This window comes from Neobacillus sp. BP17 (assembly GCF_059579525.1).
The window spans coordinates 4970508-5028178 of the sequence record NZ_CM184198.1 but is presented as its reverse complement, the minus strand read 5'-3'; the positions used below and the strand labels follow the sequence as shown (position 1 = coordinate 5028178).

Genomic DNA, 57671 nt, shown 5'->3' with positions numbered 1-57671 from the left:
TAAACTGGCTGATGATACAGATGTAGTGGTTGAAGGAACGGTTACCACTGGTGCAGGCGTCTTCTTTGATGCGTTCAACTTACAAGATGAGACTGGCGGTATCATGGCTTACCTTGAGGTTCCAGATGGTTCTTTAAAACCAGGTGACAAAGTACGTGTTTATGGCCACATTAAGAGATTTGATAATAATATTGAGTTAGAGTTTACTAGCTTTGCAAAAGATGTTATTAAACTTGGATCAGGTGACCCTGTCCAACCGAAACTAGTACCAACTGGAGAAGCAACTTCTGCTGCCAACCAAGGATTCCTAGTGAAAGTTAAGGGTCAAGTCGTATCTAAGTTTGATGAAAATTCTTATGTCATCAATGATGGTTCTGGTGATGTGTTAGTGTTCACTGATGGATACATTGTGAACCAAAGCAATGTTCAGGTACCAGTTCTTAAAACGGGTGACACCCTAGAAGCAGTTGGTTTATCTGGTGCTTTTGCACAGGGTACACGTATCCGTGTAAGAGATACAAGAGAACTAATAGGAACGGCAGATACAACAGCGCCAGAAAAGCCGTTTGTAAATGCTGTGACTGATGCTGATGAAGTAATCAGTGGAACAGCAGAAACGGGCTCTAAAGTTGTCGCAAAAGTAGAAGGTCAAGAAATATGTACAGCAACAGTTAATGCTGAAGGTCAATTTACAATGACCATAGCTAAACAAGCAGCAGGCGTGAAAATTTTTGTAACAGCTACGGACGAATCAGGGAATGTAAGTTTAGCGGCAGAAATAACAGTCAAAGACGAAAAAGTTAATAATGTGAGTGTATCAACTGACAAGCCAGGTACACAGGTCTTTAAAGATCCAATTCAGTTTACTGCTACTTCGGAAGGAAGTAGGAGCCCTGAATATCGTTTCTATATCTTAGATAAAAAGGGAGCAGTAATCGTATTACAAGATTATGGGGTCAGTAGTACATTGAAATGGACAGCAAAAAATCCAGGTACCTACACTATTTTCGTTGAAGCAAAGGATAAATATAATTCCGGAATTTCTTCATATTATGAAGCGCGAACGGAATTAACCTTTGATGTAGAAGCAGATAAAGGAAAAGCAAAAAATTAAAAAGTGGAATGAATAGGAACATCCTCTTTCCACCTCAGACTGTCGACAAATCCTAAAAATTGGGGTTTGCCGATAGTCTTTTTTTTTGTGGGTATCCACATTGGATATCCATTTCCATTATCTATTTCCTTTTTATAGTAGAATCCTATATTCATAAATTGAAAATTTTGTTAAAATTTAAGAAAGATAAAATGTAAGAAGGATGGGGAAAGGGTTGAAGGCAGGACGTTTTTTACTAGGAATAATTAGTGCTTTTTTAGTATTTTCCATGATTATCCCGAGCCAACAGGCAAATGCTGCAGAATTAACAGCGCATCAGGATTTTACTAAAAAGGCATCTGTTGAACTAAACAAGTACATAAAAAAATCTGGCGGCGTAGTTATGCTTCAGTACCAGGATTTGGTAACAGGTGAAAGCTATCAAATAAAAGGGAAGACCTCTAGCCGTGCGGCAAGCACGATTAAATTGCCGCTAGCCCTCTATATTATGGAGCAAGCAGCTAAAGGCAAGATCAATTTGAATCAGAAGCTGAAATACCAGAGTTATCATTATTATGGCGGCAGCGGCGTCATTCAAAAGGATAAAGTTGGGACGTACTATACCATTCGTGATTTGGTTAAAAAAGCGATGATTTATAGTGATAATATTGCCTTTATCATGTTAAAGGAACGAGTCGGACAACAAAATTTTATTAAATATATGAAAAGCGTTGGCGGCAAGTATGCCTATCCGAATGGGAGAAATTTAACCTCTGCAAAAGATTTAACAATCTATGCGAAAAGGCTCTATCAATTCTCGAATAGAAGCCCGTTAGGCAAAGAACTAGTCGGCTATTTGAAAAAGACCGTTTATAATACGACCATTCCACGCGGAATTAAGGGGACCCCCGTGGCCCACAAGGTTGGGATGATTCCAATGGACCGAATCTATAACGATGCAGCGATTGTGTATGACAAAAACCCTTACGTCTTAGCAATCATGACAAAAGGTATTTCCTATGAGAAGTCACAAAAGGTCATTGCCGGGGTTGCGGCTATAGTTAACAAATATCACAAAGCGAAGGCGTCAGCACCATATTTTAAGAGTAAAGCAGATGTAACCATCTATCAAAATAACAGCAAAACAGCTGCGATTGGAACATTGAAAAAGTACCAAACTCTAAAAATTATCTCAACCAAGGGTACTTGGTTTGGAGTCAAATTCGGAAAAGGCACCGGATATATTGAAAAGAAATCAGTGGTTGCCCTAAAGAAAACGACAGTAAGCGGCTGGGCTGCAAACCTTCCCCAAATCGGCATCATTAAAATGAAGGAGAAAACACCCGTAGTCGACAAAACTATTGCAGGTAAGGTCATTGCCTATATTAATAAAGACCAAGATTACTATTTTTTCAAAATTGATAAAGATTACTATGTTGTTGATTTAGGTGGAAGAGTCGGATATGTCGCTAGTAAATATATTGCTGATCTTAGTATAAGCATGTAAATTTTCCGTCTTAGCTAGGGAGAATTCACCCCTAGCTTTTTTAAATCATTCTATGGAGGGGTTGACGAGAGATGAAGAGAATAAAATGGATGGTACCATTGCTGAGTTTACTGCTATTTGCAGCAAACATAGGTAAGGCAGAGGCAGCCACTGGTGTGATTGATAAAACGCCGCCGAAAATGCCTACGGTAAATAATCTGACTAATAAGTCCTTTACGATCTCAGGTAAGGCAGAGGCAAATGCCATCGTTTATGTAAATAGAAACTCAAAGTATTATTTAAAGAAGGCTGCAGACAAAAACGGAAATTATTCTTTTCTGATTCCGCAGCAAAAAAAACAAACGGTCATCGAGGTTTATGCTGTCGATCAAGCCAAAAATAAAAGTTTAGCAAGAAAAGTGATTGTTAAGTCACAGCCCAAGCTAAAAAAGCAGAAATTGAATGTGTCCGTCATTCGCCAAATGCCTGAGCTGCCGCGTGGGTGTGAAGTGACGAGTTTAGCGATGATGTTGAATTATTCAGGTACAAAGGCAAATAAAATGACACTGGCCAAACAAGTGAAAAAGGACCCAGCTGTCATGCAACGGAAAAACGGCAAAATCTATTTCGGCCATCCTAATTATGGGTTTGTCGGCAATATGTATACCTTCAATAAACCAGGGTTAGGCGTTTTTAATAAACCGATTGAAGCCTTAGCAGAACGATATAAACCGAATCGGATTAAAAATTTAACTGGAAAGCCGTTCGAAACGATTTTAAGTTACGTAAGTGCCGGCCATCCGGTCTGGATTATTAATACGAGCTGGTTCAGCCGTGTTCCTAATTCTTATTGGCAGACATGGTACACTTCAAATGGAACGGTTCGGATTACCTATAAAGAACATTCAGTTGTGATCACTGGCTACGATTCTAAATATGTTTATTTCAATGATCCGTTGGATGGAACGAAGAATAAAAAGCGCCCGATCAAAACATTTGTTGAGGGATGGAAACAATTTGGAAGCCAAGCGATTAGTTATTATTAAGACGTTCCCATCCTCGTTTTTCTGAAAAAAGGAATATGAACCAGATCGATTAGGAAGTTAATTCCGATCGAAACCATGATGGTTAGGATAAATACCCAAATCACGATTAGTGTCGAATAGTAAGGAGCAAAGCTGATTTCTTGAAAAAAGTAATAGATAAAAAAGGTATGTGTCAGCCAAATAATCGTTGAGTGTTTTCCTAATAGAAGAAATAACCTCTCCAGTATGGTGATATTTTGAACTAGTTTCACAAACGAGAAAATCACCAAAGGGGCAAGAATAAAATCTGAGTAGTTATAGATTCCCTCTATTTCAGGTCCTCTTGTTTCAATAATAAATTTGAAAGAGTACTGTCTGAAATAAAAATAGAGAACAAGAAGCAGCAAAAACACGATCTTATTATTTAGGTGTATTTTAGAGAAAAATGCATCCATTTTTTCAAATAAAGAATATTTGGAAAAGTAGATCCCAGTAATGAACATGATTTGCCACTGAAATAACGTCCCTACATGATTGATTCCAATTTGAACTAGTTCTAGGTTAGAAAAAAATTCGTCAATGTGTAAAAAGAAAGCAGAAAGAAACAAAAAAATAAACGAGAGGTAACTTATCAAAGTAGGCCATTTTTCAATCAATTTTATAATTAGTGGGAAAAGCAATACCAATTCAATATAAACAGAGATGAACCACCACTCGCCATTATAGGTATGAATCAGGGCAAATAAATTATAAATAAACAGTTTAGGGTTCCACGCATATCTTACCGTGTCATCAAAATATTTGAGTCCAATCGGAATAAAAATAAAAAAGACAAGCCAGTAAATAGTAAAAAAGTTAAATGCCCTTATCAGCCCCTGGCGGAAGGTAAACTTGTGTTTTGATTCGAAGCTTTTATAAAGACCCAATCCGCTGAGGAACAGGAAAATAGCTACACATAGTTTACCAAACTGACCAATAAGCTGGTCTAAAGGTAAGTTATCAACCATCATAATCGGCTTGTAATGGACAGCCTCAATACGGTTGGGAAAAGCAAATAAATGGTGATAAACCATTAAGACGATGGCAAGTCCCTTGGAAATCGCGGTCATATTTCTAGAAAAAATAAATGGTTTATCTTCCATATATCATTCACCTCAGGAAAAAATCTCGTTTTATCCATAGGTTGTTTGGAATCATGCGGGATTATTCATCACGTAGGATTTTTCTTTTGCACGAGAATTGAGGAAAAGCGTCAATTGCATATCTTAGAATAGAAGATTTAGAGTTTTTTAATTTTGGCTGTGTTAAACATGTCTGTTGTTTTCCGTTCCAGGCACTTCGCTTTCCGCGGGCGTGCCGGGGAGCCTCCTCGGCGCTTTTAGCGCCTGCGGGGTCTCCCCTGACCCGTACTCCCGCAGGAGTCTTCGTGCCTTCCACTCCAAACAACAGAGTGCCAAAATCAACATTAATCTTTAACACAGCCTTATTTTTAAAGGGGGAAAAAGATATGTTAAAAAAAACAACCACTGTCATTTTTGCGATGCTGCTTCTGCTAAGTACCTGCTTTTTTTCAACAAATAAAACGTATGCGAGCGAGAAAACAGCTAGTAAGGTTGTTTATTTGACCTTTGATGATGGCCCGAATCAATACACGCCTAAAATACTTGATATTTTGAAAAAGAAACAAGCACATGCAACCTTTTTTATGATCGAAGGAAATATCAAACGAAATCCTAAAACGGTTAAGAGAATGATTAAAGAAGGCAATTATCCAGCATTACATAGTGTTTCCCACAGTGTAAAAAAATTATATCGCGGAAGTTCAAAGAACGTTGCAGTCGAAATGGAGAAGACACGGCAAACTTTGTTAAGAGTTTCAAAGTTTAATAGTATGTTGACCCGCGCGCCGTATGGAAGCAAACCCTATATGAAGAAACCCTTAAGGGATGCATTAGCAAAAAAGGGCTTTAAAATGTGGGATTGGGACATTGATACACTTGATTGGAAATATAATCGGACCAATCCGAAGACGATTACATCAAGAGTGAAATCCGGACTTAAAGGTAAAAAGGGACCAATCGTGATTCTATTCCATGATTCAAAAGGAACAGCACAGCAGCTTCCGATTATTATTGATTACCTGCGCAAAAAAGGTTATACACTAGAGGTCTATAACCCGCAAAAACATATTGTGAAGAATTTTTGGAATGATAAGAGATTTTAATCAGACCATTTAAAATGTTTAAAATGTGTTTGACCACGATACCATTAAGATTTACTTACAATAATAAAACACAAAAAGGGCTGCAAGAGAGGCAGCTCTTTTTGTTGTGGTTAAGGTATAGGCATATTTAGATCTGAAAATTCAAGGGATTCCTCCGATACTTTGTATAAATAATAACAGCTAGAAAAAAGCTAATAAAATACTACTTTCTCATCTGTTCAATCCTTCCCCTTATGGTGTATTCTTGTCTATCTATTATGTCCCCAGTCATTTTATTTGATTTTCATTAACACAAATCGTCTAATAAACCGATAAAATTGTATAAATTAACAAAATCTATACATAACAATGATTAATTGTTAAAATCTAATAGGAATATTGTCGAAATTTCAGGGAGTGTGACAGAAAAAGTATGAATATTAAACAAAAAGCGACGGTATCAATCATCATCCCATATTATAACTCCATGGAATTCATCGGAGATTGTTTAAATTCCGTATTATCACAAACCTATACGAATCTGGAGATTATCATCATAAATGATGGTTCGGATGCAGAAAATACTCGATACATTGAAACGTTGCAACACGACAAAAGAATGGTCTATATAAAAAATGAATCAAAAAAGGGAGTAGCCTACTCACGGAATAAAGGCTTGAGTTCCGCAACTGGAGAGTTTGTGCTTTTTCTAGATAGTGAGGACATCCTAGCAGAAAAAGCGATTGAAATTCTTCTATCATCTATTGAAGATGCACCCGCGATTGCAGGGAAAACTAAACGATTATTAAGACCCAATGATTTAGAGGTTCCACAGCCTACGGAAGTCATCGTGACCCCTAATCCAAGTCAAAAAATATTCCATAGCGGAAGTATTTTAAATGTATTGATTCGGAGCAGTTTCATCAAGGAACATAAGGTTCGCTTTTATGAGGAAACGGAAGGCGCCACAGATATATCAGGGATCATCCCGTTTCTATTATACGTTAAGAGTTTACCCAGCTTAAATATCCATACATATTTTCAACGGGTTCGTAATGACCCCATTTCCAATCCAAGTCTGGTCCAACGTTCTATCCAAGAGAGAACTCGAGATTTTATCAAAGTCTATATGGAAATGAATCAACAGTATGGAACGTCTCAATCAGTTAAGGAATATTTGGACGGGCTGCTTCTCAGATTTTATCGACGACAGGTTATAAATATTTTTAACGATCAAAAACACTTGGATGAGTTCTTTGACTTATTGTCTTCAGCAATGAGTATTCTCAACCCAGCTAGTATTGCTTCGCAGCCTAGTCATATTAAAAGGGAAGTCAATCAGTTACGGGCTGGAAATAAAGACAAATTCATTAAAGGATATAAATTCCATGTTGAAGCAAGGGACTTTAAAAATGCGATAAAAGGGTTCACTAGGCTTAAAAGATACATCTATAATAAATTATTCTTAAGATTCCCGATGAAAGATAATTACATTATTTTTGAAAGTTTCTTAGGAAAGAACTATTCGGATAGTCCCCGTAATATTTACGAATATATTATTGAAAACAATCTTGAGTATCAGTGTATCTGGGTTTTCAATGATAAAAATCGTAAAATTCCTGGAAATGCGAAAATCGTAAAACGATTCAGTCTTGCCTACTATTATTATTTTGCGGTATCGAAATACTGGATCAATAATATGCGGCAACCGCTCCATCTTGTCAAGCGAGAGGGAAATGTATTTTTGGAAACGTGGCATGGGACTCCGCTAAAAAAATTGGTTTTTGATATGAAGGACGTCTATTCGGCCAATCCAAGATATAAGCGGGATTTCTATATGCAGTCACGGGCGTGGGATTATTTATTATCACCAAACCGCTATTCTTCTGAAATTTTTCGAAGTGCCTTTAAGTTTGATAACGAAATGCTGGAGTTTGGCTACCCCCGCAATGACATTCTTTATTCACCGCAAAAAGAAGAAATTGTGGCTCGTGTCAAGAAAACCATAGGGATTCCTGACCATAAAAAGGTGGTATTATATGCACCAACCTGGCGGGATGATGACTTCTATGAGCCAGGAAAATATAAATTTCAACTGCAGTTGGATTTACATAAAATGAAGGAAACTCTTGGAGGTGACTATGTAGTCGCACTAAGGATGCACTATTTTATTGCGGATGATATTAATGTGGAAGGTTTGGATGGCTTTGCGTTCAATCTTTCAAAGTATGATGATATTGCTGAATTATACCTGATTTCGGATATTCTTATCACTGATTATTCTTCAGTATTTTTTGATTACGCCAATCTTAAGCGCCCTATTTTATTCTTTACGTATGACCTGGATAAGTATCGGGACCAATTAAGAGGGTTCTATCTGGATTTTGAAAATGAAGGCCCAGGACCATTACTGCGGACAAGTGATGCCGTCATAGATGCGATTGCAAACATTGATGTGATAAGTGAGCAGTACTCAGATAGATACGCTGCATTCTATGAACGGTTCTGCAGCTGGCATGATGGAAAATCCACGGAGAAGGTCGTTAAAAAAGTATTGCTGGGTGAGGACCCAAGCTTTCAAAAACAATCAGAGAATCACGGAGGATAAAAATCGTGCTATTTAGTTCAACCGTATTTTTATTTTTATTTTTGCCTCTTACACTAACTTTATATTTTTTAGCCCCCCGAAAGTTAAGGAACACCGTTTTACTTTTGGCTAGTTTGTTTTTTTACGCATGGGGCGAACCAAAGTTTGTTTTATTTTTGTTTCTTTCTATTGTTCTCAATTATGTTTTTGCACTATTAGTTGATCAAAATAGGGAAAAACATGTCTTGATTAAGTGGATAATGGGGGTAACTATTTTTGCGAATTTGTCCATTTTGATTGTTTTCAAATACGCAAATTTTATTGTCGATAACATTAATGAACTGTTTGGAACCACGATTGAATTGGGAAATATTCCGTTTCCGTTAGGGATCTCCTTTTTTACCTTTCAAGGACTAAGCTATGTAATTGATGTGTACAGAAAAGATGCGAAAGCACAAAAAAACCTAATCAATATGGCGATGTATAAAGCGTTGTTTCCGCAGCTGATTGCTGGACCGATTGTCCGCTATGTCACAGTGGCACACCAAATCGATGAACGGAAAGAATCGATATCGAAATTTGCGTATGGGACGAAACGATTTATCATTGGCCTTGCCAAGAAAATGATTCTAGCCAATAATTGCGGCTGGGTCGCTGACCAAGTTTTTTCCATGCCTGCAGGTGAAATGTCCGTGGGCATGGCATGGATTGGAATCATAGCTTATTCATTACAAATCTACTTTGACTTTTCGGGATACTCCGATATGGCCATCGGTTTAGGAAGAATGTTTGGCTTTGATTTTCTTGAGAACTTTAATTATCCGTATATTTCGCGTTCTGCAACGGAATTCTGGAGAAGATGGCATATCTCCTTAAGTACCTGGTTCAAGGATTATTTATATATTCCTTTAGGCGGAAACCGTGGTGGAACATATAAAACCTACCGAAATTTGTTCATTGTCTGGCTTGCAACTGGGATTTGGCATGGTGCCGCCTGGACGTTCATCGCGTGGGGAGTTTATTACGGAGTGTTAATCATGTTAGAAAAAGCATTTTTACTGAAATGGATCAAAAGTATTCCGAGGGTATTCCAGCATCTTTACGCCCTTATTGCTGTGCTGATTGGCTGGGTATTCTTTCGAGCAGAGACATTCACGTATGGGTTTAATTATTTGAAAGTGATGTTTTTTGCGAATGGCAACCCGATTTGGGACCAGCAGGCAAGCTTTTACCTTTCCCAATATGGAATCGTTCTATTGATTGCTATCATTGCTGCTACACCTGTATTCCAAGTTCTCAAAGACAAAGTTATTAAACCGGGGACAACGGGCATCGCAAGCGGCAGAGATTTTGTGGTTACAGCAAGTTATGCTGTTATTTTCTTTTTAACGCTTGTTAGCGTGGTATCGTCCACCTTCAATCCATTTATTTATTTCCGGTTTTAATGAGTATGGAGGGAATTATGAAAAAAGCTAATGTACAAGGCATTGCCGTTATAGCTATTTTTCTATTAACGATCTTCGGTTTCTTTATCTTTACATTTGTGACCCCATCGAAGTCCATGTCGTTACTAGAAAATCGAAAGCTGGCGCAAAGGCCCGATTTAAATAAGGATAATTTACTTACTGGGGAGTATTCCAAGCGGTTTGAGCAATATTACAATGATCAATTTCCGATGCGTGATTCATTTATTGAAACGAACGCCCTTATTAATAAGAATTTCCTCAGACAAAATATAATTGAGGATGTCTATGTGGCGGATGATGGATATTTGTTGTCACAAGTTGCCGAGGTCACCCCTGCTGATGCGAAACAAACAGCGGGCAGAATTAATGAACTTGCGGCACATCTTGCGAAAAAGAACATTAGTGTGTATACCGCATTAATGCCGAATAAATCAACCATGATGGAGGATAAATTTCCTGCCTATTTTCCAAGCTTTGGTCAAAAAAATATGAACATTCTTTATAAAGAGCTTGGAAAAGCGTCTCATCCGATTGACTCCCGTACCGTCCTGGCTAAGCATATGAATGAAGACTATATGTATTTCTATACAGACCATCATTGGCAAGCAAAGGCAGCTTTTTATGCCTATCAAAATGTCATGTCTGCAATTAATGCGAATGAGCAAAGTAAAGATAGGGTTTACCAATATAACGATTACACATGGAAGCTTATTGGAAAACCGTTTTATGGTTCCGATGCGAGGAAAACAACAAGCGCCAATGCTAAGAAGACTGATACAATTTTAGTAGCACAGCTGAAAGAAAAACATCAGCCGTTTACGATGAAATGGGGAAATCGCTCAAGAAGTGGTTTATATAATATGGATTTTTTAACAATGGAAGATCCCTATACTAATCGTTACCAAGCCTATTTAGGCGGGGATTATGCCCATATTACCATTACAAATCCAAATAAAACAAATGGAAAAAAGCTATTAGTGATAAAGGATTCTTATGCGAATGCATTTATTCAATTTCTTGTTCCACATTATAAAGAGACGCATGTAATAGATCCTCGTCAGTACAACAAAATGCCCATCGAAAAATATGTGGAGAAAAACAATATTGACCAAGTTATCCTACTTAATAATATCAACTCAATATTTGTAACCCCTGCATTAACAAATTTTAATCATCCAGGGCAGGGTGAAAATCAGTAAACATGATGCTTGCCCTTTTTCTAATCTATTCTTTCGGAGGTAGTAAATTTGGAGCCAGAAAATCGGTCCTATAATGATTTTTATTTTTCAATCATTATGGCGGTGTATAATGTTGAAGACTATTTAAAAGAAGCTGTCGAGAGCATCATTAATCAAACGTTAAATTTCGACAAGCATATTCAATTGATTTTGATTAACGATGGAAGCATAGATGAAAGCGGGAAACTATGTAAAAAGTTTCAAAAAAAGTATCCGAATAATATCGTCTTTATTGATCAAGAAAACCAAGGGGTAAGTAGTGCCCGTAATGCCGGGTTAGAGGCAGCAAAGGGGAAATATGTTAACTTCCTCGATCCAGATGATAAATTATCATTAAATGCTTTAGAAAAAGTCTATAACTTTTTTGAAAAGCAAGGAAAAGATATCGATGTTGTTTCCATTCCAATCTATTGGTTTGACCAGGCTAAAGGTGAGCATCTACTAAATTACAAATACGCATCCAATAGAATCATCAATATACTAAAGGACCATCGCTTTATTCAAATGTCTGCATCTAGTTCGTTTGTTCGAAGGACGGCAATTGGCGAGCAAAGATTTAAAGAAACCCTTAAATATGGGGAAGATGCAGAATGGTTAAATCGGATTATCTTGAAGAAGTGTGAATATGGTGTTGTAAAAAAAGCTAAATATCATTACCGTAAACGAAGTACTAATACTTCGGCGACCCAGCAAGCCTTACAGGATAAGGATTATTATTTGCACAGTCTAAAGAACTTTTCATTTACGTTCATTAATATGTCACTGGAGATTTTGGGATTTGTTCCGAAATACTTCCAATATATGATAATGTATGATTTGCAGTGGCGTCTTAATAATAATGATTTAAATGTACTTATGACAGCAGAGGAAACAGAAAATTTCCTGAAAAAACTTAAAGAGTTATTAAGTTTTATCGATGAGGATATTATTCTGGAACAGAAGCATTTAAATATGTATCGGAAGAATTATTTGTTACGAATTAAGTACGACCAGAATTATGCTGATTTTTACCAACCATTCCATTCACCTAATAATGCTGTCTTATTACATGGCAATCGGGTCATGGATGCTTTGGACCAGCATCAATTGGCAGTAGAGTTAATCAATATTGAGAATAAGCAGCTTTTCATTGAAGGTCATTTTACTTCCCTTTTTGAAAATAGTGATACGAAAATTGTTGCTGACGTTAATGATGAAATGATTGAAACACAAATCGTCGAACGTTTTTATAAAGATACGAATGTCTTTGGGAAAAACATAAAAAAGGCGCTAGGGATTAAATTCAACTTTCCTTTAGATAAAATAGGAAAACAGAGTAAATCTCTAAAAGTTACTTTTTATGTAATCGTCAAAGAGAGTAAAGTAAAGTTAGATATGCTATTTAGCGGGCAAAGCCACTTAAAAGATAATAGTTATTCTTATTTTAATAAGAACGGCTACATGGTTATTTACCAGAAAAAGAAGAAGCAATTTTTGATTAGAAAAAGTGAATTTAAATTAATTCGTGGGAAAGAAATTGCCGTACTTAAGACTTTATATAAATTGAATAAACCAGGCTCCAGAAAGGCGTTATTGATCAGATTAGATCATTTTTTCCAAAAGCACTTCTTTCAAAAGAAGCGTATTTGGTTATTTATGGACCGGGTTAATAAAGCCGATGACAATGCGGAAGTTCTGTTTGAATATGCGACAAAGCAGCAGGATGGCATTCAGAAATACTTTGTTATAAATCAAGATAGTGAAGATTTTAAACGACTTCAAAAAATTGGCAATGTTATTCCATATGGATCGCGCCAGCACAAACGGTATTTATTACTTGCCGACAAGTTGATTTCCTCTCATGCCGATGAGTTTATTGTCAATCCATTTGGGAAAATGAAAAAGTATCTTAAGGATTTATTTACGTATGATTTTATTTTCCTGCAGCACGGCATCACGAAGGACGATATTTCGAGTTGGTTAAATAAATATAAGAAGAATATTCGTCTGTTTATCACGGCGGCCAATCAGGAATACGATTCGATTGTAAATGGCCATTATGATTACACCGAAAAAGAGGTCCTTTTATCAGGGTTTCCGCGCTTTGATAAGCTGCAAAATGATGATAAGAAGCGGATTCTTATCATGCCGACATGGCGCAGCGATTTGGTAGCAAAACTAAATCCAATCACTGGAACGCGCGAATATAATCCTGTTTTTAAGGAATCAGAATACTTTAAGGCCTTCAATGATTTGCTGAACAATGAAAAGTTATTAAAAGCAGCAAAAGAAAAAGGTTATAAGCTTGTCTTTTTCCCACATCCTAATATCAGGCAGCAGTTGAAGGATTATCAGATTGATGATTCGATTGAAGTGGCGGACATGAATAGCAGTTATCGTGATAATTTTAATCAATCCAGTTTACTGGTCACGGATTTTTCCTCGGTCGCCTTTGATTTTGCTTATCTAAAGAAGCCGGTAATATATTATCAATTTGGAATGAACCATTTGGCAGAAGGTTATTTTGATTATCAAACGATGGGGTTTGGTGATGTCTTGACTGAAAGTGAGCAAGTGGCAGACAGAATTATTCAATATATGAATCAAAATTGTCAAATGGAAGCCGCGTTTCAGGAACGAGTGAATCAATTTTATTCCTTTACGGATCAAGATAACTGTAAACGGGTTTATGAAGCGATTCGCCAAATAAATCAACCTAAATATCCAAAAAAATAATCTAGGGCAAGATTCAAAAGAGCTATTTTCCATTTGGGGAATAGCTCTATATTTTTGTGGTCCCGATATAAAAGTCCCACAAATTGTCGATTTTGGTATAAGTATTTTGTCGTAATTTGTAAAAATAGATTAAAATTCTATGACTATATTGTTACAATAGAAAATAGTTCGTCTACTGAAATATGTTCTTGAAATATTGCTAGATTTATAGAGAACACGTTGATTCTCATTTCAAGGTCAAACTTTGTAGAGGACTTGAGGGTCGTAATTGACTTTTTTACAAATTAATAATCACTTTTTAGGGAGGCATTATGGAGAAGGTTAGAAAAATAGTTGGACATGCCACTATCGCAGGCTTATTGTTCACAACAACAATGAGTCCTTTACCTGCGTTTGCAGAGGGGAGTGCGACTGAGGCAGCAATAACTGCTGTCGATACGGAACAAGATTCAACGGCTTCGGATGATAAGGTTCAAGCTGCCGAGGAAAATACGGCGGATGTTGAACAGAAGACAGAAGCTGAAAAATCATCTACGGCGGATGTTGAACAGAAGACAGAAGCTGAAAAATCATCTACGGCGGATGTTGAACAGAAAACAGAAGCTGAGGAATCACCTACGGCCGTTGAGAACGAAGCAGTTACTGAAGAAACACCACCTACAGTTGAGAAAGAACAGTTAGACTCAAACGCTGCGGTCGAAAAAAACAATATGACTAAGGCTGCTAAAATGGCGACTGTTGAGGTCGAGCTTGTCGGGATAACCATTCAGCCTGAGACTGTTGTGTATGGAGAAGCATCTACAGATTCTGCCCCTATTAAGACGTTTACGGAAGGTACTTCTGTAAAAGTGTATGATTTTTCAGCTGATTGGTATGTTACCACAGCCAATGTTGTAGGCACCAATCAGTTAGGTTATATCCAAAAAAGTGAGATAGATTTAATCACCTCAACACCGGTTAAGTCTGAAGGGATTGCGTTGAAGGATCCGACTAATTTATACACCTCACCAATGAGAAGTTCAAAAGTTGTAAGAATTTATAGCGAAGGCTCTCTATTAAAATATTATACCTATACATCCGGTTGGTATAAATCAAGCGTGAATGTTAATGGTGTGCTGCAATCCGTCTACATTAACAAGGATGATGTCGAGCAGATTATCGCTAATCCAGTTAAACAAGAAGGTTTTGCTGCAAAGAACCCAACTAATTTTTATGCCTCACCATCAAGAAATGCTCAAGTATTACGAACCTTTGCAGAAAATTCCTATCTTTCTTTTTATACCTATACATCTGATTGGTATAAATCGGCCGTATCTGTGAATGGACAGATCCGTACGATTTATATTCATAAAGACGATGTTGAAAAACCAACAACCAATCCTGTGAAACAATCCGGGATCGCGGTATCAAACCCAACAAACATGTACTCTGCTCCAGTAAAGGGGTCAAAGGTTTTAAAAACCTATCGTCCCGGTGCAAAGTTATTGTATTACACGTTTTCATCACAATGGTATAAGTCAACTGTGACTTATAATGGGGTCCCAACTGTTGTCTATATTGCAAAGGATGAAGTGGACCAGCTGGTTAATCAAGCGGAAAAAGAGGAAGGAATTGCGCTTTTAAATCCTACCAAATTGTACGCTTCTCCAACTAGGGATGCGAAAGTATTGAAAAGCTATAAACCAGGATCCATTTTAAAATATTATTCGTATACAACTCATTGGAAAAAGTCGTATGTAACAGTAAATGGGACTGTTCAGACGATTTATATTCATAAGGATGATCTCGAGCAATCTAACTTCTCGAATACTACTTTACAAGGTCTGTCATTAAGATCATCTACTCATGTTTATTCATTGCCTTCAAGAGATTCGAAGATTCTAAGAGATTATCCGAAAAATATGATACTAAAATTTTATAACTATAGTGAACACTGGTATAAATCCTATGCTACAGTAAATGGAAAAGTTGTGATCTGCTATATTAACAAGTCAGATATTGGTGAACAGCGAATAACGGTCTATGATTTGACTTTAGATCAAGCGGTAAATATGCAAAAGAATGCTTCGCCAGTAACCGATAAAGACGCAGAGTGGTTATCCGCTACAAGCGAACAAGTTGAATATTATCTGGACCCTCTAAACTTCCAATCTAATTCGGATACGTATTTGCAATTCTTAATCTTGTCGCATCCGGCAGGGACAAACGCAACTGAGTTGAATAACCGGATTCTTTATGGAAAAGGTGTTCTTGCAGGTAAGGGGAATTCCTATATAAATGCAGCCCAAACTTACCATGTCAATGAGATCTACCTCATCAGTCATTCACTTTTAGAAACTGGTAATGGTTCAAGTAAGCTTGCCACTGGGATAAAAGTAAATGGCGTAACGGTCTATAATGTTTATGGCGTCGGTGCCTTTGACATCAACCCAGATTATTATGGTGCTCAGTTTGCTTATGAACAAGGGTGGACAACTGTCGAGAAAGCAATCATTGGCGGTGCCAAGTTTGCTGCTGAAAAGTATATTCATGCAGGACAAGACACGCTCTATAAAATGCGCTGGAATCCAGATGCGATGAATACCTATGGTTATGCTTCCCATCAATATGCAACAGATATTGGCTGGGCTGTAAAACAAACGACGAGAATGTCACAGATGTTAAGTACGCTAACACAATTTACGCTGCTCTATGATATTCCTGTTTATCAATAATGAAAAAGAAAAAGGGTGGATCCATTTTATTTTTGGATTCACCCTTTTTACTATTAATTCAAGTCTACTACTTTCAGGTTTACTTTGTTTAACAGAAATTTTCTGCCAGATTCAGTTTCTAGGCCGAATTGGAATTTACTCCGATAGAAGGGCAAAGTGGTTTCAAAACCAGCATGCTCGTAGTTTCGGACAACGGTTCCCCAGATGATCCGCAGTTTTCCTGGAATTTCGGCTTTTGGCAAATACGTGATCTTGTCTTTCGTCTGGATAAACAGCCGATCATTTTCCTTCATAAAATAGACTTTATTCATGAAGTGACCTTTTATTGTCCACTTTAATGCACGGTGATGACATTCAGTTATTACAACTTTCTGTTTTTCAATCTTCTTGGGACTTATATTTTCTTTGTACGGCCAGCCATTTTCACTTAGGTTTAACAAATAGGTTTTATAATAAAAAGGCATGTCCTGTTCCTTGATGTATTTCTGATCAAACAGTTGAATTAACTTCACAAATTCCTCGAAAAACTCATCTTGTTCTTCTTTGGTTAACACTTCAAAGATTATCGGGTTGTTCTTTGGAAAAAGATACAACCGAATATGGTACGTGATTAAAAACTGCACATAAGGGAGGATCTCGTTATAACGGCTCTTTGATTCGTTAATCAACGTTAAATAACAACGTCTAATCATTTCCGTGTATCGTGATTTTTGATACCAAGCATTACTAACAAGTGAATCCTCATCGACACGTCGGCGGTAATGATATTTTGCTTCCGAGACTACCCCATATTGCTTGTGCTCTAATAAAAAGGTATTGATAAAGAGGGCGTCCTCCCAAAATTTGATGTCGGTTTGAAATCGCAAATCCGGATTAGTTAGGAAATGTTTCGCTTTAAAAAAGCATCCGCCAATATGAAAATGAATCCCCGTATACTCCTCGAGAATATGGATAACACGGTCTCCTTGCTCAAAACGATAGTTCAATCTGTGCGGAGTATCGATTCGTTCAAAATGGTAGAGGGGAATCACAGCTAGTTGTATTTCAGAATTCCGCGAAAAAAAAGAACCCACTTTTTCAAGTGTATCCTCAGACAGAAGATCATCGGCATCTAGGAAACCAATATAATCTGAATGTGGTGATACATGATCAAAACCGGTATTCCTTGCACTGCCAGGACCGGCATTTTCACGGTAAATATATTTAATATTATTAGGATATTGTTTGACGTAGTTTTGACATATATCTTTTGATTGATCGGTACTGCCGTCATCAACAAGAATTATTTCGACATTTTGTTTAAAGTCAACTGTTTGATGGATAAGGCTTTCAATCGCTTCTTGTACATATTTCTCTGCATTATAGACAGGAATGATCATCGAAAAAAGCATGCGGTAACTGCCCCTTAACTGTATTTGTGATAGGTATTGTATTCATTATAGTAGAGTGTCTGGATGAGTACAATATTCCTTGTAATCAGAATTCAACAATCTCGCAACAACTGCTAGTTATTATTACACTACGAACAATATTGGAAGTTCTTTATCAAGCAAATGGATGACCAGGAAATTCTGATAACCATTTGCTTTTTTGTTGTTTAGAAAAAGTAGATTGTCAGCTCCGTACATATAAAGCACCAAAAATGGTAAGAATAACTAATAAAAAATTATAAGAAAGTGAACTGGTAAGGGAGCTGTAGATGTTCATGAATAAAAAGGTTTTAAAAAGAAGAATTAAATTTATTTTCGGACCCCTCTATAATTATGTTAGAAAGGCCAATCATCGCAGAAATTTTCAGTATAGAAGATTTTATGAAAAATCAAAGGTGAGGGACCATACTATACTTTATGAAAGCAGGGACGGAAAAAGTGTAACCGATAGCCCATATGCTATTTTTAAATACCTCTTACATCACCCCGAATTTCAGCATTTTAAACATATTTGGTCAATCCATCATGAGAAAGAGTTAGAAAGCGTGATCGCCAACTATAAAGACTTGAAAAATGTGATATTTGTGAAACGGAATTCAAAGGAATATCTTAAGTGGTTAGCCACGAGCAAGTACTTGATTAATAATTCTACCTTTCAGCCTTTTTTTATTCCCAAAAAAGAGCAAGTCTATATTAATACCTGGCATGGGACTCCGTTAAAAAGAATGGGATTTGATATCCCTGGAAATCCAGCCCACTCGCAGAATGTAGTGAGGAATTTTCTTGGTGCGGATTTTCTCTTAAGTCCCAATGACCATACAACCAAAATGTTTCTTAATAGTTATAAACTAAACGGACTATATAATGGAGAAATTATTCAAGAAGGCTATCCAAGAATAGATCTAACCTATCATACTGATGCAGATAGATTTCATTCTTTACTAACTCGATTAGGGCTAGAAATCGATAAAAATAAACAGACGATTCTGTATGCACCTACATGGAAAGGGACAAATGTATCAAAAGCAAAAAATGATATGTTCCAAATCATTAGTGAAATGACCTATTTGAGGCAAAAGGTAGGAAACGAGTATAACCTTTTAATCAAAGTTCATCCCTTTTTGTATAATCAAGCGAAGAAATTTACTGAAATTAAAGAGATCTTAGTTCCGGACTTTGTAGATACTAACGAGCTGTTAAGTACTGTGGATCTTTTAATCACCGATTACTCGAGTATCTTTTTTGATTACCTTGTAACAGGTAAACCAATCTTATTCTATATTTGGGATTATGACGATTACCAGGAAGAAAGAGGTATGTATTTATCCGAGGATGAACTACCAGGACCTACGCTCTTTACCATCGAAGAAGTGGCTGACGCCGTTCAAGATATTAATAAAATAAGTGATAGCTATCGCCCTGTCTATCAGGCAGCAAAAAACAAATTCACATCACATGATGATGGAAAGGTGACGGCAAGAATCGTCCAATACGTCTTTAACCAGGAAAAGACTCCAATCAATATCATTAATCAATTGGACCGGGAAAAAAAGAAAATCCTTATTTATCCTGGCGGGTTGCAAAACAATGGCATTACCTCATCCTTTATCAATCTAGTCGACAATATTGACTATAGTAAGTTTGATGTTAGTATTTTCATGAAATCACCAAAATCGAAAGAAACCTTAAATAATATCGCAAAGGTAAATAAGAATGCTAGGTTCTTGTTTCGAAATGGATTAGAAGTACATAGTCTTTTTGAAGTGTATCGGGATAAATTTGTTCATAATCGAGGAGCACATAGTAAAGTGACCAAAAAACTTTACCCAGAAAACGCCTATAAGCGGGAATACAACAGAATATCAGGTCGGGCACAATTTGATTATGCCATTGATTTTAGTGGTTACAGTCTGTATTGGGCCAAATATTTGCTTGCTTCCGATGCAAAGAAAAAAATCTGTTATATGCATAATGACATCCGTTCGGATAGTGAAAAGGTCATAAATGGGCGCCGGCCCCATCGAATAAATTTACGGGGCCTCTTTTCCGTCTATGATCGGTTTGACAAACTGGTAAGTGTATCACCAGCAACAATGGAGCTAAACAGAAGTAATTTGGCGGAATTTGCTGAGGAATTTAAATTTGATTTTGTTATGAACTCGATTAATCCAGAGAAAATTCTGAGACTAGGGAATGAAGAATGGACAGAAAGTATAACGAAATCGATAATCAATGAGGTTATCGCTGAAGACCAAATCATCAGTAATACGGTCTTTAAAGCAAGTGCAAGGATCACGAATCCGAAAAACGAGGTAATCTGGAACAGACCACCTGTCGTAAGCGGAGCAGCTGAAGTGGCACCAGCTCTGAAATACCTAAACGAGGAAGTCGCAATTTTACGAGAGGTGCAAACAAAGTCTACTAATTATTATAAATTTAGTATCGATGACCGGATCGTTGGCTGGCTTGACCAAGGCTGTTTTGAATTGCTTCCAGATCGTGTCTTATTACATACGCCCGTGCAGAAATTAGCAATTATTTCTCATGGAAATAGACATGACATTTGGAGTATGCCCTATAATCTAGAAGGAACAGAGAAAGTCGCTTCTGGCAAGGATTATAAAGGTCGATTGGTCGATGTAGATGAAGAAGCAAGAACACAGCAAGGAATCTATAGCCGGCTTTCTATCAAGGGAACCATGATTGGCTGGATTGATTCGTCGGCATTGACGATTGTTCGGGAATATGATGGAAGGAAACAACTTCATTCCAAGATCCATCCTCCGTTGTATAAAATGCTCCATTCGAAAAAATACAAACTAGTGGTTCCAACTATAATAGAAGAAAAACTTGAAACGATTGAAGAAACAGTGATCCCTCCTCAGCCGGTTGGAGAAAATTATAATTTCATTACGATGGGACGATTATCCCCTGAAAAAGGCCAGGATAACTTGATTAAGGCCTTCAGTCAATTTCAGCAGAAATTCCCAAATTCAAAGTTATATATTCTAGGTGAAGGTCCGTTAAGGAATGACTTGGAGAATTTGATTGCGGAATTGGAGCTATCAGATTCTGTATACTTGATGGGCCAATTAGAGAACCCATTTATATTAATGAAGAAATGCGATTGTTTTGTTCTTTCCTCCCATTATGAGGGCCAGCCAATGGTGTTACTAGAGGCGATGACCCATGGGATGAAAATCATAGCGACAGATATTGTTGCGAATCGAAATGTATTGGAAAATGGGCGGTATGGGTTATTAGTTGAAAATAGCATTGAAGGGCTGGAAAAAGGTCTCACTCAATTGGCGGGAAATGAGCTGGATATTAAGCTTGATGAATTTATTCCAGAAGAATACAATAAAAAGGCAATGGCATCGTTTTATCAAATATTAGATTGATGCAGAAATTTAGAATGGATCATAATTTGAATACGAAATAAGGAGACATAAAAATGAGTAAAGTCAAAAAGGCGATTATTCCAGCAGCGGGATTGGGCACAAGGTTTTTACCTGCTACGAAAGCAATGCCGAAGGAAATGCTGCCAATCGTTGATAAACCAACGATTCAATATATTGTGGAAGAAGCAATCGAATCAGGAATTGAAGATATTATCATCGTAACCGGTAAAGGGAAAAGAGCCATCGAAGATCACTTTGACAGCGCATTTGAACTGGAAGAAAATTTAGCTCGTAAAGAGAAGTTCGAGCTCCTCGAAGAAGTTCGTAAGCCCGGGAATGTTGATATACATTACATAAGACAAAAAGAGCCAAGAGGGTTAGGGCATGCGATTTGGTGTGCGAGAAAGTTCATTGGCAATGAGCCATTTGCGGTGTTATTAGGGGATGATATTGTCCAAGCAAAGGTGCCTTCGTTAAAACAGTTAATGAACATATATGATAAAGTAGGTTCTTCTGTTATTGGGGTGCAGCCCGTTCCAATGGCAGAAACAAACCGCTACGGGATTATTGATCCGAGCCGGCAAGATGGACGCATGTATGAGGTAAGAAACTTTGTTGAAAAGCCGCCCGTCGAGTTAGCGCCATCAAATCTTGCCATTTTGGGAAGATATATTTTAACACCTGAGATTTTTGATCTCCTTGAAAATCAAGAAACAGGATCAGGTGGTGAAATTCAACTGACAGATGCGATTCAACGCTTGAATAGTATCCAGGATGTTTTTGCCTATGACTTTGAAGGAATCCGCTATGATGTTGGTGAGAAATTTGGTTTTATTAAGACAACGATTGAAATGGCTTTAAGCAGAGAGGAACTAAGGGAACAATTGCTTGAGTACCTAGTGAAACTGGTGAATCAAGAAGTGAAAATGAATAAATAGTTTTTTGAGTAAACACGAGGCTGCTTTTTTTTATGCAGCCCTTTCAGTGTTTCTTCTTCAACGGTTAGGAGCGCGGTTTTATTGGTATCATCCGTGAAAAAGTTAGTAATAGCAGGATACAAATGGTTATTTCAGTTGGTTTCACTTTTCCCGCCACAGAAAAAATTAATTATGTTTGAAAGCTTTCTTGGCAAGCAATACAGTTGTAATCCTCGGGCGATTTACGAATACCTGCAAAGAAATCATCCTGAATATGAACTTATTTGGAGTGTCGATCCCCGGTTTGAAAAAGGCTTTGGTGAGAAAGGAATTCCGTATGCCCGTCGCTTTTCGGTAAAATGGCTGTTTTTGATGGCGAGGGCAAGGTTTTGGGTAACTAATAGCCGGATGCCCTTGTGGATTCCGAAGCCAAAGCAGACCATTTACTTGCAAACATGGCATGGGACCCCCTTGAAAAAGCTGGCCCATGATATGAAAGAAGTGCTCATGGCAGGGACAACGACGGAGCAGTATAAGCAAGAATTTTATCTTGAATCACGGAACTGGGATTATTTAATTTCTCCCAATCGGTATTCAACAGAAATATTTAAGCGTGCCTTTAAATTCGATAAAGAAATGATTGAATCGGGTTATCCACGAAATGATATTTTTTATAAAGATGATCGTGACGATCGTGCCAAGGAATTTAAGCAGAAGCATCAACTTCCTGAGGATAAAAAAGTGATCCTTTATGCCCCGACGTGGCGCGACAATCAATTTCATCAAGAAGGTAAATATAAGCTTGATTTGCAGTTGGATTTGGAAAAACTTAAACAAGAACTCGGGGATGAATATATTATCATTCTCCGGATGCATTATCTAGTCGCTGAAAACTTTGACTTGGAGGCGTATAAAGGCTTTGCTTGGGACTTTTCCAAGCATGAGGACATCCGAGAACTATATTTAATCAGTGATTTACTGATTACGGATTATTCGTCTGTATTTTTTGATTATGCGAATTTGAAACGGCCGATGATATTCTTTACCTACGATCTTGAGGAATATAAGGACGATATAAGAGGTTTTTACTTTAATTTTGAAGAAAAAGCACCAGGACCGCTCGTCGAAACAACAGAAGAAGTGATTGCTGCTATTAAAGACCAAGTCAATCCTACGGTTTCAAATGAACGGATGAATGATTTTTATCAACAGTTTTGTTACCTAGAAGATGGGCATGCGGCAGAAAGAGTGGTCAATGAAGTCATTTTAAAGAATTGAAAATAAACGGATCGAAAACACCCAAGGTTGAAATTTGGGTGTTTTTGTCATTTTATCCCACAAGGACAGTGATAGTTTACAAATTCTCCGAAGAATCTCCCTAATTCTCATGAGTAAATCGACCTATTTTTTCGAATTGCAACAAGTATTTATTGGAAACTATTTAAAATTAAGAGGATATCAGCGATAATAGGAATTGATAACGTTATATTTTCTCAGATTTAATGGGAGGATGCAACTTTCGTCATAATTTGAGTTTTTTTATATTTATAGAAAAATTAGAAATGCAGCATCCAAAATCCGACAGGGAGGTGTGTCAATGAGAAATATCGGGAAAGTTCTTCTCTTATCTACTAGTTTATTAGTAGGAGAGGTTGTCACTCCAATTATTCCATCAAAGGTGCAACTTGCCTATGCCGCCAGCACTATAAAATTAGCAAATATCAGTTACCAAACGACTGACAATGTTAATTTGCGAACGGGTCCTTCGACAAAATATAAAGCAATCCTTCAGGTCCCTAAATCAAAAACGATCACTGCCACTGAACAAAAAGGCACCTGGGTAAAGGTTTCGTACCAATATACCCTAAAAGGGAAGAAAGTCGTCCAAATAGGTTGGGTTAGCGCCTCCTATATCAAGAAAATTTCTACAGCACCAAAAACGGTTAAATTTGCAAAAACAACGTATCAGACTACCGATAATGTTAACATCCGCTCAGGAGCCAGCACGAAATATAAAACATTACTTTCAATTCCAAAGGGCAAGACCATCACAAGCGCGGAGAAAGTAACGGATTGGTATAAGGTGACCTACACCTATTCTTCTAAAGGGAAAAATGTAACAACTACTGGATGGGTAAAAGGGATTTTTTTAAAGGAATACTATAAATATAGTGTGGTTGCCGGAGGGTATTATTTTCCCAAAAAGACAGTGAAGCTATATTCTACTCCTGATACAAAGAAAAGCCCTCTTTACAGCCTTGCAAGCGGAAACGGACTTTATTCTGCCTATCAAGCAGTTAATAGTATTGGGCAGATATGGTATAGGGTGTCTTACAACGGCAAAACACTGTATGTTTATAGCGGAGAGGTAAGCAAAGCTCTGGTGACTTCCTTTGCGTCAGCAGACTATCAGGCAAAACTAGATACATATGTATACGCATCCTATGGGAAGGTCTATACAAAACTAGTAAAGATACCAAAGCAAACAATCATTTCTTCTAAGCAAAGAATCGGAGATTGGTATAAAGTCTCCTATAACGGGAAATCTGGCTATGTCTATGGCGGCGATATTACAAAATATGCTAAGCCTGCCGAGACACCCGACAAGGGAGGAACTGACAACGGTGGGGTAAACATTCCTCCAACCGATACCATTGCCGAGCAAGCCATAACCAAGACAACTTATGCGGTTACGGATCAATTAAATGTTAGACAAGCTGCGGCAACAACTGCTGCCATTTTAACCTCGATTCCTAGAGGAACAATCATTATTCCAACCAGCAAGACGTCTAATGGCTGGTATAAGGTCAGCTATGCCGGGAAAAGCGGCTACGTATTTGGCACGTACCTTCAACAGGTGATAACGGGTGATCCAATGGGCACGAGGGATACCTATCAGTTTATTGATTTAAGAACTCAATCTCCTGTTAAGGCAAGTCAAATTAATAATTATATTGCTGGCTATGTAAAAAATACGGGGAAGCCGAGTATTTTGACGAATAAAGGACAGGTATTTATTGATGCCGGGCGAAAGTATGGGGTCAATCCACTTTACTTGGCAGCCCATGCCATTCATGAGAGTGCCTATGGAACCTCTAGTATTTCGATTACCAAGAACAACTTATTTGGCTTTGGTGCCTATGATGCAGCGCCATTTGTAGCTGCCTATCGTTTTGCTAGTGTAGAGTTGTGTATTGACTTTATTGCCCGTGAAATGAAATCTACGTACTTAAATCCAGCTAATTGGAAGTTTCAAGGGGCATATCTGGGTTTTGGTACCACATCATTAACGAATGCAAGAATTGATGCTAGTAGTGAGGGCATGAACTTCTTTTATGCTACTGATCCGTATTGGGGTAAAGCAATCAGCCAGCATATGGAAAAGATTCTTTCCTATGATAAAGCCTATTATGCAAAGGCAGATCCCGATGCCAATATCCCTCAAAGGCCGTTAATTCCTGCTGGCGGAGATAAGTTTCCCGCTGATATCGTCGCCATTGCTACCATCCCTGCAAATAAACAAATTGTTCTAAATAGTAAAAAGGGCGTACATGATGCAGTGAAAACGATGAAAAGAGGAACCTCCTTTACTGTCCTGGAAAAAACAAATGACTTTTGGCTGCGGGTGAAAGTGGACAATAAAGAATACTGGACCAATGATGTAGACTTTAGCAACTATAAAAATTACATATCTGTTCAAAATCTAGGGAGAGTGACAGTTTCGGAGTTAAATATCCGAACCGGGCCATCCACATCCAATTCCTCGCTAGGAAAGCTGCCGTTAAATGATTATGTTTCTCTTATCATGAAAGCAGATGGCACAGTAACGATGGATGGGACGAAAACATGGTATCAAGTGAAAACAGCCAATGGAAGCAAAGGCTGGGTTAGTAAAATGTATATTACTCAGGAACTGAAATAGTGTTAGAGGCTGACTTGTTCACCAAGTCAGCTTTTTCAATAAAATTAAGTAATTAATGGTATTTTGTTGGAAATTATTCAGTTCTTATTTGAATTTTAAGTTTGATAGTCTTATAATGATTTGGTGAAGTCAACTACATTAAAAATGAAAAATAATTTTTGATATTGAATAAATATTGCCGCATTTTCCGAATACTAATAGCAGGAGGAGTTACTCTTATGAAAAAGGTGTTAACATATGGAACATTTGATTTATTACATTTTGGTCATATAAATTTACTTAGCCGTGCCAAAGACTTAGGAGATTATTTAGTTGTTGGTCTATCCACAGATGAATTCAATAAAGGCAAGAATAAACAAGCTTACCACAGCTTTGAAAACAGAAAGTTAATTTTAGAATCCATTCGTTTTGTGGATGAAGTGATTCCTGAAAATACTTGGGACCAAAAAATTCAAGACGTGATCAAACATGAAATTGATGTTTTTGTGATGGGTGATGATTGGAAGGGCAAATTTGACTTTCTTAAAGAATATTGTGAAGTGGTTTACCTGCCAAGAACAATCGGGATTTCTACTTCACAAATAAAAGAAGATTTAAATGCTGTCACAAATGGTTAGGGAACTAGCCATTTGTTTTTATTTATTTGTCTTTAAGTGCCTGTTTTCCATATTTAGTCTGTGGCCGCTAAGAAACAAAACCACGTTTGTGGTTAGTTTTGGTGATAACACCCAGTATGTGTATGAAGAAATTCGCAGGCAGCACATTTTAACTGATGTGGTGTTTCTCTGCGAACAAAAGGTGTTCCCTAAATTTAAGGATGTTCAAGAGGCCACAACTATTCTCTTTGAAGCGAAACATATCATGAATTGGCTGAAAGCGGTATTTCATATAGCCACTTCCCGCCATATTTTTATTGATAACTACTTTGGCTTTCTAGCTGCCGTAACCTTTAAAAAAGAAGTCAAGTGTATTCAGTTATGGCATGCCTCGGGGGCGATGAAAAAGTTCGGTCTGGAAGATGAATCGATTAAAACGAGAACCGATAGTGCGAGAGAGCGTTTTTTACAGGTATACAGGAAATTTGATCGAGTAATAGCCGGCTCGGATGTGATGACAGAGATTTTTATGAAGTCTTTTAACCTCAAAAAGGAGAATATCCTGCCGACAGGCGTCCCAAGAACTGATTTCTTCTATAATGAAGAGGCAAAACGAAAGGCAATCGACACCTTACTACATCAACATCCTAGCTTGAGAGCTAAAAAAATTATTCTCTATGCTCCTACTTATCGAGACCATGAGTTAGAACACTTTAACCTTGTCTTAGAGGTTGAAAAAATGGCACATGAGTTAGGACAAGACTATCGGTTAATTCTCAGGTTACATCCGGCAATTGTTCACAAGGATGAGTATGTCCTGCGATACTCAGATTTCGTTGTTGACCTTTCCTCAAGTCAGTATGATATTAATGAACTACTGGTTGCCGCTGATTATTTGATTACTGATTATTCGTCGATTCCCTACGATTTTTCAATCTTACATAAACCGATCATCTTTTTCGCCTACGATTTAGATGAGTATAAAGAACATCGTGGTCTAATGGAAGGATTTGAAGACAACTTACCAGGACCGCTTGTCAAAGATACCCAATCAATTATTGACCTTATTCAAAACAACCGCTTCGACCTTAGCCTTGTCGAATATTATGCAGAAAAATGGAACCAATATTCTAAAGGCTGTTCAAGCCAAAACCTTGTGCAGTACATATTTGCTGAAGAGAGTTTTAAGGCAAGGAGTACTGGGTATTAATTTAATAAATATGACAAGCTTCGATATTTTCATGTCGAAGCTTTGTTTTTATTATGTCCCTTTGGAGAAATTAATGTATAATGAACAAGGTTATTATTAGCTATAGGAAGGACAATTTTCATGAAATCGATGATTACTATTGTAAAGGAACAAATCAGTTCCTTTTACTTGATCCTGAGGTTATCTGCCTTTGAACTAAAAAGTGCGAATACGAATAATTATCTCGGCAGGTTATGGGAAATACTGAATCCAATGATTCAATTGACTATTTATTGGTTTGTATTTGGGGCCGGAATTCGGAAAGGCCGAGAGGTTCCAATGGATAATGGTATAGATGTTCCGTTTTTTATTTGGATGGTTACAGGAATGATAGTCTGGTTTTTCGTCAATCCCGCGATTTCAGCTTCATCACGATCGATATATTCCAGAATCCAATTAATCGCAAAAATGAGTTTTCCGATGAGTGCGATTCCTTCTTTTGTCATCATGGCGAATTTTTATACCCATCTCATATTAGTGGCCGTGGTCACCGTTTTTTTACAATTTACTGATTTTAAACTAAGCATTTATTTTGTACAGCTGCCTTACTTTATGATTGCTACGTTATTATTTTTACTTGCACTTGCTTTGGTGACTTCCACGCTGTCTACTATTGTTAGGGATGTTCAGCAGGTCGTTCAGTCCGTCTTAAAAATGCTGTTATATTTAACACCACTCTTATGGCAAACTGAACATTTAATGATAAACGGAATCGACTTTATTTTTATATTAAAATTAAACCCACTGTACTACATTGTTGAAGGGTACAGAGCGGCCTTGCTTGGAACAACTTGGTATCCAGCAGAATACCCGCAATTAACGTTGTATTTTTGGATTACTGTTGTCGTTTTATTTTTCATCGGTTCTGTCCTTCATTTGAAATTTAGAAACCGTTTTGTTGATTACTTGTAAATTGGAGTTGATTTTTCGTGAGTGAAACGGTGATAGTAAAGAATGTCTTTAAAAAATATAAAATGCATCGATCACCAAAAGAAAAGCTTCTAGATGTTGTTCTACCGGGTGGGTATGGCGAGGATTTTTATGCACTTCAAGATATATCCTTTACGGCCCAGCAAGGGGATGTCATCGGACTTGTCGGTGTCAATGGTTCCGGAAAATCTACGCTGTCTAACATTATCGCAGGCGTGATACCGCCTACTTCTGGTGAGGTTACCACGATTGGGACAACCTCGATTATCGCCATCTCGTCTGGTCTGAATAATCAATTGACAGGCCGAGAGAATATTGAGTTAAAATGCTTAATGCTCGGTTTTAAAAAGAAAGAAATTAAAGAGATGGAACCTGAAATCATTGAATTTGCCGATATCGGGAAGTTTATTGACCAACCAGTAAAAAAATATTCCAGCGGGATGAAGTCCCGGCTTGGTTTTGCGATTTCGGTCACGGTTAATCCGGATATTCTAATTGTCGATGAAGCCTTATCTGTGGGTGACCAGGTTTTTGCGCAAAAATCAAAGAACAAAATGTTTGAGTTTAAAGAAAAAGGGAAAACCATATTCTTCGTCAGCCATTCGATGGGTCAAATTAAAGAGTTCTGTGAAAAAGCAGTTTGGTTAGAGTATGGTGAAATTAAGAAGTTTGGACCGGTAAAAGAAGTCATTCCTGAATATGAAAAATTCCTAAAAGAATATAAGTCGATGACCCCGGAACAGCAGAAAAAATTCCGTGAAAAAGTCATGCAAAAACAAAAAGGCTTAGCTGCAAAGGGTATTTAATGATGAAAACAAACTTAGTGACTGTTTTAGGAATAAATTTTGTGAACAAACACTTTGGTCAAGTAGTTGAGGACCTTATTGCAAGAATAGATAGTAAGCAAAAATCATTCATTGTCACAGCTAACCCGGAAATAGTCATGTATGCACATGAACATCCCGATTATAAAAAAATCATCCAATCGGCCGACATGGTTGTTCCTGACGGGTATGGAATTATTCTTGCTTCGAAAATTCTAGGTACTCCAATCATTGAGAGGGTGGCTGGTTATGATTTAACGATCCGTCTCCTCGAACTTGGCAATAAGAAAAAATTGAAAATTTATCTCTTAGGCGGACGCGAGGAAACTAATCAAAAAGCGGTGGACAATATCCACAGCAGCTATCCTGATATTCAAATCGTCGGACGTCATCATGGATTTTTTGATTGGGAGAAAAGTAGTGTGACTGCTGAGATTAAGGCAGCTAACCCGGATGTCGTATTTGTGGCATTGGGATTCCCTAGACAGGAACAATGGATTGCTAAACATCTCGACCAATTTTCGCACGGATTATTTATGGGGGTGGGAGGCAGTATCGATGTCCTTGCCGGTGAGGTCCAGCGTGCTCCGCGCATCTGGCAAAAGTTGAATCTCGAATGGTTTTATCGCTTAATTAGCCAGCCATCCAGATGGAGAAGAATGTTGGCTATCCCACGTTTTATTAAGCAAATCTTTAAATTAAAGCGCAGCAAATAAGCTGCTAACTATTTTTACTTAAAATACATGTAACCTTCTGAAGCAACCAATCGTCTTACATGGTGAAAGAAGTAAATTACTAGCATTATGTTGTTGAGTTAGAATATTCCGATAATTTATTAATTTATACCAAAGTAAAATTGGGTGTGCTATAATATGTTCGTTGTAGTGTACTTAGAAATATGTGCCTGTTTCTAAAATTTATTAATGGGGCATTATACTAATAGGGAGGGTCTTCATGTTATATCTGACCTTAATATTATGTTTTTTATGCTCCATTTTAATTACTCCAATTGTGAAAAAATTGGCTTTTAAATTAGGAGCAACGGACAGTCCTAATCAACGCAAAGTACATTCTAAAATTATGCCGCGTTTAGGCGGGTTAGCGATTTATATTAGTTTCCTTTTCGGTATACTAATTCTCCAACCATATAGCCCCTACCATGCAGCCATAATTGCTGGGGGAGTCATCATATTAGCTACTGGTATGTTAGATGATATCTATGAATTATCAGCCAAAGTAAAATTTGCTTTACAAATCATTGCAGCTCTGATTGTTGTTATGTGGGGTGGCGTGGAAGTTGAGTTTATTAACTTACCGTTTAACGGCTACTTAGAATTTGGGATCTTCAGTATCCCGATTACTGTCATTTGGATTGTTGGTGTTACGAATGCCATCAATTTGATTGATGGTTTGGATGGCTTGGCTGCTGGTGTATCATCAATCGCCTTTATCACAATATCTGGAATGGCGATTGTGATGGGGAATGGCTATGTAGTCGCAATGGGGACAATCCTTCTAGCAAGCACGTTAGGATTTTTGATTTATAATTTTCATCCAGCTAAAATTTTTATGGGTGATTCTGGTGCTCTTTTTCTTGGATATATGATCTCGGTCCTTTCATTGCTCGGTTTTAAAAATGTAACATTAATCTCGTTTGTTGTTCCAATCATTATTTTAGGTGTTCCCATTTCAGATACATTCTTTGCTATCATTCGTCGAATTTACAACAAGAAATCATTAGCAGCTCCAGACAAATCCCATTTACACCATTGCTTACTAGAACTAGGGTTTACACATCGTGAAACGGTTCTGTTAATTTATGCAATGAGCGCCATGTTTGGCCTTGCAGCCTTTATTTTTACCATCACAACCGTTTGGGGTTCAATCTTAATCATGACCATTATTGTGCTGGCGATTGAACTATTCGTTGAAACGATTGGATTAATTAATAAAAATTATCGGCCGCTCCTCCGTATTATGGGGTTACTGAACAAAAACAGGTAAATCTAATAGAATAGTTAAAAAGGGTAAATCTCAACTGTGGATTACCCTTTTATTGTTTTCTTTTTCTCGAAAGTTATGCAAAAAATAGAACCCGGATTCTTTAAAGATCCGGGTTCTTTGATTTATTCTGTTTCTGTTTCTGTTGTACTTGCTGTTGCCGTTGAGTTTAGATGTGCTTTCAGTTTAGATTTTGTTTCTTCTAAAGCTGCTTCGTCAAGTTGATAATAATAAACACGATCAATATAGGAGTCAGATCCTTTTAGTGACATCGATTCAACATCAATTCCAGATCCAGCCTGGACATAGCTGATAAATGATTTCATTTGATCAAACGTTAAGTCTGTCGACATGTTTTTCCCGACCGCTTCCATGACATCGGTGTAATTGGTAATGGACTTAATGGAAGCACCTTTGGCGAGAATCGCCTTAAAGATTTGCTGCTGGCGAAGACCTCTTTGAATATCATTATCAATTTTTCTGGTCCGTGCAAATGCCAGAGCTTCTTCACCATCTAGTTCTTGTAAACCTTTTTTCAAGGTAATAGCTTTGGCATGGTCCTTGGAATCCTGTTCAGAAAAGGTGAACGGGACATCTACTTGGACTCCATCAAGAGCATCAATGACATCAATAAACGCGTTAAAGTTCATTTTCACATAATAATCGACAGGAACATCAAGTAATTCTTCGACTGTTTCAAGCGTCAGTTTTACGCCGCCGTACGCGTGGGCGTGATTAATTTTTGTATAAATATCCTTCTCAGGAATATGAACATAGGAATCACGTGGAATACTTAATAGTTTAATAGATTTATCTTCTTTATTAAAGGTAGCCAGCATTAACGCATCGGAACGAGAACTGCCGCTCGCCTTCCGTTTTTCACTGTCATCTACACCAATAAATAAGATCGATGTATTTTCAAGTTTAACATTGGTTTTTGTTGCCTTTGTATCGCGGTCAATCGGCTTGTAGGATTTATTCATAACAGATTCTGCTTTGTTATATAGAAATCCTCCGTATGCTGTTGCACCGACAATCAATAATAGAATCGGCATGATAATCCATAACAAAATTCGTTTTCGTTTTTTCTTACCTTTTTTCTTATTCTTATAAACCTGTCTATTGATAGACATAGATTGCCTCCTAGTATAAAGTAGAAAAATGTCAGCTTTTGTTGAAAATCTATTCTATTTTATAATATTTATAGAGATTGGTAAAATGAAATTTTTTGTAAATTTAAATTTCCTTCATCTGGACAAAGTGAAAGCAGAGAAAGCCTAAATATCGGTTTCTAGATAGGTCATTTCTCCTTTTGCCATTTCGGCTTGTCCATTTGTTAATTCAGTTATCCATTCTATAAATGTCTGCTGCTGTTCCTCTTCCACAAATACTTCAAATTCGACATTTTCTTGGTATTGAATATTCTTTAGAATATAAATGGACGATCTTAATTCGTTTTCAATCTTTCCAAGCCAAGAATAATCAATTGTAATATGGAAGACCTGCATCAACTTTCTTTCGACGATTCCGACAGCATCTAGTCCTTCCGATGTAGATTTCCCATAAGCGCGGATTAGACCGCCGGCCCCTAATTTGATGCCGCCAAAATAACGGGTAACGACCACGGCAGTATCCTTTAGTTTTCTTTTTTTCAAAACCTCAAGAATCGGCACGCCAGCTGTACCGCTTGGTTCTCCATCATCATTGGCTTTTTGAATTTGATCATTCTCACCAATGAGGTAGGCGGAACAGTTATGGGTGGCATCCCAATATTTTTTTTTCAAGGCTTGGATGAATTCTTGTGCTTCCAATTCAGTTTCCGTTCTTTTGACGTGGGCAATAAATCGTGATTTTTGAATAATGATTTCATGTTTACCAGCTTTTTTGACTGTATGATATCGAGGCAGCATTCAGTGCACTCCTTCCTAAATTTCATAATGGTGTAATATAACTTTAATATGGCAGTAAAATATACATGTTATAATAAAACAGATAAAAGTAGTAAATACCTGTGTTATGGGGAAATAGTGCCACTCCTATTATACTACTACTATTTACTGAAATTAATGGTAACGTGTATGTTAAGAATAGCAAATTGATTCAAACCATTGTATTATATGTTACAAGGTATGTAGGTAAAAATCCAAAGATAATGAAATCATTTGTTTGAAATTAAAATATTGTTTAACGATAGCGTCCAAGCGATTATTGCTTTTCTTATCGGAGGAATGGGTATGAAGATTAAGCAAATCAATATGAAATCAATTGATGAAATTCGTGAAGAAATGATTGAAACCGTTACTTGCAGTAAAACTGACATCTTCCGGATCGGTGAACAATGCCGTCAGGATTATGAAAATATGATCAATGAATTAGATAATATTAAGCAGATGATGGTAAAACTCACAAATGAAGGCGAGGAACTTGAAAAACAGGTCCTTGAAGCGCGGAGCATGCTGTCAGAAGTCAGTATGAATTTTAAAAATTACTCTGAAGAAGAGGTCCGTGATGCCTATGAAAAAGCCCATCAACTGCAAATGGACCTATCTATTAATTGGCAATACAAAAAGCAGCTTTTGGATAAAAGATCCGACCTTGAAAATCGTCTAGTAGGGTTGGACGAAACGATTGATCGTGCCGACCAGTTGATATCGCAAATTTCAGTCGTAATGAATTACTTGACCAGTGATCTGAAGCAGGTTGGCGAGGTACTTGAACATGCCAAAGCCAAGCAAGATTTTGGATTAAAGATCATTGAAGCACAAGAAGAGGAACGCAAACGGCTTTCAAGGGATATTCACGATGGCCCCGCCCAAATGCTTGCCAATGTAATTATGCGTTCGGATTTAATTGAACGTGTCTATAGGGAAAAAGGCGCGGATGAGGCTTTTTCTGAGGTTAGCAGCTTTAAAAAAATGGTTCGTTCGGCACTTTATGAAGTCCGGCGAATTATCTATGACCTTCGTCCGATGGCATTAGATGATTTAGGTCTCGTCCCTACCCTCAGAAAATACTTGCGAACCATCGAAGAATATCATAACCAATCAAAAATTGATTTTGTGAATATCGGACTAGAACGCAGGCTTCCGACTAAGTATGAAGTCGCGCTCTTTCGGATGATACAGGAATCAGTGCAAAATGCATTAAAACATGCTAATGCCTGTGAAATCAAAGTACGGTTAGAAATAACCAATGCATCCATTACCGTCTTAATTAAGGACAATGGTATCGGTTTTGATATCACAGAAAAGAAACCAGAGTCATTTGGCATGATTGGAATGCGAGAGCGGGTTGACCTGCTTGAAGGTGAGCTTACCTTTGATTCAAAAATAGGTAAGGGGACCGCTGTGCTGATTCGAGTCCCACTAATTAACTAGAAAACTATGAACCTACCGTCAGTGGAGAAAATTTCGAAATTAGAAGGCTTAGGAGGCGTTAAAATTGACTACCAAAATTGTCATTATAGACGATCACCAACTATTTAGAGAAGGCGTTAAAAGAATACTAGAGTTTGAAAAATCGTTCCAAGTTGTCGCAGAAGGTGAGGATGGCAGCGAAGCATTAAGATTAGTAGAAGAATTCCAACCTGATGTGGTGATTATGGATATCAATATGCCACAAGTGAATGGTGTCGAAGCTACACGTGATTTGGTCGACAAATACCCTGACACGAAGATTATTATCTTATCCATTCACGATGATGAGAACTATGTGACCCATGCCTTACAAACCGGGGCCATTGGTTACTTATTAAAAGAGATGGATGCAGATGCCTTAATTGAAGCGGTCAAAGTTGTCGCTGACGGCGGATCGTATTTACATCCAAAGGTTACTCATAATTTAGTAAACGAGTACCGCAAGCTGGCAGCGGGTGTCGCCCGCAGTGGCGGGGCGTACCTCCAAACAATGGAAATTCGCCGTCCATTGCATTTATTGACACGCCGTGAATGTGAAGTACTTCAAATGCTTGCCGATGGTAAAAGCAACCGTGGTATTGGCGAAGCTTTATTCATCAGTGAAAAAACAGTTAAAAACCACGTCTCCAACATTTTACAAAAAATGAACGTAAATGACCGCACCCAAGCTGTTGTTGTCGCCATTAAGAATGGCTGGGTCGAGGTTAAGTAAGTAGAGTTAGTTTGGGGCATGCTGAAGAGCATGTCCTTTTTTATTTGGGGAATTAATGCAATTTCTCCAAATTTCATATAAAATACCATATAGAGTTAAAAAGATAAGGATGGTATTTTTTATGAAGACAGCCGTCGTCACGGATAGTACTGCGTACATCCCAAAGGATCTACGCGATAAATGGAATATACATATGATCCCGTTACATGTCATCTTTGGTAACGAGGTTTACCACGAAGAAGTGGATATTACTTGGAGGCAGTTTTACGAAGAGGTTAAGGAGAATGAGCTGCCAACCACTTCCCAGCCACCCATCGGCCAGTTTGTTGAGCTTTTTGAGAGCCTTGCAAAGGAGTATGATGCGGTCATTAGCATCCATCTTTCCAGTGGTATCAGCGGCACCTTTCAAGGGGCAGTCGCGGCCAGTTCGATGGTAGAGGGCATTGCAGTGCACCCCTATGACTCTGAAATCAGCTGCATGGTGCAGGGGTTTTATGCAATGGAGGCAGCAAAATTGGCTTCTGAGGGCGAGGATCCAGGAACGATTGTGGCTCATTTAGAAGCATTAAAAATGACGGCCCGTGCCTATTTCATGGTGGACGATTTAGCTCATTTGCAACGAGGGGGGCGTCTCTCGAGTGCCCAAGCCTTTATCGGCAGCATTCTTCAAGTGAAACCACTGCTTCATTTTGAAAACAAAGTCATTGTTCCATTTGAAAAAATCCGCACCCGTAAGAAAGCGATGAAACGAATCGTTGACCTTCTTGATGAGGATGCGTCCAGTGGTAACAGCTATCAAGCTGTCATTATCCACGCCAACCGTGAGGAAGAGGCCAGAGAATGGCGCGACGAGCTGGCAGTCGCGTATCCTAATGTCGAATTTACAATCAGTTACTTCGGCGCCGTCATCGGTACCCATCTCGGCGAAGGAGCCATGGGCTTGGGCTGGATGAAAAAATTAGATAGGTAAGCAAGTTAGTTTAGTAAGGTAGTTGCCATTCCGTCCTTTGGGCCGGAATGGTTTTTAATTTTGGGGTGGTGGAGGAATGGGTTTTGAAAAGTATTAAAATGAGGTTTGGCGAAATCAATTGAGGATTCGGCGAAATAAGCTCGGGGGTCGGCGAAATCCATCCCCAGTTTGGCGAAATAACACCTATAGTCGGCGAAATCCAGGTCCAATCTGGCGAAATCCCCCGCCACGAGAGCAATCCTAAAAAACGAGTCTAAAGAATGTGACTCGAAATCTCTGAAATAGGTAATCAAAAGGGGTTTGGCGAAATCAATTGAGGATTCGGCGAAATAAGCTCGGGGGTCGGCGAAATTCATCCCCAGTTTGGCGAAATAACTCCTATAGTCGGCGAAATCCAGGTCCAATCTGGCGAAATTCTTCCAGCCACAATAGAAAAGACATCAAACTGACACATATCCATAAAAAATTCCCACGATTAAGCAGGAAATAATACAAACTTTGTAGAAATTTCTCAAAAAAGGTAAGGGAGCTGACGATTAACTTGATCATGAAAGATTTAACCCCACCCCAAAGACTATTTTTAACAGAAATCCTAAAACTACGTCTCATTATCGGCCATAGAAAATATCAAGAAATTGAAAAGGACCTAGCCAAACGATGGGCTGGTTACTGGGGCGAAGTTGCCTTAGCAAACTACGTTAAAGAACTTCCACAAGATATATACCTCATCTTCCATGACCTCCAACTCCAATACAACAGCATACACTTCCAGATCGATACCCTTCTACTTTCGCAAAAATCCATCCTGATTATTGAAGCCAAAAATATAGCAGGCACATTGACATTCGATAATACCTTTAAACAACTCATCCGGAAAAATGAAGATGGAACAGAAGAATCCTTTGAGGACCCGCGTGTTCAATGTCAACGACTTCAATCACTCCTAAGGAATTGGATGATCAAAAACCATTGCAATTTACTCCCTGTTGACACTCTAATTTTTTTCAAAAGTACAAGTACCATTTTGAAAACGAACTCTGGAGACAAAATGGATTTTTCTAAAATATGCAAAGGAAGAGACATCTTTAATAAGATTGATGGCATGGACCAACAATATAAGCATGAACGAATCGATATTGAGACCATGTCCCAAATCGGCAACCTACTTCTAAGCCAACACAGCCTAAAACCAATTGACATTCTAAAAGAATACAATCTAACAGAGAAGGATATACGCAGTGGTGTTTGCTGTCCGAATAACGAATGCAATTATATTCCGATGAATTACAAAAGAGGGGTTTGGATCTGCCCTGCCTGTCATATGATCTCGAAGGATGTCATTCTAAGAACCCTCAGTCACTATTTCTACCTCTACAAGCCAACAATCACCAACCAAGAGGCAAGAGGCTTCCTGCATCTCTCAACCATTCATACCACACAAAAACTACTTCATAAACTGGATCTAAAAAAGTCAGGGAAAACAAAAGATCGTCTTTATTATCTCAATCCAGAGAAGGTGCCCCCGTGCGTTTTATCATTAAAAACAACCTATTAATACCAGCGACCATACAAGAAGACTCACTCCCAATCTCTAAACTATCCAGCATCCCTCAGCCGCCGCTCCATCCAACATTCTCCTACAATCCAGACCTGCAGCAGCTTCTCACCGGCAAACAGCTCCTCCCTGAGGATATCCCATTTCCATTCGAAGAAATCACGAGCCATTATGAAAATGGCTGTATCACCTACCGGAGTGGAATTTACTATGAAGGGAAAAAGCCAGTTTGTGCCCGCTGCGGCAACAAGGAGGCGCACTGGTTTGCTGCCTACCCATGCTCAAGATGTGGAGAAACCTGTCTCTATTGCCGCCATTGCATTATGATGGGAAGGATCAGTGCGTGCACCGCTCTTATCGGTTGGAGTGGGCCGGTGCCTGACACCAAACTTCCCGCAACCATCAAGCATTGGCAGGGGACGCTCTCTAAGGGGCAACAGGTTGCATCGGACCATGTAACCACCGCTATTTTGCACAATCAAGAACACTTAGTCTGGGCCGTATGCGGAGCAGGGAAAACCGAGGTTCTTTTCGCTGGAATTGAAGCGGCACTTGCTGCTAAAAAGAGAATCTGCATTGCCACGCCTCGGACTGATGTCGTCTTAGAACTCACACCCAGACTGAAATCCGCCTTTCCTGAAATAAAGATTGTATCCCTTTACGGTGGAAGTAAGGACCGCCATGTCTATGCTCCCCTTACCATTGCAACCACTCACCAGCTGCTCCGCTTTTACCAGGCCTTTGATGCCATTATATTGGATGAGGTCGATGCTTTTCCGTATACCGTCGAGGAATCGCTTCAGTATGCCGCCATCCAGGCCCGAAAACCGTCCTCCGCCATGATTTACCTGACTGCTACACCCAATCAAAAATGGCAAAGGGAATGCCGCACTGGAAAACGCGCATTTACCACAATCCCAGCACGTTTCCATTGTCATCCGCTCCCGGTCCCTAAGTTTGAATGGTGCGGCAATTGGCAAAAGCAGCTGCAAAAAAATAAGCTCCCGGCCAACGTCCTCCGCTGGATAGCTGAGCGGATTTATGCCAACAAGCAAGCCCTAGTGTTTTTTCCTCATATCCCTTTAATGGAAAAAGCTCTCCTTATCTTACGCCAATTGGATGCATCCGTAGAAGCGGTCCATGCCGAAGACCCTGACCGTAAAGAAAAGGTGCTAAGAATGCGCGCCAAAGAAATCCCGTTGCTTTTGACGACGACGATTCTTGAACGGGGGGTAACCTTCCCCAACATTGATGTCGCAGTGGTAGGTGCGGAAGATGCTGTTTTTTCAGAAAGTGCCCTTGTCCAAATTGCTGGAAGGGCGGGGAGGAGCAAGGATTATCCAGAGGGGGTAGTGACCTATTTTCATTATGGAAAAACCGAAGAGATGATAAGGGCCAAAAAGCAAATCGTCTCAATGAACCGGGAAGGAATCAAAAGGGAATTACTCGACAAGTAAAAGGAGGTTTAAAAATGGCCCTATTCGATCAAAACTGCTGTCTAATTTGCCATGATGTAATTATTCCAAGCATCAGCTGGCGAGCAATTTTCTCTATTGATAAGGGACATCACATTTGCCCTGTTTGTGAAGGGAGATTAGAACAAATTCTCGGCGATCAATGCCGAATATGCAGCCGGCCGTTTTCGCAAGTAAATGATCAATTTCGCAATGGGGATGTGTGTCATGATTGCTTTCGTTGGGAGGAAGATCCAAAATGGCAAGGGAGCCTGGAGAAAAATCATTCCTTTTTCCTGTATAATGATTTTTTAAAAGATGTAATAGCAACGTTTAAATTTCGCGGTGATTATGCATTAGCAAAGATATTTTCGGAACTTTTCAAAAGGAAGATAGGCGAATTATCACCAGACCTACTGGTGCCTATCCCATTAAGTGAGGAACGTCAATATGAAAGGGGCTTTAATCAGGCAACGGCTCTAATAACAGGAGCAGGCTTTTCCCCAACATCCATGCTTAGTCGCTTACACTCTGAAAAGCAATCGAAAAAATCTCGGTCAGAACGAATCCATCTTCCGCAAGTGTTTCAGGTTCTTCCTGATGTTTATGCAACAGGAAAAAAAGTTGTCCTAATTGACGATATCTATACAACAGGCTCCACACTAAGGCATGCTGCTAAACTATTGAAGGAGGCAGGTGCAGTCAGCATTCAATCGCTGACACTTGCTCGGTCGTAATCTTTCAAAGCGATCGGAATGTTCCTTTTACTCGTTGCAAGCTTCGTACTAGATAGTTATCCATTAAGATTACAATAATATTAAATAACCTTCCATTTTAATGATAATCACCAATTGATTTCAAATGTCGTGCAAAATCTTGTCACTATCTTCCCTTTGTTTTTGTCAATAAATCGACAAAATTTTTGTTCTGATTTAGCAGGATAATCATAGGGTAAAATAGAAATGTTAATACATAGCCGTAACTAAAGGAGGAATCCACAAATGAATTATAACGTTCGTGGTGAAAACATTGAGGTAACTCCAGCAATTAGAGAGTATGTAGAAAAGAAAATCGCAAAATTGGAGCGCTATTTTACAGAAGCACCTGATGCAAAGGTAAATGTGAATCTAAGATTCAATCAAGATAAAACTTCTAAAGTAGAGGTGACGATTCCGCTGCCGCAACTTGTTCTTCGTGCTGAAGAAACAAATGTTGACATGTATGCTGGGATTGACTTGATAACTGACAAATTAGAACGCCAAATTCGCAAGCACAAGACAAAGGTAAACCGCAAATTCCGCGAAAAGGGCGATTTTCCAATTACATTTGCAACAACTGAAAACACGGAAGTACATGATTTAGATGAGGATGAATTAGAATTAGTTCGTACAAAGCGCTTCGACCTGAAACCAATGGACAGTGAAGAAGCCATTCTGCAAATGAACATGCTAGGCCATAGCTTCTATGTGTTCACAAATGCAGACACACATCGTACAAATGTTGTTTATAAGCGCCGTGACGGCCGTTATGGTTTAATCGAGGCACATTAAACATAGATTACAAGAAGAACGCTGCTCTTACACGGAGCGGCGTTTTTTTATGTGTATACTTACTAAATACGTACTTGTTTTTGTTAAACGTCCCGTCTAAAGTTATCCCCATGTGGATAACCTAGGACAATTGAAATTTACTCACAATTCTGTGAACGATATCCACAATTTTCAGAACATATCAACAAATCTCCACCACTTATCAACAAATCCTATAATCAAAAACAAAAAAGCCAGCGATAAATCGCCGGCCCATCAAAACAAAATCTTATTTTCCTGCCCCGCAGCAGTTTTTGTATTTCTTGCCGCTGCCACAAACACATGGATCATTACGGCCTACATCAATTTGCTTTACTTTTGGCTTTTTCTTAACGGCTTCACCGTCTTCTTTTGGATTCACTGCTTGCCCTTTTGCTACCTCTTGGCGCTCAAGATTGTTGCGGATCTCAGCCTTCATGATGTACATGGCCGCTTCATCCTCAATCGATTGAACCATCGCTTCAAACATCGCAAATCCTTCATGCTGATATTCTCGAAGCGGATCAATTTGCCCATAGGCTCGTAAATGAATCCCTTGACGAAGCTGATCCATTGCATCAATATGATCAATCCACTTGGAATCAACCGCACGCAGTGTTATAACCTTTTCAAATTCGCGCATTTGCTCAGGTAAGAGAATCTCTTCTTTTTCATCATAACGTTCCTTCACTTTTGCAAAAATCGTATCACGGATTTCGTCCGGGTCTTTTCCTTTCAAGTCATCCACTGTGATGTCACCTTCATGGAGAAGAGAGGCATTCACAAAATCGATGATGGCTTCGAGATTCCATTCTTCTTCATCCTCATGGCGTGATGCATGTGCATCAACATTTCGCTCAATGGAGTTTAAAATCATCTTTTGAACGATATCACGGAGATTTTCAGACTCTAGTACTTCATCCCGCTGGTTGTAAATAATTTCACGCTGCTGACGTAGTACATCATCATATTGCAAGAGTTGTTTACGAGCATCAAAGTTGTTGCCTTCTACACGTTTTTGCGCGGACTCAACGGCTCTTGATACCATCTTACTCTGAATCGGCTGTGTATCATCCATGCCAAGTCGTTCCATCATTGCTTTCATATTATCCGATCCAAAGCGGCGCATTAGTTCATCTTCCATGGATAAGTAGAACTGAGTAATACCTGGGTCCCCTTGACGGCCAGAACGTCCACGCAGCTGATTATCGATCCGTCGGCTTTCATGTCGCTCCGTTCCGATAACGGCAAGTCCTCCTAATTCTAATACCCCTTCACCAAGCTTAATGTCTGTACCACGCCCCGCCATGTTCGTTGCGATGGTGACGGCGCCTTTGTGGCCAGCTTCAGCAATTATCTCCGCTTCACGTTCATGGTTTTTCGCGTTCAACACATTATGGCGAATCCCTTTTTTCACTAAATAATTGGAGATGAGCTCCGACGTTTCAATCGCGACCGTTCCTACAAGTACAGGCTGTCCCTGCTGGTGACGCACTGCAATATCCTCGACAACGGCACGGAATTTACCATTCATAGAAGAGTAAATTAAATCAGGACGGTCATCACGGGCAATTGGTCGGTTCGTAGGAATAACAATAACATTCATGTTATAAATGTTACGGAATTCTTCTTCTTCCGTTTTTGCGGTACCGGTCATCCCTGCTAATTTTTCATACATCCGGAAGTAGTTTTGGAATGTAATCGTAGCCATGGTCATGCTTTCGTTTTGAACTTCGAGCCCTTCTTTAGCCTCAATTGCCTGGTGCAAGCCCTCGCTGTATCGGCGCCCTTTCATTAAACGGCCGGTGAACTGATCAACGATGACAATTTCGCCGTCTTGGACCACATAGTCAACGTCAAGATGCATGCTGACATTTGCTTTTAAGGCTTGGTTAATATGATGGTTTAAGGTGACGTGGGCCATGTCGAAAAGGTTATCAATGCCGAAAGCTTTTTCAGCTTTACTAATTCCTTCCTCTGTCAACATAACGCCTTTTGTTTTTTCATCGTACGTATAATCTGTTTCTTTAGAAAGCATCTTAACAAAGCCATTCGCTTGAATATAGAGGACAGCCGATTTCTGTGCCGACCCTGAGATAATTAATGGTGTCCGCGCTTCATCAATTAAAATCGAGTCAACTTCGTCAATGACTCCGAAGAAAAGTGGGCGCTGTACTTTTTGCTCCTTATAGAGGACCATGTTATCACGCAAATAATCGAAACCAAATTCGTTATTCGTACCATACGTAATATCAGCGGCATATGCGGCTTGTTTTTCTTCCTTATCCATACTATTTAAATTTAAGCCAACAGTTAAACCGAGGAATTGATATAATTCGCCCATTTCGGCAGCATCACGGCTTGCTAAGTATTCATTGACAGTAACAACGTGAACCCCCCGACCAGAAAGTGCGTTCAAATAAACTGGCATGGTCGCAGTTAACGTTTTACCTTCCCCTGTTTTCATCTCGGAAATGTTCCCCTCATGAAGAGAAATCCCCCCCATTAACTGAACATGGTACGGATATAAACCAAGGACACGCTTGGCACCTTCACGGACTACGGCAAACGCTTCAACCAAGAGATCATCTAATGATTCTCCGTTTTGATAGCGAGATTTGAACTCTTCCGTTTTCTCGCGCAGTTGGTCATCGGTCAACCTTTCTGTTTCCGCAGCCAGTGCGTCAATTTTCACCGCAAGCTTGTCTAGCCGCTTTAGCTCACGCTTGTTCAAATCAAACACTTTATCTAAAATCCCCATATCTGATGAACGCTCCTTTTTATCGAGACTAATCACTATTTTAAAAAATCCATTCAAGAATATTCGCTATTTTCCTTTTATATCTTACCATTTCCACAATACAGTGACAACAATGATAGCGGGAAGCAAGATTCGTACAATCATCTATTATATTTTCTTCTAAGTCAAACACTTCAGCTTGGACTACTCCGATAAGTTCGAATTTTCGTCAAATATGACAGAGTGATGACGTGATTTTGAGAATGTACCTCAACTAGAGATTCAACTAGTAAAAAAAGAATGAAAACTGTATAAAAAGTATGGATAATGAATAAACATTCGACTGTATGCAAAGTAAACAATATTTACGTAGTATTAAATATTGTTGGAATAACAACATTTGTGCGTTGTTTTTAGTAGAAAATACCCATTTGTTTTGTGTGGGGAATTATTCACAAATTGTACATTGGAATATACTCTTACAATGTTAGATACTACCTTTAGAGAGGTTACTATGGAAAATAAAGAGAGAGATAGAATCCAAAATGGGAAGGGTGAGTCTAGTGGCCATTTGGGGGAAAAAGAATAAAGATATAGATCCCGAAAGTAGAGAAGATAGAAAAAAAACGGGCCTGATTCGCGGATTATGGCAAAAGTTTCGAGGGATTGACTGGAAGAATCCGGTTAACAGGTGGAAATTACTGTTTGTTTCACTTGTGGGTTGTATCGTTGTTTTTGGTGGAGGGTATGGAGTTCTAACCATGACCAACTCACCGACATTCTGTGCAAGCTGTCATGAAATGGCACCTGAATATTCAACGTTTACTGCAAGTGCTCATAATCAGATATCTTGTGTACAGTGTCATATCAAGCCAGGTTTCACTAACATGATTACGCACAAAATGAAGTCGATGAAAGAAGTATACTACCATGTTACTGGTGTACCTGAACAAATTGTTCAAACCGAAGAAGAGGCCGTTTCAAATCAAAACTGTTTGCAATGCCACTCGAAAAACCGCCTAGTCACAGCGTCCGGAGACTTAAAAGTAAATCACAAAGGTCATATCGAAGAAGATATCCCTTGTATTACTTGTCATGCCGGTGTAGTCCACGCGAAAATGGCAACCCGAGGAATCAACGTTGAAGAAGTTCGCGGCGAATGGACAAAGGAAAGTGCTGAAAAATTAATGGAAAAGAAATACTTGAGACCTAACATGGGTACTTGTATTGACTGCCATGACAAAGTAAATAATGGCGAAAAGCCTTGGAAAGATCCAGCGTATAACGTTCCAGTTAATCCGGAAGAAGTGGAGAAAAAGCTCGAAGAAAACGATAAAGATGCAACAAAAGAAACTGCAACAGAAGCAACTTTAGAAGCCAAAACAACGGAAGCAGTAGCAGCAGCATCTAATGCAAAGACACAAGATATTATTTTACAAGCAATCGGAAAGCAAAAGAAAGATGTTAAGATTTCGATGGAATGTGAAACTTGTCACAAACAAACCGAAATTCCTAAAACACATAAAAATGTAGATTGGGGCAATAATCACGGCGGCACTGCTATTCAACAGCTAGATAAGTGTATGAATTGTCACCAAGATTCAAAATGGGTAAGGGAAATTCCAAAAGAAGATATCGTCTCGCTTCTTAAAATGGGAAATAAAAAGGTGAAGTACACACCGAACGTTTCACTTGCAAAAGAACAAGCACGTACGAACAAATTCTGTAGTGCCTGTCACTCTGATCGTCCTGAAAGTCACGGCGATAGCGATCAGTGGTTGACTTCTCATGCTAACAAAGCAAAAACAAAAGAGATGAAAGAGGAATGTTTCGTTTGTCATGATCGTGAAAAACCAAAAGCAGACACAACCGATGCAAAAGCACCAACGGATGTTTACTGCAAATACTGCCATAGAACTGGCTTTAAAGATGATAAGAAATAAGAAGAAAATGTTCAAGAGGAGGGAAAATAATGGAAGAAGAACACATGAACAAGACCTCCCCTCCACGGACTCGCTACAAAGTATATAAATATTTAACAGTAGCACTGCTATTTATCGTCGTCTTTTTCTCACTGGGACTAATAGGAGTAGAAACTACCTCGAGCTCGAGTTTCTGCTCCTCATGCCATGAGATGAAGCCGGAGTATTATACGTGGAAGGCGTCCACACATAGTGAAGTGGATTGCGTTAAGTGTCACATAGGCTCAGGTACGGAAGAATATGCAAAGGCGAAAGCAAATGGACTTATGCAGGTGTATAAAAAAGCGACACAAACCTACACAGCTCCTATTAGGATGCCAAAGGAAATACCCGATAGCGCGTGTGAGTCCTGTCATGATGTATCTAAACGTGAAGTCACAGCATCTGGGGATATCATCATTCCCCATGATAAACATCAAAACAAAGATATTGAATGCATTCAATGTCATAACGGTGTGGCACACGGCAAAATCGCAGACCGGAAAATGACATTCCAAACGGATTATGAAAAATGGGACACGAAAACGGGTACCTCAGCGATGGCGGATTTAAAATTCACCCGCCCGGATATGGACACCTGTATTGATTGTCATAAGGCACGTAAAGTAACCATTGAATGTTCAGCGTGTCATAAAACCGGGATGGTTCCAAAAAACCATAAAGCAGAGGATTTTAAAACCAAAACACATGGGAAACAAGCTGCAGAGAATCTAATGAAGTGTAATCAATGTCATAGTGATATGTCAAAGGAACCCCTAAAAGGTTATGAAGATGTATCAGTTATTGATCGTTTCCTTAATAATAATCAAGTAAAACAAAAGAATCATTATAACTATGCCAAAGAGAATACTTTTTGTAAGGATTGCCATAGCAAACGACCAGCAAGCCATAACGGTAATTTTTTTGATAGCCATGGTGCAACTGCTAACAAAAACCAAGAATCGTGTCAAGCATGCCATGAAGTGAAAAGGTCGAATGAAACAGGTGGAAACCAAGTTACCTGCTCCTCCTGTCATCCAAGTAAACATAGTCAAAAGACAAGTTGGAAGGTTAACCATCCGATTTCGTTAGAAGGAGTGTCTAAACCATCGGCGAAATGCTATACCTGCCACGCAAAAGTCAGCTGTGAAAAGTGTCATAAGTAGTTGTGTACGATTTAGCTCTACCTTTGATTGGCGATTAATAGGGTTCTTAACATTTCGAACAAGTCTATCAGAGGTTATTCGAAAAAACAAATGAAATTCGAGGTGGATACTAATGGAAGCTAGAGAGCTGCCGATCAATCCAGAACCGGAAAAGAATGAAAGAACGAAGTGGAAGAAAGAGAAGAAAAAGTATTTTACAAAGTTACAGGCTGCACTGCTTCTTATCGCGACTTTATTAGTAAGTTTGGGTGGCGGCTACTATATAAGTGACAAATATATCTGGTCTGATGCAAGTCAAGAAAGGATGGATGAACAGCTAGACTATTATAAAACATTAGTAGATTCTGAACCGAATAATCCAGAGCACCGAGTCAATTTAGGTTATACCTACTTTCTAAAAGGTGATAACGATAATGCGATTAAGCAGATGAAAGTCGCAACTGACCTTGACAGCAAATACTTTGGAGCTTATTTCAATCTCGGTCTTGTCTATATTGATGAAGAAAGATATAACGATGCATTAAAGCAGGCACAAAAAGCAGTCGAGTTAGGACCACGTAATTTTAAAGCGCATTTGTTATCAGGAATGGTATATCGTAATTTAAAAATGTACGACGAGGCTGCTAAATCACTTAAAGAAGCCCTTAAGTTAATGCCAACCAACACAGATATCATTACCGAAATTGGCAGAGTGGAAGAAGATCAAGGTAACAAAAAAGAAGCAGAGAAATTTTTCAAAGAGGCTTTAAACTATGACCCGCTTTATAAACCTGCGTCTGAAGGCTTGGAGAGAGTTGCTGCAAAGGGAAAAGACAACAAATAGAAGGAGCTGACCACTTTGAAAAAGAGAACCGTTTATATATTGATGAGTAGCATTGTCGCACTTTCCGTTGCCTTTTTTGCAGCAGTCTATTTCTTGAATTTAGAGTCGACAATAAAACCAATTGTTGCAAAGGTGGATCCGAGCGGACCGCCTGTGTACACAAATTCATTATATGGTGAGTTTAACAAACCACTTAACAAACCAATGGATGTTGTGAAAATTGGGGAATTCGTTTATGTGAGTGATACAAATAACAAACAGGTACAAGTATTTGATCAGTCTGGTACTTCTGTATTCAATTTTGGTAAAGAAGGAACCAATAAAGGCGAATTTAAATTTCCTTATGGGATCGCTGGAGATAAAGATGGCAACATTTACGTTGCAGACTTGTACAATGGCAATATTTCTATTTTTAATTCAAAAGGTAAGTTCATTAAATACTTTGATGATCAAAAGAAAGTCCTTAAATCACCGGGCGGACTTCGAATAATCGATAGTAAGCTTTATGTCACCGATATTAAGGCGAATAAATTATTTGTTTTTAATTTAGATGGAAAGAAAGTAATGGAAATAGGAGGAGCTGGTGCGGAAGAAGGAAAATTCATCGCACCAAATGCTGTCGCAGTTGATAGTGATCAACAAATATATGTAACAGATTCCGGGAATAATAGAGTTCAAATTTTCGATAAAGAAGGTAAGTTTATCAAAATTATTAACGGTTCGGAAGACGGCAAAGGGGATCCGACTTTCCTAAATCCAAGAGGAGTAGCTGTGGACTCAAAAGGAAATGTATATGTCGTAAACAACCTTGCCCACAATATCTCAGCCTTCGATAAAGAGGGAAAACATTTATTTGAATTAGGTGGAATGGGAACCGAAAATGATAAGCTGTATCTCCCGAATGGTTTGTATATTGACGATCGAGATACTTTATTTGTAACAGATACAGTAAATCAAAGGGTCTCCGTATTCTATTAATTCCCTTTTCGATAAAGGAGGTGAAAACAAAAGAAAATCTCAGTTTAGCCTTTATAGTTCTATATTAAATTAGAGAAAAAGAGAGAAATTTGGGAGGTTTTAAAAATGAGTAAGATTAGATTGGGTTTATCAACTGTATTTATGCTTATTTTATTGGGCATATTCAGTGCTGTGGCCTTTGCAGAGGATGGAGTTCCTCCAACCCCAACGAACCCAGCACCTGGAATCCATGTTGGTCAAATTGATAACAATGGTAACCTAAGTACACACAAAACACATGGTAACTTCCAAAACAACACAAACTCTTGTGCAAACTGTCACAGTACACACAACGGGGAAGATGAAATGTTGTTAATGAAGGAAGGAGAATATGATCTTTGTATGTCTTGCCATGATGGCACAATGGGCTTCTATGATGTAACGATAGGAAGCGGTGCAGGTACTTTTGATGATTCACACTTAAGCTCATCCATGCACAATGTTGATTCATCTATCAAAGTCGGAAGTGCTCCTGGTAAATATCTAAATAATTCAACTGCGGAATTAGAATGTTCCAGCTGTCACAACCCACACGGTTCAGCAAATGACAGACTATTAAATGAAACGGTTGCAGGTAAAGCATTTGCTACATCTATAGTTAATGGTGTACAAATATCTGCTCCAATAGGAACAAAAACGATTGCTCTTGATTTACAAGACGATCCAGAATACGCGGTACTAAACGCTTTAACAGGTACCGGCGGCCTGAAAATTACAAAGTCCAATGGCCCTAAGGGATTAGCTAGTTACAATGGTGTGAATGATAAAATCTATTATTCTCAATTCTGTGGAGCATGTCACGATGATTATTTTGCGAAGAGAAATGTAGGTAGCAGCTCTAATCCTATGCCTGGAAAACCAAGTACAGGTTCATCAATCACTGCAACACATACTCACGATACCTACACACATACAACTAATAGCGCGAGCCAAGGTAGAAGTTGTGCAGCTTGTCACTATGCACACGGTACCGATGCTACCATTATGATGGATGCAGTCGGAAATAAAGTTGCAGATTATACGAAGGCAGTTGCAGACGGCGGAAAAGGCTGGTCTCAAGAAAAAGCAGAATCGTATATGAAAGATGTAAGTGTGAAAGGATCTTCATTAAAGAAATTTACAAACAACGCTGTATGTTTTGCTTGCCACGGATCTAACATTGCAAAAGGACAAATTGATCCGCAATACCTTGATGGAACTGGGGCTCTTAAAGGTAAAGCAAAAATTAAATAAGGTGTTGATCAACAAATTTCTTTTATTGAAACATACTTAAACAAGGTAGCAATATAAAATTGTTACCTTGTTTTGTAAATCGAACATGACAGAAAACTACCTATTTTACCTCCTAGATGGTTTGTTTTCTGATAATATATGCTTTTTTATATTGACTATGAAACTCAAAATTATGAGTCTTTTTAAGGGGGTGATATAGAAAAAAGAAAAAACTTATCATTATTAACCTATGAAAAAAAGAGAAAAAGAGAGAAAAACAGACAGAAGTTTTATGGGAGGTTTTTTAGAATGAGTAAGTTGAAATTTAGTTTGTCTGCATTTTTAGTGCTTGTATTAGTGAGCATGTTTGGTGCGTTTGCAACTGCAGCAGAATTCACCCCCACTTCAACAAACCCAGCCCCTGGGATTCATGTTGGGGACGTTGATAACGCCGGAAATACCAACACACACAAAACACATGGTAATTTCCAAAACAACACTAATTCCTGTGCAAACTGTCACAGTACCCACAACGGGGAAGATGAAATGCTGTTAATGAAGAGCGGCGAAAAAGAACTTTGTATGTCATGTCATGATGGTACAATGGGCTTCTATAACGTTAAAGTTGCTAGTGAAGCAGGTGTAATTGACTCTCACGAAATGAATGCCTCAATGCATAATGTTGATTCAGATTTAGAAGTAAAAGCAGCTCCTGGTGCATTAGCTAATACATCTACTGCTACTTTTGAATGCTCAAGCTGTCATAATCCACATGGATCTGCGAACGACCGTTTATTAAATGAAACTGTCGCAGGAAAGCAATATGGTAACAACTATAATGTTACCATCGTTGGATATACTGAAACCATTACTAAATTGAATAAAATTCCAGTGGGACAAAAAGCAATTAAGCTTAATTTAGTAGAAGATCCTGCATATGCAGACATCAACAATAGCAGTACTATGTCTGGGTTAAAAATTTACAAATCAAATGGTATTTATAATAAACCAGCTGACGGATTAACACAAGCACAGGTTTATGACTACAAATTAAATTACTCAGAATTCTGTGCAAGCTGTCATGATGACTACTTAAAGAATAGAGAAAATGGACCGAGAGAAATGAAAACCACTCAAGGTCACGAGCTATTCACACATACAACAAACAGTACGAAGCAAGGCCGCAGCTGTACAGCTTGTCACTTTGCTCACGGTACTGACATTACAACATTACGAGACACAGCAGGTAAAACAATTGAAGATTTACAAAAACCTGTTGCAGATGGTGGAAAAGGCTGGACTGAAGCAACAGCGAAGGCTTACATGAAAGAAGTAAGTCCAAAAGGCTCATCCTTAAAGAGATTCACAAACATGTCTGTATGTTGGGCTTGTCACCAATCTACACACCAAATCGCCAATACACCTGGAACAACAAACTATCCAAATACTACAGATTATAAAAACTACTTAGTTCCTGGTGGAGATTACTCAGGTAAAAACTTAATTAAATAATAAAAAAAGCTAACAAATAGCCCCACTATTTGTTAGACTTCACTAGGTTTTATAGTAAAGATTTAAAAGTAAACAAGGTGGCAATATCACTATTGTTACCTTGTTTTATTATTGCACCCGCGTGAAGAAATTGTCAAAAATATTTAATTTACCTATGAAAATTAATGTTAATTCAGTTGATATAATAGATATGAGTTTTTTTATATCTAATTTACGAAAAGTAAAGGATGAATAGTATGAAAAGGAAGAACTACAAACGAAAGCTTATCGCATACCTTGTTATTTGGAGCGTTGTTCTTAGTTCCCTCCTTTTTAGTTCTCCTGATAACATTGTTGTATCAGCTTCAGCTGTTCCTGAAATCCAGATATTAACTCCAAATGAGGGTACTTTGTTAAATGCTCCACTAGTTGAATTTACTGGAACTATTTCGGATGATCTAACATCTGCGGATAAACTCACTGTCAAGGTTTTTGAACAGCCGGAGGATTCACAGCAGCCTATTGATATTACGGGTGAAGGAAAACTATCGATGATTCCGAACGGGACCGCTGCAGACTTCTTATACTCAAAAGATTTTAGTGAGGGAGTACATGCCGTTACATTCGTCGTCACAGATGAGGATGGGGTAAGCGCTAAGGCAGAGCATACCATTACTGTTAAGTCCGAAGGAGCAGTGACAACGGAAGATACTCCTGTAACAGTGACAACAGAAGATACTCCTGAAACAACAGATCATGTATCAGACAACCCAGTAACCTCTACTGAGGAAGCGATGCCAACAACTGATGAGAGTCCTGCATCCACCGAAAAAACAATTACATCCCTGGCAGCCATTGAAGAGGAAGGGTCAAGGCCATATATGTACAAAATGTATCTTATTCCAAAAGATGCGGCCGATCAATATGAACCTGGAAAGAGTGTACCCAGCAGTTTTCTTCCTGTAGAGGATATGACTCGAGTACCCTTGAATTATGTGATATTAGTAGATGTAAGGAGTACGGAACCATTAACTAAAACACAACCATTGTTAACATCTTTTGGAGATATTAAAGGAGACGAGGATTTAATTGCTACAACTGTAATAACAGATAATCTCAAATCCTATGTTTATACATTTACACCTGATCTAAACTTTAATCCCGGTACTACATATGATGTATATCTTAATCCGAAATTCTCAACTGAAACAGAGAAGGTGATTATTCCTCGATTCCTTAAATTCACTACCGTTAGTGATTATAAAAATACCGAATTTCAGGTCGACCGGGCAGCAGATGAAACAATTGATAATGATTCTATACACGGACCGTTTTCGGTGGTAACCAGTGCATGTTCCTTTTGCCATAGTACCCATAATGGAACGGATGAGTTCCTTCTAAAGGGGGGAAAGGGTTCTACTGAAAACGATATGTGTATGGCATGTCATGATGGAACAGGCTCACCAAAGATAGAAGACAATAACAGTCATAGTAAACACTATACAGGTTCTACTGTAAGTTGTTCTAGTTGTCATGATCCACATAATCCAGGGACGAAACAAAATCCAAACAGCCTGCACCCTAAGGCAGGGACGGATCCTTATTATAATTATAAAAAAGCAGGTACCGCTACTGGTGCTCTAAGTGACTACTCCTTATGCTTCAGCTGCCATGGGAATGGAAAAAAGACAAATATTGAAAAGTATTATAGTGATGGAACCCTTAAAAGCCAATCGGGTCATAATTTTCAGGCGCAAACGGAGAGTGGTATCCCGTTAAATGGGCAGTTTCCATGTGCCGAGTGCCACGAGACACATGGAGCAACCAATATTAAGATGTTAAGACCAGAGCTTGGAAATATCAAACTAAGTGGCCAAAAGCCTGAAAGTGATCAGCTTGATGATAATTGGTTTAGTAAATCCACAACTGATTGGGATGCAGATGCTCAACGTAAATTTTGTCTATCTTGTCACAATGGCAAAACAGATCTTTATGGTAAACAAGGCAAAGCCATATACGATAAAGAAACGGGTGATCCAATTAATCCAGCCAATGACGGTCATGATCGAGAAAGCCAAAAAACTTGCGCTGAATGTCACAGTGATAGTCAATCCTTTATGGAAACAGCACATGCACCTAAAAGGATAACTCCATAAAAAAACGAGCGGACACTCCTCTCGTTTTTTTGCTGTGTTAGAGGTTATTGTTGATTTTGACACTTTGTTGATTGCAGTGGAAGGCACGAAGACTCCTGCGGGAGTACGGGGCAGGGGAGACCCCGCAGGAGCAAAGCGACGAGGAGGCTCCGCGGCACGCCCGCGGAAAGCGAAGTGCCTGGAACGGAAATCAACAGACAAGTTTACCACAGCCTTTACTTTTGATTTTTCAACCAATACGAAAACCCAGCAGTCTTTCAAGGCATAAACTTTTTAACGACCAAACTTTGAAATTTAGTCGCATATCACGCTATAATAGTTAAGGAACTGAACATTGATTTCGGAATAAAATGCGATATAGGTAATTTTTATAGAGGTGAAGACAATGGAATTAGCAGAAATTCGTAATGAACTTGAAAAATCAGCTAAGAAATTAGCGGACTTTAGGGGGTCTCTTTGACCTTGAGAATAAAGAAGCAAGAATTGCTGAATTAGATGATGAGATGCTTCAACCTGATTTTTGGAACGATCAGCAGGCTGCACAGACCGTCATTAGTGAGGCAAATGGATTAAAGGATCAGGTCAATGAATTTTATGATCTAAATAGCAGCTTTGAAAATTTGGAATTGACCTATGAACTTGTCAAAGAAGAAAATGACGAAGAATTGCGTGGAGAGTTGGAAGAGGAACTCGGGCAGCTAACAGCGCGTTTGAGTCAATTTGAACTACAGCTTCTTCTTAGTGAGGAGTATGACAAAAATAATGCCATACTGGAACTTCACCCGGGTGCGGGCGGTACGGAATCACAGGACTGGGGCTTGATGTTGCTGCGGATGTATACTCGCTGGGCGGAGAAAAAAGGCTTTAAGGTGGAGACCCTTGATTACTTACCCGGAGATGAAGCGGGGATTAAGAGTGTAACGCTTGCGATTAAGGGGCATAATGCGTACGGCTATTTAAAAGCGGAAAAAGGGGTCCACCGTCTGGTAAGGATTTCTCCCTTCGATTCCTCAGGCCGTCGTCATACGTCTTTCGTTTCCTGTGAAGTCATGCCTGAACTCAATGATGACATTCAAATTGAAGTCCGGACAGAAGATTTAAAAATCGATACCTATCGGGCGACAGGTGCGGGCGGACAGCATATTAACACGACCGATTCGGCCATCCGGATTACCCACTTGCCAACAGGTGTGGTGGTTACATGTCAAGCGGAACGTTCACAAATTAAAAACCGCGAGGCAGCCCTAAAAATGCTAAAAGCCAAGCTGTATCAATTGGAAATTGAGAAACAAGAGCAAGAGCTTTTGGAAATACGAGGCGAACAAAAAGAAATCGGCTGGGGAAGTCAAATTCGTTCTTACGTTTTCCATCCATATTCGATGGTGAAAGATCACAGAACCAGCACAGAAAGCGGGAACGTTCAGGCAGTTATGGACGGGGATTTGGACCAGTTTATTAATGCGTATCTCAGATCAAGAATTTCATAAATTGGACGTAGTTTAGAGCCTTTGCCGACTAATTCGGCAGAGGCTTTTTTATTGAAATCATTTGCCTTCTATACGATACCATCGCTAACCTAGCCAAGAGAACAATCCTAATAAAAACCAATTAACTGGCAAATGCTAAGAGAAAAATTTAATCCTTTACCACGTCAACTTACTGCCATTTACACCAATATTTACCCATGCTATACTCACTTTCATTAATAGAAAGTATTTAAAATTTGAGGAGAATAGCTTTATGAATATCTTAAGCAATTTAACACTTACCTATCCTAAAACGAGAATAGCTATCGATTATCTATTTGTTTTAATTGGTGCGGCAATCATTGCATTAACCTTTAATGTTTTCTTACTTCCCAACCAAGTAGCCTCAGGTGGAGTAAGCGGTATTAGTACGATTCTAAAAGCAGTGCTCGGGTGGGAACCGGCCTATGTTCAGTGGGCTTTTAATATCCCCTTATTTATAGCAGGTGTAGTTTTATTGGGAAAGCAGTTTGGTGTGAAAACCCTTGCGGGAACGATTTTTTTACCATTAGTCGTTTTTTTTACAAGGAATTTAGATCCTTGGACAAATGATGCCCTCCTTGGGGCTTTGTTTGGGGGAATTGGTGTCGGACTTGGACTGGGCATCGTTTTTAGAGGAAGAGCATCGACAGGCGGAACGGACCTGGCAGCGCAAATTATTCATAAATATACAGGTTTTTCTCTAGGACGATGCGTCGTCATAATCGATGGTTTAATTGTGCTTGCTGCTGCGATTGTATTTGATATTGAAAAAGGATTGTATGCATTGATTGCTCTTTATGTAACAAGCAAAACCATCGATCTAATTCAGGTCGGTTTCGGCCGATCAAAAATGACAATGATTATTACGGGTAAACAAGAAGAAGTTCGTGAGGGAATCTTGAATAAAATTGACCGTGGTGTGACAAAACTATCAGCATATGGTGGTTTTACTGACCATGAACGACCAGTTCTAATGTGCGTGGTTGATCAATCAGAGTTCACAAAATTGAAACAATTGGTCAGAGCACTTGATCCATCTGCATTTGTCGTTGTTATGGATGCTGCTGAAGTGCTTGGTGAGGGTTTCAAACGGCCATAGGATTGGTATAATAGGGCAATGATGGTAATATTTTCTGAAGGGGGTAACAACGTGAAAAAGAAATTGCTTACATTTTTGATGGGAACTGCATTAGTAATGGGGCTGGCTGCCTGTGGAGGCGGAGATAAAGACACAAGTAAAGACACAGATAAAGACACTGGAACGGAAACAGCAAGCAGTGATGAAGCAGCGAAGATTTTTGATCAGAAATGCTCCAGCTGTCATGGCGGCGATCTAACAGGTGGTATGGGACCAAATCTTACCAAGGTTGGCTCAAAGTATTCTAAGGACGAAATATTGAATATTATTAAAAATGGTAAAGGGCAAATGCCTGCAAACGTAATAACTGGCGATGATGCAAACAAAGTTGCTGAATGGCTTGCAGCGAAAAAATAATAGACTCGAGAAGCGTTCTGTTTTGAAAAAACAGGACGTTTTTTATTTTACCTTAAATGAGAAATTTGTCGGGTTTTGTAATTCTTTGAAAAGAAACTGTAATATTTTTACCGCTTTTTTTAACAATTTATGATGTTATAATAGAAATATGCGAAATTATGCACATGTTTTTTTGTTATCCGAGTCCATTTTGCAAATAAAAAAGATAATTGTCGAATAAAATTCGAGATGTCTTTAAATAAAGGTGATAAAAAATGATAGAACTACAAGATGTTTATAAAAAGTACCCAAATGGAGTTTCGGCCATTAATGGGATAGACGTCCGGATCAACCAGGGCGAATTTGTCTATGTTGTTGGACCAAGTGGTGCCGGAAAATCGACATTTATTAAAATGATGTATCGTGAGGAAGTTCCGACTTCTGGGACCATCACTATGAATGGTGTGAACTTAGCCAAATTAAAAATGAAAAAGGTCCCGATTTTCAGACGGAATCTTGGCGTTGTTTTTCAGGATTTTAAACTGCTTCCGAGATTAACTGTTTATGAAAATGTTGCTTTTGCCTTAGAGGTAATCGAAGCCCAGCCGAAAGTGATCAAAAAAAGAGTGATGGAAGTTCTTGATCTTGTTA

At 38.7% G+C, this 57671-nt stretch carries 41 protein-coding genes and 1 pseudogene (2 of these 42 cut by a window edge); 37 read left to right on the top strand and 5 right to left on the bottom strand.

The features are described from left to right. The 3 genes from AC4QJR_RS24615 to AC4QJR_RS24605 all read left to right on the top strand — a co-directional run. Positions 1 to 1114, top strand: partial view of an Ig-like domain-containing protein gene (locus tag AC4QJR_RS24615; protein ID WP_496524500.1) — the 3' end only. Its footprint begins 4688 nt before the window's first position; 1114 of the gene's 5802 nt are visible here — the last part of the coding sequence; the start codon falls outside the window, past its left edge; the stop codon is at positions 1112 to 1114. A 202-nt stretch (positions 1115 to 1316) separates the two neighbouring features. Next, positions 1317 to 2600 (top strand): serine hydrolase, encoded by a 1284-nt coding sequence (locus AC4QJR_RS24610; RefSeq protein WP_496524499.1) that lies wholly within the window; start codon positions 1317 to 1319, stop codon positions 2598 to 2600. Between the two features lie 71 nt (positions 2601 to 2671). Further along, positions 2672 to 3625 carry a C39 family peptidase gene (locus tag AC4QJR_RS24605; RefSeq protein WP_496524498.1) on the top strand — a complete coding sequence of 318 codons (954 nt, stop codon included), beginning with the start codon at positions 2672 to 2674 and terminating at the stop codon, positions 3623 to 3625. Here the strand turns inward: AC4QJR_RS24605 and AC4QJR_RS24600 are convergent. Then, positions 3622 to 4746, bottom strand: a complete 1125-nt coding sequence (locus AC4QJR_RS24600; RefSeq protein ID WP_496524497.1) for an acyltransferase family protein — start codon at positions 4744 to 4746, stop codon at positions 3622 to 3624. The two genes, AC4QJR_RS24605 and AC4QJR_RS24600, sit on opposite strands and share 4 nt — an antisense overlap. Before the next feature lie 365 nt (positions 4747 to 5111). Between AC4QJR_RS24600 and AC4QJR_RS24595 the strand changes: the two genes are divergently transcribed. The 6 genes from AC4QJR_RS24595 to AC4QJR_RS24570 all read left to right on the top strand — a co-directional run bounded on the left by AC4QJR_RS24595 (position 5112) and on the right by AC4QJR_RS24570 (position 16527). Continuing rightward, positions 5112 to 5828: a polysaccharide deacetylase family protein gene (locus AC4QJR_RS24595; protein WP_496524496.1), complete on the top strand. Its 717-nt coding sequence runs from the start codon at positions 5112 to 5114 to the stop codon at positions 5826 to 5828. Positions 5829 to 6240: 412 nt separating this feature from the next. Next, positions 6241 to 8415: a bifunctional glycosyltransferase/CDP-glycerol:glycerophosphate glycerophosphotransferase gene (locus tag AC4QJR_RS24590; RefSeq protein ID WP_496524495.1), complete on the top strand. Its 2175-nt coding sequence runs from the start codon at positions 6241 to 6243 to the stop codon at positions 8413 to 8415. A gap of 5 nt (positions 8416 to 8420) precedes the next feature. Continuing rightward, the gene (locus AC4QJR_RS24585) at positions 8421 to 9839 is read left to right on the top strand and encodes an MBOAT family O-acyltransferase (RefSeq protein WP_375375282.1); all 1419 of its coding nucleotides are present in this window, start codon (positions 8421 to 8423) and stop codon (positions 9837 to 9839) included. 17 nt (positions 9840 to 9856) lie between these two features. After that, a complete protein-coding gene (locus tag AC4QJR_RS24580) occupies positions 9857 to 11059 on the top strand; it encodes a DHHW family protein (protein WP_496524494.1) in 1203 nt (400 codons plus the stop codon). Between the two features lie 48 nt (positions 11060 to 11107). Continuing rightward, entirely contained in the window at positions 11108 to 13813 is a 2706-nt protein-coding gene (locus AC4QJR_RS24575) for a bifunctional glycosyltransferase/CDP-glycerol:glycerophosphate glycerophosphotransferase (RefSeq protein WP_375375280.1), read from the top strand. 311 nt (positions 13814 to 14124) lie between these two features. Beyond that, positions 14125 to 16527 (top strand): glucosaminidase domain-containing protein, encoded by a 2403-nt coding sequence (locus AC4QJR_RS24570; protein ID WP_496524493.1) that lies wholly within the window; start codon positions 14125 to 14127, stop codon positions 16525 to 16527. A gap of 53 nt (positions 16528 to 16580) precedes the next feature. Here the strand turns inward: AC4QJR_RS24570 and AC4QJR_RS24565 are convergent, their stop codons facing one another. Beyond that, positions 16581 to 17918 carry a glycosyltransferase family 2 protein gene (locus AC4QJR_RS24565; protein ID WP_496524492.1) on the bottom strand — a complete coding sequence of 446 codons (1338 nt, stop codon included), beginning with the start codon at positions 17916 to 17918 and terminating at the stop codon, positions 16581 to 16583. Between the two features lie 314 nt (positions 17919 to 18232). On the opposite strand from AC4QJR_RS24565, the gene AC4QJR_RS24560 reads away from it, so the two are divergent. From AC4QJR_RS24560 to AC4QJR_RS24515, 10 genes and pseudogenes are all read left to right on the top strand, one after another. Beyond that, positions 18233 to 21358: a CDP-glycerol glycerophosphotransferase family protein gene (locus AC4QJR_RS24560; RefSeq protein WP_496524491.1), complete on the top strand. Its 3126-nt coding sequence runs from the start codon at positions 18233 to 18235 to the stop codon at positions 21356 to 21358. A gap of 53 nt (positions 21359 to 21411) precedes the next feature. Beyond that, positions 21412 to 22296 carry a UTP--glucose-1-phosphate uridylyltransferase GalU gene (gene galU / locus AC4QJR_RS24555; protein WP_496524490.1) on the top strand — a complete coding sequence of 295 codons (885 nt, stop codon included), beginning with the start codon at positions 21412 to 21414 and terminating at the stop codon, positions 22294 to 22296. Positions 22297 to 22377: 81 nt separating this feature from the next. Then, positions 22378 to 23553: pseudogene (locus tag AC4QJR_RS24550) on the top strand (CDP-glycerol glycerophosphotransferase family protein); the annotation flags it as partial. A gap of 319 nt (positions 23554 to 23872) precedes the next feature. Further along, positions 23873 to 26197: an SH3 domain-containing protein gene (locus AC4QJR_RS24545; RefSeq protein WP_496524489.1), complete on the top strand. Its 2325-nt coding sequence runs from the start codon at positions 23873 to 23875 to the stop codon at positions 26195 to 26197. A gap of 218 nt (positions 26198 to 26415) precedes the next feature. After that, the gene (gene tagD, locus AC4QJR_RS24540; protein WP_098576370.1) at positions 26416 to 26814 is read left to right on the top strand and encodes a glycerol-3-phosphate cytidylyltransferase; all 399 of its coding nucleotides are present in this window, start codon (positions 26416 to 26418) and stop codon (positions 26812 to 26814) included. After that, a complete protein-coding gene (locus tag AC4QJR_RS24535) occupies positions 26795 to 28003 on the top strand; it encodes a CDP-glycerol glycerophosphotransferase family protein (protein ID WP_496524488.1) in 1209 nt (402 codons plus the stop codon). Before tagD ends, AC4QJR_RS24535 begins: the two co-directional genes overlap by 20 nt. 120 nt (positions 28004 to 28123) lie before the next feature. Next, positions 28124 to 28954 carry an ABC transporter permease gene (locus tag AC4QJR_RS24530; RefSeq protein WP_496524487.1) on the top strand — a complete coding sequence of 277 codons (831 nt, stop codon included), beginning with the start codon at positions 28124 to 28126 and terminating at the stop codon, positions 28952 to 28954. Positions 28955 to 28971: 17 nt separating this feature from the next. Further along, a complete protein-coding gene (gene tagH / locus AC4QJR_RS24525; RefSeq protein WP_496524486.1) occupies positions 28972 to 29778 on the top strand; it encodes a teichoic acids export ABC transporter ATP-binding subunit TagH in 807 nt (268 codons plus the stop codon). Next, a complete protein-coding gene (locus AC4QJR_RS24520; protein WP_496524485.1) occupies positions 29778 to 30512 on the top strand; it encodes a WecB/TagA/CpsF family glycosyltransferase in 735 nt (244 codons plus the stop codon). The genes tagH and AC4QJR_RS24520 overlap by 1 nt, the downstream gene beginning before the upstream one ends. 238 nt (positions 30513 to 30750) lie before the next feature. Then, positions 30751 to 31800: a glycosyltransferase family 4 protein gene (locus AC4QJR_RS24515; protein ID WP_098576374.1), complete on the top strand. Its 1050-nt coding sequence runs from the start codon at positions 30751 to 30753 to the stop codon at positions 31798 to 31800. 122 nt (positions 31801 to 31922) lie between these two features. Here AC4QJR_RS24515 and AC4QJR_RS24510 read toward each other — a convergent pair whose 3' ends face one another. Together AC4QJR_RS24510 and AC4QJR_RS24505 are read right to left on the bottom strand one after the other, a co-directional pair. Further along, positions 31923 to 32930 carry an LCP family protein gene (locus tag AC4QJR_RS24510; RefSeq protein ID WP_098576375.1) on the bottom strand — a complete coding sequence of 336 codons (1008 nt, stop codon included), beginning with the start codon at positions 32928 to 32930 and terminating at the stop codon, positions 31923 to 31925. 144 nt (positions 32931 to 33074) lie between these two features. Further along, the gene (locus AC4QJR_RS24505) at positions 33075 to 33707 is read right to left on the bottom strand and encodes a YigZ family protein (RefSeq protein WP_496524484.1); all 633 of its coding nucleotides are present in this window, start codon (positions 33705 to 33707) and stop codon (positions 33075 to 33077) included. Between the two features lie 324 nt (positions 33708 to 34031). Between AC4QJR_RS24505 and AC4QJR_RS24500 the strand changes: the two genes are divergently transcribed. The 7 genes from AC4QJR_RS24500 (at position 34032) to hpf (ending at position 41454) form a co-directional block, all read left to right on the top strand. Continuing rightward, a complete protein-coding gene (locus AC4QJR_RS24500; protein WP_098576377.1) occupies positions 34032 to 35174 on the top strand; it encodes a sensor histidine kinase in 1143 nt (380 codons plus the stop codon). 64 nt (positions 35175 to 35238) lie between these two features. Further along, positions 35239 to 35925 (top strand): response regulator, encoded by a 687-nt coding sequence (locus tag AC4QJR_RS24495; protein ID WP_098576378.1) that lies wholly within the window; start codon positions 35239 to 35241, stop codon positions 35923 to 35925. A 121-nt stretch (positions 35926 to 36046) separates the two neighbouring features. Next, positions 36047 to 36895 (top strand): DegV family protein, encoded by an 849-nt coding sequence (locus tag AC4QJR_RS24490; protein WP_496526737.1) that lies wholly within the window; start codon positions 36047 to 36049, stop codon positions 36893 to 36895. 547 nt (positions 36896 to 37442) lie between these two features. Further along, complete coding sequence (locus AC4QJR_RS24485; protein ID WP_496526736.1) at positions 37443 to 38450, top strand: nuclease-related domain-containing protein; 1008 nt, start codon at positions 37443 to 37445, stop codon at positions 38448 to 38450. Beyond that, positions 38420 to 39907, top strand: a complete 1488-nt coding sequence (locus tag AC4QJR_RS24480) for an ATP-dependent helicase ComFA (RefSeq protein WP_496524483.1) — start codon at positions 38420 to 38422, stop codon at positions 39905 to 39907. Before AC4QJR_RS24485 ends, AC4QJR_RS24480 begins: the two co-directional genes overlap by 31 nt. Positions 39908 to 39921: 14 nt before the next feature. After that, positions 39922 to 40641, top strand: coding sequence for a ComFC family protein (locus AC4QJR_RS24475; RefSeq protein WP_496524482.1), 720 nt, complete (start codon positions 39922 to 39924; stop codon positions 40639 to 40641). Between the two features lie 264 nt (positions 40642 to 40905). Continuing rightward, on the top strand, positions 40906 to 41454 hold the full coding sequence (gene hpf, locus AC4QJR_RS24470; protein WP_098576383.1) for a ribosome hibernation-promoting factor, HPF/YfiA family: 549 nt from the start codon (positions 40906 to 40908) through the stop codon (positions 41452 to 41454). A gap of 268 nt (positions 41455 to 41722) precedes the next feature. Here the strand turns inward: hpf and secA are convergent, their stop codons facing one another. Next, positions 41723 to 44233, bottom strand: a complete 2511-nt coding sequence (secA, locus tag AC4QJR_RS24465) for a preprotein translocase subunit SecA (protein ID WP_496524481.1) — start codon at positions 44231 to 44233, stop codon at positions 41723 to 41725. 542 nt (positions 44234 to 44775) lie between these two features. Between secA and AC4QJR_RS24460 the strand changes: the two genes are divergently transcribed. From AC4QJR_RS24460 to ftsE, 11 genes are all read left to right on the top strand, one after another. Then, a complete protein-coding gene (locus AC4QJR_RS24460) occupies positions 44776 to 46155 on the top strand; it encodes a cytochrome c3 family protein (protein ID WP_496524480.1) in 1380 nt (459 codons plus the stop codon). Positions 46156 to 46184: 29 nt separating this feature from the next. Next, positions 46185 to 47339: a cytochrome c3 family protein gene (locus tag AC4QJR_RS24455; RefSeq protein WP_496524479.1), complete on the top strand. Its 1155-nt coding sequence runs from the start codon at positions 46185 to 46187 to the stop codon at positions 47337 to 47339. Between the two features lie 112 nt (positions 47340 to 47451). Then, positions 47452 to 48162 carry a tetratricopeptide repeat protein gene (locus tag AC4QJR_RS24450; protein ID WP_496524478.1) on the top strand — a complete coding sequence of 237 codons (711 nt, stop codon included), beginning with the start codon at positions 47452 to 47454 and terminating at the stop codon, positions 48160 to 48162. A gap of 15 nt (positions 48163 to 48177) precedes the next feature. Beyond that, positions 48178 to 49140, top strand: a complete 963-nt coding sequence (locus AC4QJR_RS24445) for a 6-bladed beta-propeller (RefSeq protein ID WP_251458218.1) — start codon at positions 48178 to 48180, stop codon at positions 49138 to 49140. 105 nt (positions 49141 to 49245) lie between these two features. Further along, positions 49246 to 50412: a cytochrome c3 family protein gene (locus tag AC4QJR_RS24440; RefSeq protein ID WP_496524477.1), complete on the top strand. Its 1167-nt coding sequence runs from the start codon at positions 49246 to 49248 to the stop codon at positions 50410 to 50412. Between the two features lie 288 nt (positions 50413 to 50700). Then, a complete protein-coding gene (locus AC4QJR_RS24435; protein ID WP_251458214.1) occupies positions 50701 to 51903 on the top strand; it encodes a cytochrome c3 family protein in 1203 nt (400 codons plus the stop codon). 236 nt (positions 51904 to 52139) lie between these two features. Next, the gene (locus AC4QJR_RS24430; RefSeq protein WP_496524476.1) at positions 52140 to 54038 is read left to right on the top strand and encodes a cytochrome c3 family protein; all 1899 of its coding nucleotides are present in this window, start codon (positions 52140 to 52142) and stop codon (positions 54036 to 54038) included. A 385-nt stretch (positions 54039 to 54423) separates the two neighbouring features. After that, a protein-coding gene (gene prfB / locus AC4QJR_RS24425) for a peptide chain release factor 2 (RefSeq protein ID WP_496524475.1) occupies positions 54424 to 55525 on the top strand; the annotation gives its coding sequence in 2 pieces (ribosomal slippage) (positions 54424 to 54495 and positions 54497 to 55525; 1101 coding nt in all). 253 nt (positions 55526 to 55778) lie between these two features. Further along, positions 55779 to 56645 carry a YitT family protein gene (locus AC4QJR_RS24420; protein WP_098572276.1) on the top strand — a complete coding sequence of 289 codons (867 nt, stop codon included), beginning with the start codon at positions 55779 to 55781 and terminating at the stop codon, positions 56643 to 56645. Positions 56646 to 56696: 51 nt separating this feature from the next. After that, positions 56697 to 57041, top strand: coding sequence for a cytochrome c551 (cccB, locus tag AC4QJR_RS24415; RefSeq protein WP_496524474.1), 345 nt, complete (start codon positions 56697 to 56699; stop codon positions 57039 to 57041). 254 nt (positions 57042 to 57295) lie between these two features. Then, a protein-coding gene (ftsE, locus tag AC4QJR_RS24410) for a cell division ATP-binding protein FtsE (RefSeq protein WP_496524473.1) crosses the window boundary here: on the top strand, positions 57296 to 57671 show its 5' portion. 311 nt of this gene lie beyond the right edge of the window; the window shows 376 of its 687 coding nt (coding positions 1-376); the start codon lies at positions 57296 to 57298; its stop codon lies off the right edge, out of view.

Coding starts and splice junctions, on each gene's coding strand:
- AC4QJR_RS24505 (WP_496524484.1), bottom strand. CDS start 33,707: ATGCTGCCTCGATATCATACAGTCAAAAAAGCTGGTAAACATGAAATC.
- AC4QJR_RS24490 (WP_496526737.1), top strand. CDS start 36,047: ATGAAGACAGCCGTCGTCACGGATAGTACTGCGTACATCCCAAAGGAT.
- tagD (WP_098576370.1), top strand. CDS start 26,416: ATGAAAAAGGTGTTAACATATGGAACATTTGATTTATTACATTTTGGT.
- secA (WP_496524481.1), bottom strand. CDS start 44,233: ATGGGGATTTTAGATAAAGTGTTTGATTTGAACAAGCGTGAGCTAAAG.
- AC4QJR_RS24515 (WP_098576374.1), top strand. CDS start 30,751: ATGTTATATCTGACCTTAATATTATGTTTTTTATGCTCCATTTTAATT.
- AC4QJR_RS24450 (WP_496524478.1), top strand. CDS start 47,452: ATGGAAGCTAGAGAGCTGCCGATCAATCCAGAACCGGAAAAGAATGAA.
- AC4QJR_RS24475 (WP_496524482.1), top strand. CDS start 39,922: ATGGCCCTATTCGATCAAAACTGCTGTCTAATTTGCCATGATGTAATT.
- AC4QJR_RS24545 (WP_496524489.1), top strand. CDS start 23,873: ATGAGAAATATCGGGAAAGTTCTTCTCTTATCTACTAGTTTATTAGTA.
- AC4QJR_RS24530 (WP_496524487.1), top strand. CDS start 28,124: ATGAAATCGATGATTACTATTGTAAAGGAACAAATCAGTTCCTTTTAC.
- AC4QJR_RS24420 (WP_098572276.1), top strand. CDS start 55,779: ATGAATATCTTAAGCAATTTAACACTTACCTATCCTAAAACGAGAATA.
- AC4QJR_RS24595 (WP_496524496.1), top strand. CDS start 5,112: ATGTTAAAAAAAACAACCACTGTCATTTTTGCGATGCTGCTTCTGCTA.
- AC4QJR_RS24435 (WP_251458214.1), top strand. CDS start 50,701: ATGAGTAAGTTGAAATTTAGTTTGTCTGCATTTTTAGTGCTTGTATTA.
- AC4QJR_RS24535 (WP_496524488.1), top strand. CDS start 26,795: ATGCTGTCACAAATGGTTAGGGAACTAGCCATTTGTTTTTATTTATTT.
- hpf (WP_098576383.1), top strand. CDS start 40,906: ATGAATTATAACGTTCGTGGTGAAAACATTGAGGTAACTCCAGCAATT.
- galU (WP_496524490.1), top strand. CDS start 21,412: ATGAGTAAAGTCAAAAAGGCGATTATTCCAGCAGCGGGATTGGGCACA.
- AC4QJR_RS24600 (WP_496524497.1), bottom strand. CDS start 4,746: ATGGAAGATAAACCATTTATTTTTTCTAGAAATATGACCGCGATTTCC.
- AC4QJR_RS24580 (WP_496524494.1), top strand. CDS start 9,857: ATGAAAAAAGCTAATGTACAAGGCATTGCCGTTATAGCTATTTTTCTA.
- AC4QJR_RS24500 (WP_098576377.1), top strand. CDS start 34,032: ATGAAGATTAAGCAAATCAATATGAAATCAATTGATGAAATTCGTGAA.
- AC4QJR_RS24570 (WP_496524493.1), top strand. CDS start 14,125: ATGGAGAAGGTTAGAAAAATAGTTGGACATGCCACTATCGCAGGCTTA.
- AC4QJR_RS24430 (WP_496524476.1), top strand. CDS start 52,140: ATGAAAAGGAAGAACTACAAACGAAAGCTTATCGCATACCTTGTTATT.
- AC4QJR_RS24510 (WP_098576375.1), bottom strand. CDS start 32,930: ATGTCTATCAATAGACAGGTTTATAAGAATAAGAAAAAAGGTAAGAAA.
- AC4QJR_RS24590 (WP_496524495.1), top strand. CDS start 6,241: ATGAATATTAAACAAAAAGCGACGGTATCAATCATCATCCCATATTAT.
- AC4QJR_RS24565 (WP_496524492.1), bottom strand. CDS start 17,918: ATGCTTTTTTCGATGATCATTCCTGTCTATAATGCAGAGAAATATGTA.
- AC4QJR_RS24455 (WP_496524479.1), top strand. CDS start 46,185: ATGGAAGAAGAACACATGAACAAGACCTCCCCTCCACGGACTCGCTAC.
- AC4QJR_RS24520 (WP_496524485.1), top strand. CDS start 29,778: ATGATGAAAACAAACTTAGTGACTGTTTTAGGAATAAATTTTGTGAAC.
- AC4QJR_RS24605 (WP_496524498.1), top strand. CDS start 2,672: ATGAAGAGAATAAAATGGATGGTACCATTGCTGAGTTTACTGCTATTT.
- AC4QJR_RS24560 (WP_496524491.1), top strand. CDS start 18,233: ATGAATAAAAAGGTTTTAAAAAGAAGAATTAAATTTATTTTCGGACCC.
- AC4QJR_RS24485 (WP_496526736.1), top strand. CDS start 37,443: ATGAAAGATTTAACCCCACCCCAAAGACTATTTTTAACAGAAATCCTA.
- AC4QJR_RS24440 (WP_496524477.1), top strand. CDS start 49,246: ATGAGTAAGATTAGATTGGGTTTATCAACTGTATTTATGCTTATTTTA.
- AC4QJR_RS24610 (WP_496524499.1), top strand. CDS start 1,317: ATGGGGAAAGGGTTGAAGGCAGGACGTTTTTTACTAGGAATAATTAGT.